The following is a 57,671-nucleotide window of genomic DNA, read 5'->3' on the forward strand; positions in this document are numbered from 1 at the left end:
GCACGATGACCCGACTGCGGGGGCACTTCGCGATGACCCTCATCTGCACGGGACCGGCTGCGGCCGAGCGTGGGGGCCGTCCGGCATGGACGGGCGGCCGGTGGCCGACACCCGACACCGCAGCGCATAGTAGCCGATTGTCACCGAGACATCACCTACCGCACACTCCTCTCCGACACGTCCCTGTCGAATGGAGGAACACATGCGTCTCCGCTCGTTCGTGACCGCCGCGCTGGCTGCCGTCCTGGCAGCCAGCGCACTCGCGCCACCGGCGCCGGCCGCCGCGGCCACCGCCGACCGCTGGGGATTCGCGTACGTCAAGGACCCCACCGTCACGGTCTGGACCGTGCTGGACACCAGCCGGCAGTGGGGTAGCTGGAAGACGGCATTCCCGGCCGCCTGGGCCGACGGCGTCAAGCTCGCGCCCGGCCGGTTCCAGGTCCGTTTCCCGCAGGTGGGCGCGGGTGCGCGCGGCGTGCCGCACGTGACCCCGGTGAACCGGACCGGGCACTACTGCGAGGTGGTCCGCTGGTTCCAGTCCGGCGTCGACGAGATCGTCGACGTGCAGTGCCACCGACCCGGCGGCACACGCGAGGACACCCCGTTCACCGTGCTCTGGACGACCAGTTCGGGCGCGCTGCCGGCCGGCAATTCGCACGCGTTCGTGCAGTGGGCCAGCGGGGCGGTGGCGCAGTGGTACAACTCGACGGGGGTGGTGAACACGGCCGGGCCGGTGGGCGTCGGGCAGTATCTGGTGCGGCTGCCCGGCGTCGGGCTGGCCGGCGTGCTCGCCGGCAACGTGCAGGTCACCGCCGTACAGCCGAACGCCGGACCCCGCCGCTGCAAGGTCTACTCGTGGAGCGCGGTCGGAACCGACGTGCAGGTCTACGTCTTCTGCTACGACCAGGCCGGGGCGTTCGTCAACACCGACTTCGCCCTCTCGTACCACCGTCGCCGGCCGGTGATCGGTTCCCTGGGCCCGCCGTCGTACTTCGGTTACCTGGGCACCGCAGTGGGCGGGCCCACCAACGACAACTCGGTGCTCGGCGTCGGCGCGAACAACGTGGCGGCGCTGGTGCCCGCCGGCCGCTATCTGGCGACCTTCCCGCAGGTCGGCCTCAAGGAGACGCACGCCCAGGTGGTGGCGCAGGGCGCCGGCAGCAACTACTGCCACCTCACCCAGGCGTGGACGTACACCACGAACGCCGACGTCGACGTGATCTGCTTCGACAACAGCGGCGCGGTCACCCCGCACCGCTTCCTGGCCACCTTCACCTCCCGGCTCTGACCGCACGCGGCGAATCCCGCCCACGGTCCGATCGGATCGGACCGTGGGCGGGACCGGGTGCCGCGGTGGTCAGCCGAAGCAGTTGGGTACGGGTGGGGCGCTGGGCGTGCAGTTGGTGGGGCGGTTGCCGCTGATGGCCGACTTGTCGTCCACGGACACCTGACCACCGTCGTTGAAGACCCCACCCGGCGCCACCACGGAGACGTTCTCCGTCACCGTGGATTCGGTGAGGGTGAGGGTGGCGTTGTTGTAGATTCCGCCGCCGCGTGAGTTCGTGCCGAAGGCCTTGTTGCGGCTGACGAGGGTGTGCCGCAGCACGACCACACCGCTGCCGTTGTAGACGCCGCCGCCGTTCTCGATGGTGCTTCTCGTGCTGGCGGCGTTCTCACTGATCTGGCTGTCCTCGGCCACGAACCGGCCGATCTGGTTGAAGACGCCGCCGCCGCGTTGGCCGGCGTCGTTCCGGAAGATCTTGCCGTGCTGGAGCTGGAAGATGCCGTCGGTGAAGATGCCGCCGCCCTCGCTGCCGGTCGTGTTCTCGCTGACCTCGATGTTCCTGGCCGTGGTGGTGGCGTTGATGCCGGTGCGGATGCCACCGCCCCGGAAACCGGCGCTGTTGTGGTGCACGCGGACGTCGTCGAGCACCGCGGTGCTGGAGTTCGACAGACCACCGCCCGCGCCACCGATCGGGAGGATGTTGACGACTCCGATCGTGCTGTTGTCGCTGAGGCTGGTGTTCTTCACGGTGAGGTTGCCGTTGTTGTAGACGCCCCCACCGTCGAACAGGGCGCCGTTGTCGCTGATCCGGCTCTCGTCGTCGCCGTAGCGCTCCCGGTCTTTGCCGTCCTTGTCCTTGCCGTCCCGGCCCTTGTCACCCTTGTCCTTGCCACCGTGATCGCTGCGGCCGAGGATCCGAGTGTCGCCGAAGTTGGCGATCCCGCCACCGGGGCCGTTGGTGTGGTTGAAGACCACGTCGATGTTCTCCAGGGTGGCCCGGCCGCCGACGTCGACGCGGATGCCGCCACCTCCGCCGCCGATCCCACTCGTGTCATCGCCGCCCTTGATGGTGGCGTCGCGGAGCTTCAGGTCACCGCCGGCCCCCACCTCAAGGATCCGGAACGGGGTGGCGGCGGCAGCGCGGACGATGGTGGCGCCGTTTCCGTCGATCGTGATCGGCTGGGTGACGATCGGCAGGCCGACGGGGCCGTGGGGCACGGGCGGCTGGGGGGCCGACGCGGTGAGCGTGTAGGTGCACCCCTTGGCGAGTCGGAGTGTCGCCCCGTGCTCGGCGTTCGCGCGGACGATCGCGGCGATCAGCTCGTTGGCACCGCACGATACGTCCCAGGCGTCCCGGCCGCCACCGCTCCAGTCGCCGTCCCCGCGCTCCTTGTCGCCCCCGTGCTCCTTGTCGCGACCGCCCGGATCGTGCTTGCCGCTGTCGTCGTCCGCCGGCCGGCTGCTGCCGGCAAGGACCTGCTTCCCGAACAGCGCTCCGCCCGCTCCGAGCGCTCCGGTCAGGCCTCCGGGCACGCCGACGGCAGCCAGACCGGCGACCCCGGTCAGGCCGGCCACCCCGGCGACGAGCCAGCGGGCCCTGCGCCTCCTCGGCGGACGTGGCTGCTCTGCCGCCGCATCGCTGACGTTCGGGTGTCGATGGTTGGACATATCTGGCCCTTCTCCGTACACCGTGTCTCTGTACGCCACAGTCGGCGCAGACAGCGACAAATCGGTTGTCGCGCCCACGGGGAAGGTAGCCGAGCCGAACTCACATCAACCGGGCTTACGCGAATAAGTCCCACAATCGGTGCAAAAGGTGCGGGCAGCCACCGCAGGCCGCCTGACACTCAGTCCGCGCAGTGCGCATCAGCGGATGCGCATACGTGATGGCATCGCTACTATGGGTCAGCAATCCAGAGGGGAAGGGGGTCGTGCCCGCGTGCGAAGTCCCGTCAACGGAACCGCGCCGACGTCCGCGCCGGGTCGACCCACGCCGGTCGTGGTCAACCGTCTGCGCAGGCTCGCCCGGCGTCTGGCGCTGATCGCGGTGGCCGTCGGGGGCGGCTTCCTCCTGGCCCTCCTGTTCCAGGGGCCGGCCAGCGCCGACGGCACGCGCGGCAGTTCGGGCGACGAGCTTCATCGGCAGCTCGGCGCTCTGGTGGAGCCGGTCCGACAGGTCACCACCATCGAGCGCTCCGACCACGATCCCCGACGCGGCCCACGCGCCGTGGACCGCCGCCATCACGGGCAGCGTGCCCCGCTGACCGGCGCGATCGCCGGTGTCGTCGGCGCACGCGATGTGACGTCTCCGGCCGAGTCCCGCCGCCCGACCGACGCGGCGCGGATGTCCGTGCCGTCGTCCCGGGCCGGCACACTCGTACGGTCCGACGCCGCGCGGCACGAACGGCTGCGCACCTCGACCGCGGCCCGAGCGACTCATCGTCCCGCCCACCGCGCCCGCCCGCCCCGAGCGACGGCAGATCCCGCACGGCAGCCGACCGCCGCCGCGCCCGTTCACCGACAGCTACGCGGAGCGCTCGGTTCGCCCGCCGTGGCGGGCCTGCTCACCCCTGTGCTGCGACCCGCCGTCGATGTCGTGCGCGCACTGCCGATCGCGCCGGTCGTCACGGCCCTCCTGGGTGTCGTCGACGCCGTCCTGCCGCCCGCCCTCGGCGCGGTGATCGTGCCCGCGCCGAGGGCGCGGCCCGCTCCCCCGGCGCTCGAACCGGCCGGCGCGGCCTTCGCGCCGGGCCCGGCCGCCCTGCCAGCGTCACTGCCGGGTCCGGCGCCGCCGCCCGTATGCGCCGCGGCGACGCCACCCCCGGCAGCATCGCCGCCGACACCCGTGGCGGCGCACCTACCTCCCATGGCCCCACCGGGCCACCTCGCCGCGCGCCCGGCCCCACCGGCCGTAGCGGCCTACCCTCCGGGTCAGCCCGTCACCCCGGCCGACCAGGACGCCGCCGGCACCGACGGGGGCGCCACGCCCACGCCGGGTCTGGTCCGACCCGCTCATCGGCAGTCAGACCCCGGCACCGCCGCGCCCTGTCACCTCGTTCCGCTCTTCGTCGACACCCGAACTCCGTCTGCGATCGCCCGCCCGGGCTGAGGTCTCCCGCCGACTCCGGGCTGCTGGCCCGCCTGGTCGGTCTCATCCCGCTGGCCTGGTCGATGGCACCCGCGCCCGCTCGCACAATGGTGCCGCGGGGGTCCCTGGCCGTCCGACTTTTCGCGCACGACAGTCCTGGCCGCCCCGTGGACACTCCGGGTTCGGTGACCGTCGTGACGTGCACCTGAGATCGGAGAAACACGGTGATCCACGTTGTTGTCGCCGAGGATATGGGTTTGCTGCGCGGGGCACTCTGCGCCGCGCTCTCCCGCGAGGAGGACATGAAGGTGGTCGCCGACGTCGAGGGCGTCGGCGAGCTGTTGACGGCGGTCCGCCGGTGCAGACCCCAGGTGGTGGTGCTGGCGCTTGATCCGGAGCTGCCCGATCCGGTGGAGATGGTCGCCCGGATAAACGTCGAGGCGCCGCACACCGCCGTGTTGGCGATGAGCCCTCGGTGGAACCCGGCGCTGGTCGAGGCGGCGCTGGCTGCCGGTGCGCGCGGTCTGGTCGGCAAGGACAACTCACTGGTGGAGTTGGTGCGGTCGATTCGCCTGCTCGCTGCCGGCGAGCGGGCCATCGACCCGACCGCCGCCGTGGCGGTGCTCAGTCCCCCGGAGATGCCGTTGACGCCTCGGGAGATGGACGTGCTGCGGATGGCGGCCGAGGGGCTGCCACTGAAGGAGATCGCCGGCCGCCTCTTCCTGGCCCACGGGACGGTGCGTAATCACCTGTCGGCGATCCTGCACAAGATCGGAGCCCGCAACCGGCTGGAGGCGGTGTGGCACGCCCGGCGCAACGGCTGGTTGTAGGCATCTCGGAGCGGGTCCGTCGGAGGTGTGTGGACCCGCCCCGTCGCCGTGCGGCCCCGGAGGATGCGTGTTTGAATATTGACGTTGAGTGATCGTTGTCCACGCGCGGGAAGGTTCGTCGTGATCCGTACCCTGCTCGCTCTGGACGGGGCCCTGATGCTGGGGGCGCTCTCCTTCGTCCTCGCCGCAGAGGAGGACATCCGCGTCGTGGCGGAGGTGGATCGCGGCGACGCGGTACCGGCGGCCGTCCACGCCCAACGCCCGGACGTGGTGGTGGCCGACCTCGACCTTGTCGAGGCGGCGGCTCCCGGCCGACTGGGCCTGTGCCCCGTCCTGATGCTTGTCCACCCGCAGCGGGCCCGGCGACTGCGGGGCATGCTCAGCCCCGGCCGCACGGTCGGCGTCCTGCGCAACGACGCCGCACCCCAGCGGGTCGTCGACGGCATCCGACGACTCGCGCGCCGAGAACCCGTCGTGGACGCGGACCTCGTCGTCGCGGCCCTGCACTCGGACGACCCGCTGAGCGAGCGCGAGCGGGAGGTGTTGACGTTGACGGCGGCGGGGGCGCCGGTCGTCGAGGTCGCGGCGGCGTTGGGGCTCAGCCGGGGCACCGTCCGCAACCACCTCGGTCGGATCGCCCGCAAGGTGGGTGCGCGCACCCGGGTGGAGGCCGTACGGATGGCGGGCGAGGCGGGGTGGATCTGAGCGACGGGTCTCAGCCCTGCCGCTCCACCGTCCGGGACGGGGTCATCGGCTCGTCCCAACAGCCGACGAGCGCCCGGTAGGTCGCGGAGCGGTCGAGCAACTGCTCGTGCGTCCCCTCGACGGGCACGTCGCCGTCGAGGACCAGCACCCGGCCGGCCCGCAGGGCCGAACTGATCCGGTGGGCGATCACGACGAGACTGCCGGGTCGCCGGGCGAAGGCGGCCTCGACCGTCGCCTCCCGTGCCGGGTCGAGGTGGCAGGTCGCCTCGTCGAGGAGCACCAGCGGGGCGGGCGCGAGCCAGGCCCGGACCGCCGCGACGAGCTGCCGCTCACCGGCGGAGAGCAGGGCCGGTACGACCGGCGCGTCCAGGCCGCCCAGCCTGGTCGCCAGGGGACGCGCACCGAGCGCGTCGAGGGCGACCTCAAGGGTGTCGTCGTCGGCGTCGGGCCGCAGGTAGCGCAGGTTGTCGGCGAGTGTGCCGGTGAAGACGTACGCCTCCTGGGGCAGCAGCACCCGCAGCCGGGCCAGGACGGCCGGCGCGGCGTCGGCGACCGGAGTACCGGCCAGCTGGACCGTGCCCTCCTGCGGTGGCACCAGACCGGCCAGCAGGGCGGCCAACGTGGACTTGCCGGCGCCACTGGGCCCCACGACCGCCAGGTGTTCGCCGTCGGCCAGGGTCAGCGAGAAGTTCCGCAGGACGGACCGGGCGTTCGGGCCGTACCGGAAGGTCAGTCCCCGGACCTCGGCGGCCGGTAGGCCGCCGACCGGCCCGGTCGACGGGCGCGGGCCAGGGGTCTCCCCGGCGGACGGCGGCAGGTGGGGATAGACGCGCAGGATGTTCTCCAGGGTGACGGCGTAGCGCAACCCGCCGCCGCCGAGGCCCTGCACGAGGGTGTGCAGGGCGGGTTGCAGTCCGGTGGACACGTAGATCAGCGCCCCCAGGATCGCGCCCGCCGTCATGCCACGGTCGACCAGCCACGGGGCGGCCACGAGCAGCACCACCAGCGGGGACCAGCCGCCGATTCCGAGGCTGAGGCTGCGGATCACGGCCATCCGCGCGAGGGTGCGCTCGGCGGCGGCCTGCGCCGACACCCGCTGCTCCACCTCGGATGCCACGCGTGCCTGAGCGCCACAGGCGAGCACGTCGCGGTGACCGGCCAGCGCCGTCGCTGCCGACTGGCCCAACCGCTCGCCCGCGCGGACGTACGCCCGCTGGTGGGTGACCATCGCCGGCAGTGCGGCGAGGAACACGACCAGGCCGGCGACCAGCGGCGCGGCGGCCAGCGCAGCCGCCACCGGCGCGAGGGCGAGGAGGCCGAGCAGAGCCGCGCCCGCGGAGAAGAGAAAGCCGCGCGTCACCATCAGCAGACCGGCGAAGGTGTCCCGGACGATCTCCATCTGGTGGGTCAGCCGGGTCATCGCCGCGCTGTCCGGGCGCCCACCGGCACGGGTGGCATCGCGCAGCGCGCCCCGCACCACCTGGGCGGCCACCTCGTCGCGGAACGGCTCGACCACCGCGCCGAGGCTCCGGTACGTCCGCCCGGTCGCCGCCGCGCCGACCAGCACGGCCACGGCGAGGACCCCCAACCACGCAAGGCCGTCGACCAGGCGCCCGGCCAGGAAGCCGTCGTCGACGGCACGGGCGACCAGCAGACCCGCGAGCAGCGCGGGAAACGCCTCGACGAGCGACCACCCGCCGAGCCGGGCGAGGTCACGCCGGCGGGCCCGCAGCGCCCGCCAGGTCACCTGGCGTACGGTCAGCGGCTTCACGACCCACCGCCGGCCGGCGCGAAGACAGCCCGGTAGTCCGGGTCGGCCCAGAGCCGCCGGTGCGGCGCCAGGCCGCGCAACCGACCGCCGTCCAGCCAGGCCACGAGGTCGGCGCGGGCGGCGGCCGCCGTCCGGTGGGTGACCACCAGTCGGGTCCGCTCGCCGGCGCGCCCGACGACCGCCTCGGTGATCCGGTGTTCGGTAGCGGTGTCCAGGCTGGACGTGGCGTCGTCCAGGATGAGCAGCCGCTCGGCGGCGAACGCCCGGGCCAGGCCGAGGCGTTGCGTCTCACCACCGGAGAGCGGTGTGTCGGTCAGCGGGGTCCGGTACCCCTCGGGCAGGCGGTCGATCACGTCGTCGATCGCCGCACCGCGCGCGGCCCGCAGGATCGCCGGCGTGGCCGGAGGCCCGTCGGCAGGTGGTGTCGCGGACGCGGCCGGCAACGCCAGGCCGATCGCGTCGTGGACGGTGGCGCCGATCAGCACCGGCTGGTCGAACGCGTAGCCGACAGCTCGGCGTAACGCCGACGCGTCGAGGTCCCGCAGCGGTACGCCATCGAGGCGCACCTCACCGCGGTCCGGGTCGTGCAGTCGGCCGGCCACGGCTGCCAGTGTCGACTTACCGGCGCCGGACGCCCCGACGACGGCGACTGTCGCGCCCGCCGGTACGTCCAGGTCGATGCCGTCCAGGACGACTCTGCCGTCGTCGCCGTACACGCACACCCCGCGCAGTCGCAGCGCACCGCCGCCGGGGGGAAGGGGCCGGTCGCCCGTCGCGGTGGCGGGCTCGCGCAGCGGCTCGGCCACCCGGTGTGCCCCCGCACGGCTGCGTACCAGGTGGTTGAGCGTGGCGAGGACCGCACCGAGGCCGGCGCCCATGGCCGCGTACCGGACGGCGGCGACCAGTTCGCCGGGCGTGAGCCAGCCCGCCGTCAGGGCGTACCCGCCGACCGCTACGACGCTCAGGTGCAGCAGTGGCGCGACGGCGGAGGTGCGCGCGCTCGCCCTCGCCAACAGGTCCCACGTGCGTCGACCGTGCCGACCCAGCTCCGGCAGGGCCGCCAGCACCCGGTTCTCCTCGCGGCGCAGCGTGGCGGCGGCGGCGATGGTCCGTGCCCCGGTCAGCGACTCCAGCAGCCGGCCGGCGATGACGCCGAGCACCCGTTGGTACCCGGCGGTCGCGGTCGAGGCGTCGGCCACGAAGGCACGCATGAGCACGGCGAGCAGGACGAGGCCGGCGAGCAGGGTGATGCCCAGGACCGGCTCCAGGATGGCGAGCGCGACGACGCTACCGAGGGGCGGCAGCACCGCCACGACGGTCAGGACCACGGCGTTGCCGGCCTGTCCCGCGTCGGCGGCCTGGCCGACCAGGCGGCCGACGAGATCACCCACCGGGTACCGACGGGTGGCACGGACGTCCAGCGCGAACAGGTGGCGCAGCAGATGGCGGCGTAGCCCGGCGGTGGCGCGTGCCGCACCGAATCCGCTGGTCAGATCCGTCAGGGCGTCGACGCAGACGAGGGCGACGACCAGGCCGCAGGCGGACACCGCCCACCAGATCGAGCCGCCGGTGAGGGCGGCGTCGACGGCGCGGCCCAGGGCCGCGGGAAGCAACAGTTCGGCGGCCGCGCCCAGTAGCGCGACCGCCGCGAGGCCGGCCGTCCAGCCTCCGCCGGCAAGGACCGTCCGCCGCAGCAGCCGGTCCCCCGCGTCGAACGTCGACATCGGTCCTCCCGGTGCTACGCGGTCGCCCTGGGTGGGCACGTCTACCCACCCAGGGCGATCACGTTGATGCGACGGATCAGTTGCAGGTCGTGACGGAGAGCGAGCTGTCGCCGCAGAGCAGCAGGCTCGCCCGGCTACCGCCACCCGTACGGTCGGCCGGAGCCATCTCCAGGCCCTGGAGGTCCAGAAGCGCCATGTCGTTCACCTCCCTTCCATGCCTTCGTCGATCCGGTCGCCCCCGCTGTCGCGGGGGAGTCTCTGCGCCCGGCAGGGGCGCGAGGAAGGGCAGCACCGGCGGATCGTCCTGCCGCGCGCAGGTCAGCGCGTACAGCACGCCGGCGGTGCCGGTGCCGAAGTCCATGGAGAGCCGGAGCAACTGCTCACCGGGGAACGCGGTCCCCTCCTGGTACGGCAGCGCGTGCCAGGCCAGCCGGTCCACCTGCGCGGCGAGTTCCCGGCGGTCGCCGTCGTGGACCGAGGCCGCGAGGTAGGCGATGATGCCGGCCCGGCCGGCGAAGAGCCCGGACTGCGCGTAGAACGGTGACCGTGCCGCGCGGCGAATGCCGGCGCTGGCCTCGGCGAACCGGTCGTCGTCGCGGTGGCGCAGGTACGCGTCGAGGACCAGTCCGATACCGACGCTGCCGTGTGCCAGGTACGGCATGGTCCGCCAGCCCTCGTTGACCTCCAGGGCACCGTCCGGGCGCAGCACGCACCGGCGCAGATCCTGGCGCAGCGCCGTGGCGGCGTGCTCCAACAGGTCCTCGTCACCGGTGAGTTCGTAGAGCCGCAGCAGCATCAACGCCGGCCCGGTCCGGCCGCGCAGCAGCCCGGCGTACGGATTCCGACCCCCGCTGACGTCCGGGCCGGGGTCGTCGGCCAGCTGCCCGATCACCCGTTCGGCGGCCCGCCACGCGGCGTCGCGCAACGACACCTCCCCGGTGCGGGCGGCCAGCTCGGCCAGGTTGAGCGCGATCCCGGACAACCCGCTCGCCAGGCTGTGGTCGAGCCCGTCGAGGGGCTCACGCAGGCAGATGTCGAGCACGTCCAGCGCGGCCTGGCGGCGTCCGAGGCGGTCGAGGACGTGGGCGACGCCGTGCAGCCCGTCGTAGAAGCCGCAGCGGGTGCCGGACGGGGGCGCGGTCGCCCGTCGTACCAGCCAGTCCTCGTGCTCGGGCCAGCGTCCGGCGCCGCTCGTGTGCAGCGCGTACAGCACTCCCGACGCGCCGTGCGCGAGGTTGAGGCCGCCGCTGCGGAACTGCTCGATGTCGCCGGGGAAGAGCCGGTCGTCGCGCGTCGGGGTGGCACTGGCCAGGATGGCCGTCGCCAGCTTCTCCCGCGTGACGGGCGCGTGGTGCAGGTCCGCGACCTGCGGGCCGCCGGTGATCTCCTCGACCGCGGCGTCGAGGAAGGACCTCGGCACCGGGAAGTTGGCGGCGATGACGTCGGCCAGGTGCGCCGCCTTCGCCGGGGCGAGCCGCACCAGCTGGGTCAGTGGCAGGAACAGCGCCAACCGCAGGCACGCCAGGGCGTACCTGTCGACAGCCGGCCCGGTGCGGTCCCGCGGCGCGGCGAAACCCTGGTTGCGCAGCCCCGGGCGGCGGTGCCCGTCGATCGGGGCGGTCACCTCGAAATCGACGAGGGCGACCCGGTCGTCCGGGCGGACCATGATGTTGAACAGGTGCAGGTCCCCGTAGACCAGACCGCGTTCGTGGATCGCCGCGATGAGGGTCTCGACCTGCTCGTGGACGTGCCGGGCCCAGCGGGCGTACGCCGCCCGGTCGTCGTCCGTCGCGTCGGCGTCGATCAGCGGGTACCTGTCGACGAGCACCTTGTTCAACGGTCGACCCTCGATGAACTCGAGCGCGAGGAACCGGTGCTCCCCCAGGTCGAACTCGTCGTGCACCCGTGGCACCTGCGGCAGGTCGGCGAGCTGTCGCAGGGCGTCGGCCTCCCGGGCCAGCCGGGCGACGGCGTCGGTGCCGTCGGCGTCCAGGCCGGCGTGCGGACGGGCCTCCTTGAGCACCACCTCGGTGTCGGTGCGCAGGTCCCGGCCCACGTACAGTCCACCGCCGTTGGAGAAGTGGATGACCCGTTCGATCCGGTAGGGCACCTGGTCGGTGCTGGTGCCGCCGCGGGCCGCCAGGTGCGGGCCGAGGAAGTCGGGCAGGGTGACCCACGCCGGTACGTGGAAGACGGGATCGCGGCGGTCCGGCACCAGCGTGCCGGAGTCGTCCTCGATCGCCGGCACGACCTGGCCGTCGGGCGAGTGGCAGTAGCGGGCCGCGAAGCCGCCGTAGCGCACGTGGACCGGGCCGGCGCCGTAGCGCAGGTCGCTCAGGATGTACGGCCCGGACTCGCCGGTCAGCAGCTCGTCGAGTTCCTTGCAGACCAGCTCCAGTTCCGCGTCGTCGTGCGGGTAGACGGTGATGAACTTGCCGCTGGCCGCCCGGGAGGCGTACTTGGAGTTGCGCAGCAGCAGCGTGCGGGGCCCACGGAGGAACTTGAAGGACAGGCCCCGGGGGACGCAGTAGTCCCAGACCGCGTCGAGCACCCGCTCGGCGTTCTCCAGCCCCGCCGACACGTGGATCTTCCAGCCCTGCTGCGGGAGCGAGCCGCCGTCCGGCGCGTAGATCAGCCAGTCGTCGAGCGGCTCGCGTCGCCAGCCGGTCGGGATCGGGCGCTCCGCGGCCGGAAAGACGGGCTGCGCGACGGCGCTGCCGAGCGAGTCGTAGAAGAGGCGATCCGCGGCGCAGTAGCTGTCGTAGCGTTCGTCCACCGTCCCGCCACCTCTCGAATCCGGCCGGCTGCTGTCTTCCGGCGTTGCATCGAGTCTCATCGACGAGCCTGGGTGGGCTCCAGTGCGCTTAGTCACCGGCTCCGGTGCGAGGTGCACGCGAACTCGTGACAATAGTCAGGCACTGCGGAGGTTTGAAAAAACCGCAGGTGGGGACCGGGCTGCCGCCTGGTCCCCACCTGTCGGTCGTGTTCGTCGTCAGCCCAGGTACTTCTCCCACGGGCCGGTGATGGCCAGGGTCAGACCCGGGTCCTGCATGTTCACGAACAGCACCTTCCCGTCGGCGCTGAAGGTCGGCCCGCAGAACTCCGAGTCGTTGAGCTGGTTGCGGGCGATCGCGTACGTCGGCCCGCCCGGGATGGTGCTGAGCACGTGGGAGGCGCCCTTGCCGTCCTCGGCGAGCACGAGGCTCCCCCACGGGGTGACCGTCACGTTGTCCGGGCCGTCGAAGGTGATGTCGGTGTACCTGACCGGCGTCCCCTCCTCGGAGGCGCCCTGGTGCGGGAAGTACGTGACGAGCTGGATGGTCTGGTCCTTGAAGTTGTAGAACCACACCATGCCGTCGTGCGGCGCCGCGTCCGCCGGCAGGTCACCCTCGTCCCACGCGTAGGAGTTGACGACGTACACGCCCTCGTCGGTGCTCCACACGCCCTCGAACTTGCGGCCACGGGTGACCTGACCGTCGGTGAACTGCTCGCGGACGGAGGTGTGCCGCGCGTCGCGGTCCGGCACCTCGATCCACCGGACGGCGAACGGGCGGCCGAGCTGGGCGGAGGTCAGGTAGGCGACGTCCGGCAGCACCGAACCGTCGTCCATGATGATCTGCATCGCGGCGAGGACACCGGCGTTCGGTGCGAGGCGGGTCAGCACGCCGGGGCCCAGCTTCACGCCGCGCGGCGCGGACCAGCGGTAGAAGAGGCCGTTGGGCTCGTCGGCGTCCTCGGAGAGGTAGACGTGGGTGCGGTCCTTGTCGATCGCCAGGGCCTCGTGCGAGTAGCGGCCGAGGCACTTGATCGGCCTCGGGTCCGCGCTGCCGTCGGCCCAGACCTCGAAGACGTACCCGTGGTCCTTGGCGAAGACGCCGGAGCGGTCGCCCTCCTCCCACCTGTCGCCGGCGCGGTCCTCGGTCTCCTCGCAGGTCAGCCAGGTGCCCCACGGGGTGGGCCCGCCGGCGCAGTTGGAGATGGTGCCGGAGAGCGCGACGAACTCGCCGAGGTTGCGCCCCGCACGGTCGGTCCTGATCACGGTGCAACCACCGGCGTCGACGGCGCTCGCGTCGTAGACGGTGCCCTTCACGTGCGGCACGCCGAACTCGGCGCCCGGGTCGATCTCGTGGTTCTGGATCAGGGTGTAGCGGTCGTGCCCGGCGTCGTAGACGGCCATGCCGTCGTGGTCCGACGGGGTCACACCCTGTCCACGGTCGAGTCTGGTGACGCCAGCCCGGGTGACCACGGTGTAGCGGAAGCCCTCGGGCAGGGCCAGGACCCCCTTGGGGTCGTCCACGAGCGGCGGGAAGGGGACGTGACCGCCCGAGCCCGGCGAGTGCGGCCGGCCGGGGCTGGCCTGCGCCAGGGACGGCAGGCCACCGGCGACGGCGAGGCCCACACCGGCGGCGGCGCCGCCGGCGAGGAAGGTACGACGGGAGGAAGGCACGCGGATCAGCTCCTGGTCAGGACAAGTGCGACGGCCGACAGCCAACCCCCGCCGACAGACGCCGACGCATCACCCGTGGGTTCGGGCGGTGACATCCGGGTGAAGACTCGGCGTCACCGGGATCGTCGCGGCGACGTCCAGCCCTGCTCGTGCAGCCGTTCGATGCCGTCCAGCAGCAGGTCCAACGCGAACGCGAACTCGAACTGGTCGTCGCAGCCCTGCCCCACGACCGACTGGTCGTCGTGCGAGGCCGCCGTGGCGATCTCCGCCAGGTGCGGGAACCGGTCGGCGAACTCCGGCGGCAGGGCGGCGGCAGGCTCGGGGCTGGCCGCTCCGGACCGACCGACGCGGCGGGCGTCGTCGAACAACTCCTGACTGAAGCCCAGGACCCGGCTGCCCATCGTGTGCATCACGTGGTGGGCGAGGTTGGCGGAGAATCCGCCGGCTCGGAAGGTAGCGACCACCGAGTCGAGGTAGGCGAGGACGGCCGGCGTGGCCATGTTCCGGGACTCGATCGCCAGGGGGGCCCAGGGGTGACGGCGCAGCACCTCCCGTGCCGAGAGGACGCGCCGGCGGGTGGCGTCCTTCCAGTGCGTGTCGGGCGCGACCGGGTCGATCTGGTCGACGATCACGTCGATCATGCCGTCGAGCAGTTCGTCCTTGTTGGCCACGTGCTTGTAGAGAGCCATCGGTACGACGCCGAGATCCTGGGCGAGGTTGCGCATGCTGAGGGATTCGATGCCGGCCTCGTCGGCGAGCGCGACGGCCGCGCGCAGGATGCGGTCCCTGCTCAGCGGCGTCCGGCGCAGCGTCTCAGCCTGCTCAGCCATCTCGTCCTCGTCCTGTCCGGCGGTCGTTGAACCATAACCGTCTTGACAGGTGTACGGCGTACACTTAGCGTTGGTGTACACCGTACACCCCGAGGAGGGGCCATGAAGGCGATCGTGCAGGACCGATACGGCGGCCCGGAGACCCTCGCGCTCACCGACGTCGCCACGCCGGTGCCCGCCCCGAACGACGTGCTCGTCCGGGTGCAGGCGGCCTCGCTCAACGCGTACGACTGGCATGCGATGCGCGGCGATCCCCGGATGGCGCGGTTGGCGATGGGCCCCTCGCGGCCTCGCGCGCGCATCCGCGGCCGGGACATCGCCGGTCGCGTCGAGGCCGTCGGGGCCGACGTGCGGGACGTCCGGGTGGGTGACGCCGTCTTCGGCGACCTCGGCGACGCCAACGGCGCGTTCGCCGAGTACGCGTGCGTGCCCGAGACGCAGGTCGCGGCCATGCCGGCGAACCTGACTCCGCACCAGGCGGCGGCCCTGCCGCTGGCCGGCATCACCGCGCTCCTGGGGCTGCGCGACGCGGGGCGGGTCGAGCCCGGTCAGCGCCTGCTCGTCAACGGCGCCTCGGGCGGCGTCGGCACCCTCGCCGTGCAACTGGGCAGGGCACTCGGCGCGACCGTGACCGGCGTGTGCAGCACCCGCAACGTCGACCTGGTCCGCTCCCTCGGCGCCGACGACGTCGTCGACTACCGCCGGGACGACTTCGCCGACGGCACACGCCGCCACGACGTCGTGCTCGACCTGGTCGGCAACCGCTCACTCACCGAACTGCGGCGGGCGCTGACACCGACCGGGACGCTGGTCCTCTCCGGCGGCGGCGTGTACGGCGGCGGCAGCCTCGTCGGGCCGGTGTGGCTGATCGCCCGCGGCCGACTGCTCGCGCCGCTGGTCCGACAGCGCATCGTCACGCTCACCACGACGCCGGACCGTCGACACCTCGACACCCTCCGCGCCCACGTCGAGGCCGGCCACCTCACCCCGGTCATCGACCGGACGTACCCGCTGCACGAGGTCCCCGACGCCATTCGGTACGTCGAGGGCGATCACGCCCGGGCGAAGGTCGTCATCACCATCTGACGTCCGCCGCGCGACCGGTCAGCGCCCCTTCCACTTGTCGGCCGGAGTGAGCGGCACCGCGTCGGGCCGCCGCGCCGTCGTCGTCAGCTCGATCCGCTGACCCTTCGCCGCCGACTCCAGCAGCGCGGTCATCGTCTCGAGGACGTGCAACGCGACGTCGCCGCCCGCGCGCGGTGGACGCTGACCGTCGGCCAGGACGAAGTCGAGCAGACCGATGCCCCGGCCGCTCTCGGCGTACCCGGCCTGCGGTTCCAGAGGCCGCCACTCCGTGCCGCCGAGCGCGAAGTGGCGGACCTCGCCGTCGAAGTAGTTCGGATCAGGTACGGCGAGCGTGCCGGTCTCGCCGTGCACCTCGATGGGCGCCGCCGTCGTGGTGGTGCCGTCGAAGCTCGTGGTGATGGTGGACAGAGCGCCGTCGACGTGTTCGAGGACGCCGGTGACGTGGGTGTCCACCTCCACGGGAATGCGCTCGCCGGCCCGCGGGCCCGAACCGATGACGCGCTCGGAGCGCAGGCGGCTGGCGGCGCCGACCACGGCGCGTACCGGCCCGAGCAGGTGGATCAGCGCCGAGATGTAGTACGGCCCCATGTCGAACAGGGGGCCGCCGCCCGAGGTGTAGTAGAAGTCGGGGTGCGGATGCCAACGCTCGTGACCCGCCGTGACCATGACGGCCGTCGCGGACATCGGGCGTCCGACGAGCCCACCGTCGATCGCCGCACGCGCCGTCTGCGTGCCCGTGCCGAGCACGGTGTCCGGCGCGCACCCGACGTGGACGCCCGCCGACGCGGCCCGTTCCAGGATCGAGCGGCCGTCCGCGAACGTCACGGCGAGCGGCTTCTCGCCGTACACGTTCTTGCCGGCGTCGATCGCGGCGTGCGAGATGTCGGCGTGCGCCGCCGGGATCGTCAGGTTGAGCACGGTCTGCACGTCCGGGTGGGCGAGCAGCCCCTCGACGCTCACCGCCTCGCTGCCGGGGATCGTGGCCGCCGCCGCGGCCGACCGGGACGCGTCGAGGTCGGCCAACGCGGCGATGCGGACCGCGGGGTGCTGCGCGAGGGTGTCCAGGTAGGCGCGGGAGATGACCCCGAGACCTACGATGCCGACGCCGTGCGGGTCGCCCACACCATTCCCCTTTCGATCACGGTACGCACGGCCGGGTGCTCCAGCACGTCGAGGTTGTGGCCCGGGGTCGTGACGACGATCCGGCCGGCGCCCCAGCGGCGGGTCCAGATCGCCGGCGAGGTGACCGGCCGGTGCCACGGATGCCACTCCCGGGTGGGGTGGGTGGTGACGGCCAGTACGTCGACCAGGTCGTCGTGCAGCACCCAGTACTGCTCGGTGACCAGGTCGAAGTCCTCGATCCCCGCGGTGATCGGGTGCTCCCTGCCCAGGTCGGTGATGCGCACCGTGTGCGGCAGGAAGTTGTCCTCCTCCCCACCGTGCCGCTCGCACGGCTCCTTGCCCGGGTGGGTGGCGAACTGGCCGCCCACCAGGTGCAGGTAGTCCGACGAGGCACGGAACGCGTCCACGATGCCGCCGTGCCAGCCGGTGAAGCCCGTACCCGCGACGACCGCCGCCCTGAGGCCCGCCACCTGGGTCGAGGTGATCTCCGACATCGTCATGCACTGCACGATCAGGTCGGTCCCGGCCAGCTCGTCGGCGTCGGCGTAGATCTCCGTCGACTCCTCGACCCGTACCGCGTAGCCGCTCCGTTCGAGGAAGGGGATGAACAGCTCGGTCGCCTCGACCGGCTGGTGTCCCTCCCATCCGCCGCGGACCACCAGTGCTCTCGGCTGCGCCACCGTCGCTCCTCCCACCGTCCGTTCGTCACCGGGCCGGCCACGACCGGCCGCAGTGATCACCACCATTCTGTCCAAGGCGGCGAAAGGTGACAACGCGAAGGCGCTGCGGGCCGTCCGACGGCACTTCCGGAACGTACGTCGGATGGCCGATTGTCCATGCTGAGCGCCGTCGATACGGTGATTCCCGTGTTCGGGGAGGCCGTGCAGGAACTTCGGCGCAGCAGCGCGCTGACCCAGGAGGATCTGGCTGCCAAGACGGGGCTTTCGGTCCGGCACCTGCGGGATCTGGAGGCCGGCCGGATCGCCCGGCCGCGCCCCGCGACGATGCTGTTGCTGGCCGACGCCTTCGGCCTTCAGGGGTCCCGGCGCGACCGCTTCCTCGCCGGAGCGCCCACCCCGCCCCCGCCGAACGGTGTTCCGGCGCAGTTGCCGGCGGACGGGTTCGGCTTCGTCGGTCGCGACGGCGCGCTGGCCCGCCTCGACGAGATCCTGGCCCGGGCGGTGGACCAGCCGACCGCGATGGGACTCGCGATCGTCTCCGGCACCGCCGGGGTGGGCAAGACATCGCTCGCGGTGCACTGGGCACACCGCGTCGCCGCGTACTTTCCCGACGGCCAGCTCTACGTCAACCTGCGCGGCTTCGACCCGGGAGGCATCCCGCTCGGCCCGAGCACGGCGCTCGCCGGGTTCGTCAACGCCCTCGCGGGACCGGTCGGCCGTCCGCCGACCGGGCTGGACGAGCAGGTCGCCCGGTACCGGAGCCTGCTGGCCGGCCGACGGGTGCTCGTCGTCCTGGACAATGCCGGCGACGCCGACCAGGTACGCCCACTGCTGCCGGGAGCGCCGGGCTGCTTCGTCCTCGTCACCAGTCGGCACCAGTTCCTGGGGCTGGTCAGCGTCAACGGCGCCCACCCGGTCACCCTGGACGTCATGTCGGGGGACGAGTCCCGCGAACTGCTGACCCGACGCCTCGGCGCGGAGCGGGTGACAGCCGAGCCCGACGCCGTCGACGCCATCGTCGGCGCGTCCGCCGGACTGCCCCTGGCGCTGTCCGTCGTGGCCGCCCGGGCGGCGATCCACGGCGAATTCCGCCTGATGGACCTGGCGGCGCACCTGCGCCCGGAGGCCGGACGCCTGGACGCCTTCGACGGCGGCGAACCCGTCACCGACCTGCGGCTGGTCATGTCCTGGTCGTACCGGACGCTGGAGGAGGACACCGCTCGGCTGTTCCGGTTGCTGAGTGTGCATCCCGGCCCGGACTTCGCCGTCGCCGCGGCGGCCAGCCTCGCCGGGATCACGCCCGCGCAGGCCCAGCGTCACCTGACCGAGCTGACCCGGGCACACCTGCTCAGCGAACACCGCCCCGGCCGGTTCACGTACCACGATCTGCTGCGCGCGTACGCCGCCGAGTTGACCGCGACCGAGGACAGCGCGGCGAACCGCCACGCGGCCCGCACCCGGCTGCTCGACCACTACCTCGCCGTCGCGTACGCGGCCGACGAACTGCTCTACTCGCAGCGGGACCGGCTGCCGGTCGACCCGCCGGGGCCCGGTGTCGCGCCGGTGCCACTGGCCGACCGGGACGCGGCGATGGCGTGGTTCACCGACGAGCACCCGGTGCTGCTCTCGGCGCTGCGGCTGGCCGCCGACCACGGCTTCGACCGCCACACGTGCCACCTCGCCTGGGCGATCACCACCTACCTCAACCAGGGCGGCTACTGGGAGGACTGGACCAGCAGTTTGCAGGCGGCGTTGTCGGCGGCGGTCCGGCTGGCCGACGACCGGGCCGAGGCGTACGCCCACGGGGTGCTCGGCTTCGCCGACATCGCGCTGCACCAGTACGCCGACGCGCAGCGCCACCTGGAGTCGGCGTACGACCGGTACCGGCGGTTGGGTGACCTCGCCGGCCAGGCCCGCGTCGAACTGAACCTCGGGTGGATCCGCGACCAGACGGGCGAGCCGGAGCTGGCCCTCGGCCACGCCCGGGAGGCGCTGCGCCTGCACCGGCAGGCCGGCCACGTCACCGGCCAGGCCTTCGCGCTCAACGCGGTGGGCTGGTCCCAGGGCCAACTCGGCGACCACCACGCCGCGATCGAGAGCTGTGAGCAGGCGTTGGCCCTGTTCACGTCGGTGGAGAACGTGCTCGGCCAGGCGATCACCTGGGCCAGCCTCGGGCAGGCGCACCTCCAGCTCGACGCGTGCACCGAGGCGGTCACCTGCTTCGGGCACGCGGTCCGCCTGCGCCGCGAGATCGGTCACCGCCGGTTGGAGGCGGACGCGTTGGTCAGCCTCGGCGACGCTCACCTGGCCGCCGGCGACGCCGCGTCGGCCCGAGTGGCCTGGGAGCAGGCGCGGGACATCCTCGTCTCGCTCGGGGAGGCCGACACCGAGGCGCTCGACGCCAAGCTCGCGTCAGCACGCTGAGACACCACGCACACCCGGCCGCAAGTGCCGGTCAATCTCCGGTCCGGCTCCTGTTCGGTCCCGGCGGCGGACGAAACGATGGTGAGGCAAGGCGCTCGTCGCATCGATGCGCATGCGACGACTTCCACCTCGACCTGGGGGGTTCCATGCTCCGACGTCTCCAACGCCTCGGCCTGACCGCACTTCTCGCGGTCACGACCGCAGGCGGCGCGGTGGCGATCTCCGCACCCGCACAGGCCGCCCTGCCGCACTGCAACGGCGCGGGCGTCTACACCTCGACCTGGTCCGGCGCCCGGGGCTCGACGGCCTGGATCCCGGCGTACGTCTCCAGCACCATCAACTTCAACTGCCTGCTGACCCGGGGTGACCACAGCTCCGGCGTCGGTGAGCTGCAGCGGACGTTGCAGGGCATCTACGGCAAGTACCTCGGCCCCAACGGAGTCGACAACGACTTCGGCGGCAACACCTACAACGCGCTGCGCAGCACCCAGGCCGACCTCGGCATCTCCGTCGACGGCGAGTACGGGCCACAGACCCGCGACCACCTGTGCTGGCGGTGGACGGGCAGCGACAACTCCTGTATCTGGCTGAACAACAACCACTGAGTACGCGCGGGGCGCACGTCACATCGGGGGTGTTCGGCCAACGACCGTCCCGGCTCCGGCCGGGGCGGTCGTCCCGCGTTCCGGTCAGAACGTGGCGATCGGGTTGACCGGGCTGCCGGACGTGCCGACGAAGCGGACCGGGGCGACGGCGAGCTGGAAGTCCCACTGACCCAGCTCGGCGGCGGTCGCCGCGCACGCCTCCAGGTCACAGTTGTCGAGCATCCACAGACCCATCGCGACGAGGCCGACGGCGTGCACGGGCATCAACACGTCGTCGTATCCCGACGGCTGGACGTCCTGCGGGGAGTCGGCGCCGATCAGCGCGACGCCGCGCTCGTGCAGCCACGGCAGGCAGGAGGCGTGCCAGCCGGTCTGCGCGAAGCCGCTGGCCTCGCGACCCTCGCGCCGGAAGCGGCCATGGCCGGTCCGCAGGAGCACCGCGTCGCCGGCACGCACCCGTACGCCCTGGCGGCGCTCGGCCTCCTCGAGGTCGGCGGGGAACACGCCCTGCCCGGGTTCCCACCAGGGCACGCCGCGGGCCCGGGCGACGTCCAGCAGGACACCGCGGGTGACGATGCCGTCCGGCGCCGCCGTGACGGCCGCCCACGCCGAGCCCGTCACCTCGTCGACCAGCGAGTGCGACCGCCCGTTGTACAGCGTGCCGTCCCAGAAGAGGTGGCACGGCGAATCGAGGTGGGTGATGGTGTTGCCGTGGTACGTGATGCCGAGTCGCTCGGTCGAGAAGCCCCAGCGCCGGTCGGCGTGGAAGGCGGCCGGCATGTTCTCGGCGCCCGGCATGTCGACGGCGTACGGGCAGACGGTCGTGGACCGCTCCATCTCCCCCGGCACGGCGACCTCCCACGCGCAGGACACGCTCCTGCCGTGGCGCACGGCCCGCGCTGCCGCCAGCCGGACGTCGTCGGTGACGTGGTTGAGCGTGCCGCGCTCGTCGTCGTCGCCCCAGCGGCCCCAGTTCGACAGCGTGTCGAAGTATCCGAGCACGTCCTCCTGCGTCGGCAACATCCGCTCTGCCGTCATCGCTTCGGCTCCTTCATCCAGGCCGTCGGGGCACCCCGGGCAGGGTATCCCGTAGGCCCCGGTGGGCCGACGCGTCAGCTCTGGATGGTGAACGTGGCGACGACGCCGTTGTGGTCGGACGCGGTGCCACCGACGATGTCGTAGCCGGTCATCCACAGGAGCTGGTACGCCGGCAGCCGCTTCCAGAAGTAGACGTAGTCGATGTGTCGGTGAGCGCCGTCGACGGCGACCGACGCACCTTGTCGAGCCCGATCGACGCGACGCGGAACACGAGGCAACGGTAGAGTTTTGCGGGGCACGCATCTTTGCGGGTCACGCAAGAAGTGCTAACGTGGTGGCATGACGGGGCTGCGGGAGCGCAAGAAGGCCGAGACACGGGCGGCGCTCGGCTGGGCCGCCATCCACCTCACCGCCGAGCGCGGCTACGACAACGTCCGCGTCGAGGACATCGCCGAGGCGGCCGGCGTCTCCCCGCGTACCTTCAACAACTACTTCTCCAGCAAGGCCGAGGCGATCGCCTCCCGCCACCTCGACCGCAGCCTGCGCACCGCCGCCGCGCTGCGCGAACGCCCCACCGACGAGCCCCTGTGGCAGGCGCTCACCCAGGCCGCGCTGGAGCAGTTCACGCGCGGCCCCGAGGTCGAGGCGATGCCCTCCCCCGCACACGCCCAGTGGGTGGCCGGCGTCCGCACCATGCTCGCCGAGCCCGCCCTCCAGGGCGAGCGACTGCGCGCCGTCGCGACCGCCGAGGCCGAGTTGGCCGCCGCGGTCGCCGAGCGCACCGGGACCGACCTCGCCACCGACATGTACCCGAGGCTCGTCGCGGCCGCCGCCAGCGCGGCCGTCGCCGTCGCCATGCAGCACTACCTCGACAGCGCCGACCCGCCCACCCCGATCGAAAACCTCATCACCGACGCCTTCGCCCAGGTCGCCGCCGGCCTTCCCGCGCCACCGCGCTGACAACCCGGCCCTGACCAGGGCACCACTCACCCACATCCTCCGCCGCGTCACACCCCGCGGCAGGCCGGTCATCCGCCGCGCCCGCCGTGGCGATGACGCACGCCCCGAAGGGATCACGACCGTGATCGACGTCCTCATCGTCGGCGCCGGCCCGAACGGCCTCATGCTCGCCTGCGAGCTGGCCCTCGCCGGCGTCCACCCCGTCGTCCTCGAACGCCACCCGACGCCCGGAGGCGAGCCCCGCGCCAACGGCCTCGTCGGCCAGGTCGTGCGGCTCCTCGACCGACGCGGCCTGTATGCGCGCCTCACCGGCGAGAACACCCCGCCGACCCCGCAACCCGCCTTCGCCTTCGGCGCGTTCCCGCTGGACCTCACGGTGCTCGCGGACAACCCGCACTACGTGCTCGGCGTACCGCAGGCCCAGCTCGAAGCCACCCTCGCCGCCCGCGCCGCCGAACTCGGCGTCGACGTGCGCCGCGGCCACGAGGTCGTCGACCTGCGCCAACGGCCCGACGCGGTCGAGGTCGACCTCGCCGACGGTACGCGGCTCACCGCCCGCTTCCTCGTCGGCGCGGACGGCGGCCGCAGCGTGGTACGCCGCATCGCCGGCATCGAGTTCCCCGGCGTCACCAACGACCGGTCGGTCTCCCGCACGGCCACCGTGACCGTCCCGGCGTCCTCCCTCGACCCCGGGACCGGTGGCCTGCTCGCCCCCGGCTACGGCGTCGTGCCGCCGTTCCAGCACACCCGTACCCCCCGCGGCGTGATCGCCTGGGCACCGTTCCCCGGCCGCCCGGCGCTGGTCAGCACCACGGAGTGGCCCGACGCGTCGACGAGCGACGAGACCGCGATGACCCTGGCGGAGCTGCGCGCCAGCGTCACCCGGGTGCTCGGTGTCGACCTTCCCCTCGGCCCCCCGGACGGGCCGGGCCTGCTCCGCCGGCTGAGCGGCGGCAACACCCGGATCGCTGCCCGCTACCGCGCCGGCCGGGTGCTGCTGGTCGGCGACGCCGCGCACGTGCACCCCGCGATCGGCGGCCCCGGCCTCAACCTGGGCCTCCAGGATGCGGTGAACCTGGGGTGGAAACTCGCCGCCACCGTGCGCGGCTGGGCACCGGAGGACCTGCTCGACACGTACGAGACAGAGCGCCGGCCGGTCGCCGAACGGGTCGTCATGTCCACCCGGGCACAGTCGGCGCTCATCAGCCCCGGTGACGAGATCACCGGCCTGCGGGAGCTCTTCGCCGAGCTGCTGCGGATACCGGAGGTGACCGGGCACATCGCGGCGCTGATGTCCGGAGCGGACGTCCGCTACCCCGCCGACCCGGCCGAGGAGATGGTTGGCCGGTCCGCCCCCGACGTGGTCGTACGCGGCGACCAGGGTGTCGTACGCCTCGCCGAGCTGACCCGTACCGCCCGGCCGTTGCTGCTGGACTCCACGGGCATTTGGGCCGGGGTCGCCGCGCCGTGGCGGGACCGGGTGGACGTGGTCACCGGTCACCTGGAGGGCACGACCGCGACCGCGCTGCTCGTACGCCCCGACTGCTTCGTCGCCTGGTCCGACGGGGACGCCGACACGCTGCGCGCCGCGCTCACGCGCCACTTCGGCCGGCCGCTGTGACCAAAGGTGGCCGGGAGCGCCTCGCGCTCCCGGCCACCGGCTGTCGACAGCGCAGGGTCAGTTGGTGATCACCGGCCAGGCGTAGGCGAGCAACGCGCAGGCGGCGCCCAGGAGCGCGAACGAGATGCCCCGGGTGGGCAGGGGCAGGGCGGCGAGCACGATCAGGATGACGGCGATGATGTAGAGAAATGCCTGGGCGGACATGGAGGTCTCCTCATTCAGGGGGGGGTTGCGGGGGTGCGGGGAAAACGATCAGCCGTCCGGGGTGAAGAGCCCCTGGATGCCGACGACGATCGCGATCAGGCCGAAGATCGCGAGCAACAGACGGACTCCGGTCGCGCCGTCCGACTGCTCGACGCCCGACGACCGACGACCGGTCAGACGGCCCCACAACAGGGCCAGGCCGACGCCGATCCCGACCACCTCGAAGTGGAACACCCGGGGGCCGGACACCAGGTGGACGATGAGGTAGTAGCCGCCGGTCACGAGCGCCACGAGGCCGACCACCCACGCGATCGGCGCGACCCGTCCGGCGAGGCGGCCCAGGTCGTCACCGACGCGCGGCAGCAGCCGCAGCACGGCGATGGCGAGCAGAAAGCCGCCGACGATGTTGGCGAGGTCGAGCAGCAGAGCCATGATCACGAGGGTCTCCGTCGATTGGACGATCAGCCGGCGGGCTGATACCCACGGACCTGTCCGGTCGAAACGACATCCGGCGATCAATCTCGGACGGCTTCGTGAGCGGAACGGCTCACTGTGGAGCGATGAGGGGGGCGTAGTCGGCACGACTGAGCGGCTGCGCGGACAGCAGCCCGTCGGCGCGGGGCACTCCCAGCGGCCGTCGGTCGCGCAGGAACGTCACCGTGGTGACGTCGTGGCGACTGGTGAGGGTGCAGACGATCTGCCCGAAGGCGAGGACCTCGTCGCTGCGCCCGGCGTCGTCACCAGGCTCGTCGACGACGACCCGGGCCTGGAAGGCGCTCACCGTCGCTCCGGCCGCGGTGACCGCCCCCGGCAGGGCGCTGGTGAGGTCGGTGTCCCGCTCGGGCGCGGTGGGGCCGGCGAACAGGTGCCGCAGGTGCTCCTCGATGGTGGGTGGACGGTCGACGCTCCGCAGCACCGGGACGATCCGGTTGTCGCGGACGAGGCAGAGGGTCTCCGTGGCGGGACCGGCCGGTGCGGAGTCGGCGGAGGCGGTGTCGGCGGTGGTCGGGAACGGTCCGCGCGGCGGTGGCACCGGGCGGGGCGCGTCGTCGGCGGGGATGCCGCAGCCGGCCAGCAGCGCGACGAGCGCCAACCCGGGCAGGTGCCGACGACTCATGCCAGGCTGTCCGGCAGGATGACGCGGAAGCGGGCGCCTCCGCCGGGGTGGTCGGTGACGGTGACGTTCCCGCCGTGCGCGGTGGCGTGCTGGGCGACCAGGGCGAGACCGAGGCCGGTGCCGTCGCCCGCCCCACGGGTGTGGGCGGCACGTCCCCGCACGAAGCGGTCGAAGATCGCCTCCCGGTCCTCGACGGGTACGCCGGGGCCGTCGTCCTCGACCTCGACGACGGCGGCGCTGCCGTCGCGGTCGAGCAGGACGGACGTCGGGCCGCCCCCGTACGTCACGGCGTTGTCCAGCAGGTTCGCCAGGACCTGGGCGACGCGCCGACGCTCGACCCGCCACATCGGGGGAACTCCCGGCGCGAGGCGCACGATCGACGCCGGCAGGTCCAGGGCGGCACAGGCGGCGCGGGCCAGGGCCACCACGTCCACCGGCGCGCGATGCGCGGGCTGATCGCTGCGGGCCAGGTCGATCAGGTCGTTGACGAGCCGCTGGAAGCGATCGATCTCGTCGGCGACCAACCCCGCCGCCATCGCCGTCCGCTCGTCCTGGTGCTCCCGACGACGAGCCAGCACGCTCGCCGCGGCGGCGAGCGTCTGCAGCGGCGAGCGCAGTTCGTGGCTGACGTCGGCGGCGAAGCGGCGGTCCCGCTCGATGCGGTGGGCGAGCCGGTCGACCATCTGGTTGAACGAGGAGGACAACCGGGTCAGATCGGGGTCGGTGGCAGGGTCCAGACGGGCCGTGAAGTCACCGGCGGCGATCTTCTCCGCCGCGTCGGCCACCGCCGTCAGCGGGCGCAGCCCGTGCCGGGTCGCGTGCCAACCGAGCGCGGCCCCGGACCCGGCGATCATGATCGCCACGGTGGTCAGCGCGAGCGCCAGGACCTGGAACGTCTGCTCCAACTCGCGCAGGGAGTTGACCTCGAAGTACGCCGCCGTCGCGGACAGCGGCACGCCGACCACGAGGACGGACTGACCGTCCACCCGTACCCGCTGCACCGCCGGCTGCCCGGACGCCACGACGCGCCGCAGGTCACGGGGAATGGCGGTGGTGGGGCCGGGGTCGGCCGTGCGGGCGTACCACTCGCCGTTGAGGTGCAGCACCGGCCGTCGTCCACCACCGGTGTCCAGTGACCGGAGCACCTCCACGACGTCGGGGGTGTCGGTGTCGATCCCGGCGCGTACGACGGTCGCGTCGAAGTAGGCGGCGCGCAGGGCGGTGCGTTCCCGCTCGCCGATCAGGGAGCGGCGGGTGAGCTCGTAGGAGACCAGGGCCATCGAGGCGGCGAGCAGCAGCGCGCCGACCGCGAAGGCGGCGGTGACCCGGGTACGCAGTCCGAGGCGTCTCATCGCTGCAACTTGTAGCCCATACCCCGCAGGGTGACCAGGTGGCGAGGGGTCGCCGGATCGGGCTCGATCTTCTGCCGCAACCGGCCCACGTGCACGTCGACAAGCCGCTCGTCGCCGATGTCGTAGCCCCAGACCCGTTGCAGCAACTGCTGACGTGACAGCACCCGACCGGCGTGCTCGGCAAGCTCGCACAGCAGCCGGAACTCCGTACGGGTCACCGCGACCGGCCGGCCGTCACGACGCACCTCGCCCGCGTCGGGACTGATCTCCAAATCGCCGAACGCCAGCACGGGCACCGGCTCCACCGCCGGTCCCCCGACGACGGCGCGAGCGCGGCGGCGCAGCGCCCGCAGCCGCGCGGTCAGTTCCTTGATCGCGACCGGTTTGACGAGGTAGTCGTCCGCACCGGCCTCCAAGGCGGCGACGATGTCGTGGGTGTCGTCCCGGGCACTGACCACCACGATCGGCACGTCGTCGTCGCGGCGGAGCTGGCGGATGCACTCGAAACCGTCGAGGCCGGGCAGCATCAGGTCGACGAGCACGTAGTCGGCGGGGTCACGGCGCTGCGCGCGCAACCCCTCCTCGGCGGTGGCCGCGCCCACCGCGTCGTACCCCTCGTCCTGTAGGGCGAGCAAGAGCGCCAGGCGGATGCGGTCGTCGTCCTCGATCACCAGTACGGCCGTCATAACCGCATCATCCCCAGGCCACGACGACACGGCCAATCGCGTCCGCCGGCCTGCGGATTTGTCACCCAACTGTCATAGATCCGCGCGACGCCCGCCACGCCGGACAGGCACGGTGGCAGGCGACCAGAGCCACCGGAGAGGGGTACGACAGTGACGGGACCGCTCAGATCTCCGTCGTACGCGCTGCCGCTGGTGGAGGTCAGCATCACCCAACTGGACTGAGCTGCCTGACCGAGAGCGGGACGGCGTTCGACCGACTGCTGGCGTTGCGTCCCGAGCGGGTGGTCGTCGGGCCGACGTCGCCGCGACCGTGAGCCCCGTTGGCCGCCCCGGCCGGCCCGACTCATCCGGACAGGAAGGACCAGCAGCATGACCGTCGTCCCGGACGACAACCTGATGACACTCATCTGCGACACCTGCGGCGACAGCCTCACCGCCACCGCCTGCGTACTCCCCGACGCCGAGGTCGTCTGGACGCTCGTCGCCGAGCACGGGTGGAGCGGCTCCCCGTTCGCCACCGGCCCGCACCGCTGCCCGCACTGCAGTCTGCTCCCGCCCTCGCGCCCCGGGCAGGCCCCGATCGAGGGCCACGGTCCCGGCGGGATCCTCGGCATCGACCACCTGGACGACGCCACGGTCGTCACGGCCAGCGGAGACATCGACCTCGCCACGGGCGACGCGCTGCGTGCCGCGCTGCGGGAGGCGGGCGACGCGGGAGCACCCGTGCTGGTCGACCTGAGCCGTGTACGCGCCATCGACTCCACCGGGCTCGGCCTGCTGGTGCGCGCCCACCTCGACGCCCGCGAGCGGGGGCTCACGCTCTGCCTCGCCGCGCCGTCACGGTTCGTCCGGACCGTCCTGCACACGATGCGCCTGGACGGGGTCTTCCCGATCTTCGACAGCCGCGAGGACGCCCTCGACCGGATGGCCCGACCGGCGCTGTCCGCGGCGGCCGCGCCCAGAGCTGGGGCGTAGGCGTTCTCCCGGAACGGCGCTGCGCGGGCCGCGGCGTTCGCCGGGTCCCGTCGGTGGACGGGACCCGGCGGACGGTCAGGCCGGTGGCGACTGCGCGGTGTCGGCCAAGAGCAGCGATAGCTCGCGGACCAGGTCGTCCATCGACTGGCCGCTCTGCGCTTTGACCAGGCCGAGCGCCAGGTCCGCCAGCAGATAGAAGCCGAGGGTACGGGCCTGCTCGGAGCCGAACGCCGACATCAACGCCTCCGCGCCAGCGAGGTCACCGCGATGCTTCGCGGCGATGACCCCGGCAGCGCGCTGCACGATCTCGGCCGCCTCGGGGGTGTACCCACTCACGCCGGGTCAGATCTTCGGAGTGGCGGCGCGGGCAGCGTCGAAACGCGAGATCACGTCGGTCCAGTTCACCAGGTTCCACAGCCGGTCCACGTAGTCCGGACGCACGTTGCGGTACTGCAGGTAGTACGCGTGCTCCCAAGCATCGAACACCAGGATCGGAGTGGAACCCTGCCCGACGTTGCCGTGGTGGTCGTAGACCTGCTCCACGATCAACCGCTGACTCAGCGGCTCCCACGCCAGCACACCCCACCCGGAGCCCTGCACGCCCTTCGTCGCCGCGGACAACTGGCCGGCGAACCCCTCGAAGGAACCGAAGTGCTCGTCGATCGCCGCCGCCAACTCACCGTCCGGGCGGTCACCGCCGTCCGGGGACAGGTTGTTCCAGAAGATCGAGTGCAACACGTGCCCGGACAGGTTGAACGCGAACGTCTTCTCCAACCCCACCAGCGTCGCGTAGTCACCCTTGTCGCGGGCCTCGGCGAGCCGGTCGAGCCCGTCGTTGGCGCCCTTGACGTACGCGGCGTGGTGCTTGTCGTGATGTAGCTCCAGGATCTCGCCGGACATCGCGGGCTCAAGTGCACCGTAGTCGTAGGGCAGGTCAGGCAGGTTGTACACGGGCATGAGAAAGGTCCTCTCGCTGCTGCCTAGTTATGGCTATTGCCATTATCTTGCAACAAGGAGGCGATCACCGCCCAGGGGACGTCACGACGTGGCGGTCACCAGCGGCAGCGACGCCGGCACGGATAGCCGCCGCCGGGGCCACCCGGCGGGCCGAAGCGGGTGGGTGCCGTCGTCACGGCCGGCGGCGGGGCCGCCGTGGTCGCGGGCGCCTGCGCCGTGGTGGCCGCTGGCTTGGCCGGGCTCGTGGCGGCTCGGGTGGCAGGCGGTGCGGCCTTCGTCGGAGCCGGCGTCCGGGCCGACGGCGACGCGGACGCCGGAGACGAGGACGGCGACGGGGACGGCAGAGGCGCGGACGGCTTCGCCAGCCGGGTGTCGAGCCGGTAGTAGTCGGTGTACGCGGCGACGGTCTGCAGGTGCGCCCGCGTCATCGCGTCCGGCACGCCGCCGGCCCGGCGTACCGTGTCGACACCCGCGTGCCACGCAGCGACAGCCAGCAAGTAGGGGTCGCCGGGAAGCCCGGACAGCTCGCGGACCAAGCGGCACAGCACGTCGCCCAGCACCGGCACGGCCACCTGCGGGTCCCACACCGAGGCGCCCTTGGGGGCGTTGTCCTGCCACACGTCCTCGGAGAAGCCCGCGATCCCCAACTCACCGGACGGCCCGCGCTGCTCCGCGTTTAAGCTGGACAGCGCCATCAACTGCCCGGCGATTGCCGGGGCACTCACCTCGGGGCAGCGGCTGCCCGCGGCGACCACGGCAGGGACCAACTCGTCCGGCAACGGCACCGCCGCGGGAGCCGACCCGGCGGCCAGGGACTGGGTCGACCCGGCGGACGCGAACTGCGGCAGGGTCTGGTAGTAGGCCGCGTACTTCCCCGACCGGTCCACGTAGTCGTTCGCCTTGCCGGGCACCCGGCCCGCCTTGCGGACCTCGGCGAGCCCGGACCGGAACGCCGCCAGCGCCAGCCGCCACGCGTCCCCGTCGACGCCGCTCGTGCGGAGCTCGCCGACGAGGTTGCACATCAGATGCGCCAACGCGAGCAGGGCCGCGTCGGTGTCCTCGCGCTGCGCACCGGGCCATGGCGCCCACCGACGCCACTGCTCGTCGGTGAGCCCGGCGATGCCGCGCCCGCCCGACTCCGTACGCGCGGCCGCCGGATCCAGTTCGGACTCCGCCATGAGCTGACCGGCGAGGCGGGCGGAGCTCACGGCCGGGCAGGCGTGACCCGCCCTGGACAGCGCGGTGAGCTGGTCCCCGGTGAGCGCACGGCCGGTGAGGGTGTCCTTGCCCGCGTACGCGAAGCTCCATCCGAGGCCGACCACCAGCACCAGCACGATCACCGCCGCGACGCCGACGATCAGGCCACGGCCTGTCCCGGTGATCCTCTGTAGCCCGAAGCCCCGCACCGTGTTCCACCCTCTCCCGGTAGCAGCCACGTACTAGCAACGTGGACGGGAACGCGCTCGTTCACTTCGACGGCGATCGACATCGAAGATTCTGCCCGGATGTTCCCGGCGTGAACCGGGCGGGGTGCCGAGCCCGTTGCAAGGACGTGACTGCGATCGGGTGGAGAAAGCGCCGACGGGACGTGCCCCTGCACGTCGAGTGGCACGGCGCGACCGCCGTCCTCTCGCACGTCGAGGACCAGCCGCTCGATCTGTGGCGGCTGCTGCGCGCCGGGGCGCCGCCCGACGTGCTGGTCGTGCCGTCGGAGCGCGCGCTACGCGAGCCGGACTGCGCCGCGTTGCTGCGTACCGTCGTGCAGGAGGCCGCGGACGTCGGCGGGGTGCGGCGTGTGTGGGTGGCGGCGGACCGCGTCGGCCGCCCCGACGAGGCGTACGCCCCGTGGTTGACCGACCTCGCGGCGCGCACCGGGGTGGAGTTGCTCGCGCCCGACGGGCCGGTCGTCGTCGTGCCGCGCGGCACCTGGTACGCCGCGGGCGGCACCGGGGCCTGGGGTTGGCGCTCGTTCGCCGGTGGCGGTGACTGCCCGGTCACCGCCAACCGATGCCCGACCCCGGCCTGGGAGCCGTGCCTGCCCGACCGACCGATGAACCTCGGGCGGCTGGTCGCCGACCCGGTCCCGGCCGGCCTGCTGCTGCGCTCGGCCACCTCCGCGCCGGCCGCCGCCGGGGACCCGGCGTACCGCATCCCGGTCGACCCGCGCGGGCCGACGCTCGTGCTGCGGCACGTCGGCCGGCCGGTGGCCGAGGCCGCGGACGTGGCGTCGCTCTTCGCCGGACTGCCGGCACACTTTCCGGTACGGGTGGAGGCGGCGCTGCTGGACACGTCGGACGTGGTGCCCGAGCCGGCTTGGCTGGACGCGTTGGCCGCCCTGCTCGGCGATGCCCGGCCGCCGGAGCCGACTCCTGCCGAACCGATGCGGGACGGGCCGCCGGCGATCATGGAGGGTTGGCGTCGCACCGGGGACCGGCTCTACCGGCACCGGACGGTGGAGCGGCTGCTCGCCGAAGTGGTGCCCATGGGGGTGCTGCTGCGCCGCGACGGCGGGTACGCCTCGACGGACCTGGCGTTCGTCGACCCGGTCCAGGGACGCCTCGTGCTGGGTGGCGAGACCTCCCCGGGCATGCGGGAGGCGGTACGCCGGGTGTGGGACGGACCAGACGCTCCCCCGCCGCTGCACGAGCCGCCGGTGCACGAGCCGCCGGCACCCGCGCTGCGCACACGCCCTGCCTGGGCGACCGCCGAGGTCGTCACGCTGCCCCTTCCCCTGCGCCCGGTGGGCCCGCAAGCGGAGCCGACGGAGACGAGGACACCCACCCACACCGAACGGGCTGTGCCGACACCGACCGCGCCGGCACCGGTCCCCTCACCACCGGCCGTGTCAGCACCGATCGTGGCGGCACCGATCGTGGCGGCACCGATCGTGGCGGCACCGACCGGCGTATCGGCCGCGCCGCTGCGGACGGCACCGCCGCCGGTAGCCGCGCCAGCGGTCGTCGTACCGCCACCGGTCGTCGTGCCAGCGGTCGTCGTGCCGCCACCGGTCACCCCGCCACCACCACCGGTCACCCCGCCACCACCACCGGTCAAACCGCCAGCGCCACCGGTCGACCCGCCACCACCGCTGGTCGCCGCGCCGACGGCCCCCGTCGCACCGCCAGAGCCACCGGTCGCCGCGCCGCCCGCTTCGCCCGCCGCGCGGTTCACGCACGGCACGTCCGCGCCGCCGCTGAGCGTCGCCGGTCTCGGGCCGATCCCGGCCATGCGCACGATCTCCGGCCCGGACGTCACCGAGGCGCCTCCGGTCGAGGAGGTCCCACGCTGGCTCGCGGCGTCCGGTGCGGCGGTGGTCGACCGGCCCAGCACCGGGGAGGAGCAGGCCGCGCTGACCGCCGCCCTCGGGGTCGCCTACCACGACTCGATCACCCTGGTGAACGCGGCGCTCGCCGCGTGGCCCGCGCTGCGTCAGGCGGTCGCGCCCGCGGAGAAGTCGGACCTGGTCGCGGTCCGGGCGTTCCTGCGCACCTCGGCCGCCACGGTCAACGCCGCGCTGCGGACGGGGCAGGACGTCGACACCCCGGGCCTCCTGCCCTGTCTGGTCTCCGGGCTGCGGCGTCTGCCGCCGTACCGCCGGGCCGTGGTCGGCCAGGGGCGGGTGGGCGTACCCGCCCGGCGTCTCTACCCGGAGGGCACGACGCTCGTCGAACCGGCGTTCCGCAGCGTCAGCGCGTCCATGGACGTGTGTGCCGACGGCGCGGACGTCGACTTCGTGGTGCTGTCCCGGACCGCCCGGCAGATCGGGGTGCTGGCCGAGCAGAGCGATCTGGACGAGGCGGTGTTCCTGGCCGGTACGCGGTTCAAGGTCCTGGCGGTCAACGACGAGCCGGGTGGCGACCGGGGCGCGCTGCCCGGCACCGCCGTGCTGCTGCGGGAGCTGCTTCCCGGCGACACCACCAGCGGACGCGGGCTCGACGACGACGACCGGGCGGCGCTGCGCCGGCTGCAACGGGCGCTGGACCGGCGGCGGTCCGCCACGCCCCGGATGGTCACCGACGTGGGCGCCGCGGACCGCCTCGCCGGGCCGCCGCTGGGCTTCGTCGAGCGGACCCTGACCGCGAACGTCTCCTGACCCGACAGAAGGTGACAACGGATGCGTCTCAGTCGGCTCGCCCTCGCCGTGACGGCGGGACTCGCGACCACTCTTCTCGGCGTCGGCCCGGTGTGGGCGGCGCCGGTCCTGCCGCCGCTGCGGACCGGGCAGTGCCTGCCGGCGCCGGCCTCGTCGATTCCGGACATCCCGTGGCCGCAGCGGCACCTGACACCCGAACGGGCGTGGACGCTGACCGAGGGCGCCGGAGTCGTCGTCGCGGTCCTCGACTCCGGGGTGGACGCCCGTAGCCCGCAGCTCGCCCGACGCGTACTGCCGGGTGTCGACCTGACCCGGACGGGCGGGCGACGGGCCGATTCCGACTGCCTCGGCCACGGCACGTTCGTGGCGGGCATCATCGCGGCTGCGCCAGCGTCCGGCACAGGTTTCGTCGGCCTCGCGCCGAAGGTGCGGATCCTGCCGATCCGGATCACCGACCAGCCCGCCGGTGCGCCGGACGCCATCGCGACAGGCATCCGCACGGCCGTGGACCGGGGTGCGGACGTGGTCAACGTCTCGGCCGGCACCACGGTGCGTGATCCGGCGATGGAGGCGGCCGTCCGCTACGCCGAGCAGCGCAACGTCGTGGTGGTGGCGGCGGTCGGCAACCGGGACGCCGGGGCGGGCGTACGCACCTACCCGGCGGCGCTGCCCGGAGTCCTCGCCGTCGGGGCGATGGACAGCAGCGGACGGCGGTCGGACGCGGCGTCGCCGAATGCGGGGGTGGCGCTGCTCGCGCCCGGTGCGGACGTCGTCAGCATCGGTCCACGAGGGGCCGGCCACTGGCAGGGCAGCGGGACCAGCTACGCGGCGCCGTTCGTCGCCGGGACCGCCGCGTTGGTACGTGCCTACCGTCCCGGGCTCAGCGCGGCGCAGATCCGCCACCGCCTCCAGGCGACCGCGGATCTGCCCGCCGCGGCGCTACCGGACGCGCAGTTCGGCTGGGGCGTGGTCAACCCGATGGCCGCGCTGGCGACGATGCTGCCCGAGGAGGGTACGGCGGGCTCGATCGCGGGCGAGGCGCGGCGGGCGACGGCACCGGACGTGACGGGCACCGCCGAGGTGGGACCGCTCCTGGCGACCGGCGTGGCGCTGGTGCTGCTGGTCGCCGCCGGGGGCGCGGTGCTGGCCGTCCTCGGCCCCGCCGGTCACCGCCGACGCTGGCGTCCGGCGCGTACGGCCGAGGTGTCCGAGCCGGACCCGGTCACCCCCGCGCCCGAGGTCGCCCCGCCGGTGCGGTGACCGCGCCCGGCGGGGCGACCCGGACGTCGGCGGCTCACTCGACGACCGGCGCCTGCACGAGACGGACGTTGCGGCGGCGGTCGATGTACTGGGCGCGGCCGACCGGCAGCACGCGCGGCCGCACCGTGCCGAGGAAGCTGCCCTCCTCGCGTGGACAGGAGAACAGCATGGCCGAGGTGCCCAGCTCCCAGGCCCGCCGGACCACCTGGTCCATCATGGCCCGGGACGCGCCGGCGGTCCGCCGGGCCACGATCAGGTGCAGGCCGATGTCCGCGCCGTGCGGCAGCAGGGGCAGCAGGTGTTGCAGGGGCTTCTCGGCCTCGGCCAGCTCGTAGTCGTCCACCAGGATGAAGATCCGTCCGCCCGTCCACCAGTCCCGGGACGGCAGACGGCTCGGGATGATGTCCGGGCCGGGTACCCGCTCCTTGAGCAACCCGACCGCCTCCTGCAGGGCCGAGGCGAGCGAGCCCGCGCTGACCGAGTAGCCGATCTGGTGCTCCTGCGGAACCGCGTCGTACAGCTCGCGGCCGAAGTCGCCGAAGATGATCCGAGCCTCGTCGGCGGGGTGGTGCGCGACGATCGAGCGGGCCAGATGGCGTAGCAGTGTGGTCTTGCCGGTCTCGGCGTCACCGAAGATCAGCAGGTGCGGGCTGGCGTCGAAGTCGTGCCAGAGCGGTTCCAGTTTGACGTCGTCGAGCCCCAGGGCGACCTGGACGTCCGCGCTCGGGCGGGCGGCGGTGGGTGCGGGCAGCGCGGTGTCCGGCAGTCTGCTGGGCAGGAGTCGGACCTCCGGCGCGCGCGGGAGTGATCCGGCGGCCACCGCGTCGACCAGGTCGGCGACCGCGTCGGTCAGGTCCTCGGTGCCGCTGTCTCCGTCCACGCGGGGCAGCGCGCCGAGGAAGTGCAGGCGCTCCGGCACGATGCCCCGCCCGGGAATGGACGGTACGGTGGCGGCGAACTTGCTGTTGATCTCCGAGTCGATCGGGTCGCCGAGCCGTAGCTCGAACCGGGTGCCGAGAGCGTCCCGCAGCCAGGGCCGCATCTCCGCCCAGCGGCGGGCGGCGACGACGAGGTGGACGCCGAACCCCAGACCGCGCGCGGCGATGTCGGTGAGGCGGGGTTCCAACTCCTCGAAGTCCTGTCGGACGGAGAACCAGCCGTCGATGACGAGGAACACGTCGCCGTACGGGTCCTGGTCACGCAGGGAACCGGTGGCGCGGATCCGGCGGTAGCTCGCCATCGAGTCGACGTTGTATCGGCTGAACAGGTTCTCCCGCAGGACCAGCAGGTTGGACAGCTCCAGCACGGTGCGGGTGACCCGGTCGCGGTCCAACCGGTTCGCCACCGAGCCGACGTGCGGCAGGCCGCCGAGTGAGGCGAGGCTGCCGCCGCCGAAGTCGAGGCAGTAGACCTGCACGTCCTGCGGAGCGTGGGTGAGCGCGAGCGCGCAGATCAGCGTCCGCAGCAGGGTGCTCTTGCCGCTCTGCGGCCCGCCCACCACACCGATGTTGCCGCGTCCGCCGGACAGGTCGGCGAGGAGGAGTTCGCGGCGTTGCTGCGCGGGCAGGTCGAGCAGCCCGATCGGGACGGTGAGAGGTTGGTAGCCGCCGATCGGGCACAGCCCCCGTTCCGGGTCGTCCGTGAGCGGTGGCAGCAGCCGGTCCAGGCTGGCGGGCTCCCGCAGCGGTGGCAGCCACACCTGGTGCGCGGCGGGCCCGCGCCCCTGCAGGCGTTGCAGCAGCACCTCGGCGAGCATGGGCGGCTTCTCGCCGTCGGAGTCGTCGAGGCTCTGTGGCGGCGCCGCGATTGGCTCGACGTGCTCCACGCCGAAGGTGACCACACCGGTCCGCGTCGCACCCCGCTGGGTACGCCCGTTCCGCCGGTACGGGCCGGACGAGTAGGCGGCCTTGAACCGGGTCAGGGTCTGGATGTCCGAACGCAGGAACCCGTTGCCCGGGACGTTGGGCAGCTCGTACGCGTCCGGGACGCCGAGCACGCTGCGACTCTCCATGGCGGAGAAGGTCCGCAGACCGATCCGGTACGACAGGTGTGACTCGATCTGGTGGATGCGCCCCTCGTCGAGCCGTTGGCTGGCCAGCAGCAGGTGCACGCCGAGTGAACGCCCGAGCCGGCCGATCATCGCGAAGACCTCGATGAACTGCGGCTTGCCGGTGAGCAGTTCGCTGAACTCGTCGACCACGATCAGCAGGGCCGGCATCGGTTCCAGCGGCGCGCCCTCGCCGCGCGCCCGTTCGTAGTCCCGCCGGGAGGCGTAGTTCCCGGTGGCCCGCAGGTGCTCCTGCCGCCGGACCAGCTCACCGGTGAGCGCGTCGCGCATCCGGTCGACCAGTTCGAGCTCGTCGGCCAGATTGGTGATCACCGCGGCGGTGTGGGGAAGTCGGTCGAAGCCGAGGAACGCGGCACCGCCCTTGAAGTCGACAAGGACGAGGTTGAGTTCGGCCGACGTGTGTCGGGTGGCGAGGGCGAGCACGAGCGTACGCAGCAGTTCGCTCTTGCCCGAGCCGGTGGCGCCGATGAGGACGCCGTGCGGGCCCATACCGTTCTCGGCGGACTCCTTGAGGTCCAACTCGATCGGGGCCCCCGTGGTGGAGATGCCGATCGGCACGCGCAGCCGTTGCGCGGCCGGGCGGTTGGCCCGGTACGCGTCCGGGTCGAAGGTGTGCAGGTCGGCGATGCCGAGCAGACCGGCCAGGTCGTAGTCGGTGGCCAGTGGTTCCTCGGCGTCGACGGCCTGGCCGATGCGCAGGCGGGAGATCCGGCGGGCGAGGGCGTCGACAGACGGCAGGCCGATGGTGTCGGGGCGGCACAGGCGGTTGCGCGACGGCTTGCCGAGGTGGTCGAACGTGACGAGATGCAGGTCGTCGGCTGTCACCTCGGCGAACAGGGTCTGCGGGCGGGACTGCCAGTCGAACGCCCCGGCGGTGTCCACGACGACCGCGTTGCGGTAGCCCTCCACAGCCAGCCGGTGCTCGCCGTGGATCACCGGGCCGTCGAGCACGACCACGACGAACGGTTCGGAGGCCGTGATCGGGGTGTCCGGCTCGAAGGCCGGACGGTCGGTGACCCCGAGCCCGGCGAGCACTGCGTCGAGCCCCGCCAGGTCGGCGACCACCAGGCGACCGGCACCGGCGCCGTCGGGGTCCTCGTCGTTCTGCGCGTGTGGCAGCCACTTCAGCCAGTCCCAGTCCCGCTCCCGGCCGGGCGCGGCGAGGCAGGCGACGACCAGGTCACCGGGCGCGTGCGCGACGGCGAGTTGGGCCAGCACGGCACGGGTGAGGCCGTGGACGGCCGCCGTGTCGCCGGTGAGCTGGAGGCGGGCGAATCCCCGGAGGTAGACGGCGACCGGCGCGTCGCGCAGGGTGGAGTAGGCGCGGATGAAGCGGCGCAGCGCGTGCGCGGCCATCGGTTCCAGCTCCTCGACGGGTTTGCTCTGCGGCGCGGTCAGGGTGGTCGTCGATCGGCGCGCTCCGATGCCGACCCGGACCTCGCCGAAGTCCTCGTGCGCGGTGCGGCGCTCCCACAGCCGGCGGCTCAACGCGTGTGACCAGAGCGCCCGTGGATCGGGGTGCTGCCAGCGTGCGGCGCTGTACTGGTCGACCAGGCTGGTGCGGGCGCTGCGCCGGATCTGGGTGAGGTAGCGCTGGTAGTCGCGGCGGTCACCGTGCATGCGTTCCTTGTGCTCGCTGGCCGCCCGGAAGAACGGCACCACGACGCCGGCCAGCACCGACACGGCCATCAGACCCATGCCGATGTACGCGAGCACGCCCGCGTCACGACGCACGAAGACGAGCATCATCGCCATCGAGGCGAGGCCCATCGGGATGTAGAGCCAGATCTGTCCCATGCCGCCCGCTGCCGGTTCCGGCACCGGCGGAGGGGGCTGAAGCTCGATCTCCCCGGGTGGCGCGACCGGGCCGGCGACGCGCGGACGGCGGACGAAGGGAACGGTGCCCACGTGCACTCCTGTCGTTCGTGGAGGTTTTCCCCCTACCTGCGACCGGCCGTGCGGCTGCGGGAGCGGAGTCCCGCTGTCGCCGCTAGCGTGACGGCCCTGATCTGGCGAGATCTGGTCGGCGTGGCAGCGGGCGGCAGGAGGGAACCGGGTCCGAACGATGGATGAGCTGATTCAGCATCGCACGGTAGCGCCGGTAAGGCTACGTTTTGTCCTGAAAGGACACGTTGTAGACCTGGCGATGCCGATCGACACACCACTGATCGACGTGCTGCCCGTCGTGCTTGCCGAACTCGACCCGCAGGCGGGGGACCACGGCACCAGCCACGACGGCTGGACCCTGCAACGGATCGGCGATCCGCCGCTGGACGAGGAGCGCACCCCGGCCGCCCTCGACCTGCTCGACGGCGACACGGTCCACCTGCTGCCACGTGCCGGAGCGCTACCCCCGATCGGCTACGACGACCTCATCGACGGGCTCGCCGACCAGGTCGGGCAGCACCGCGACACGTGGACGCCGGCCCGGCTGCGGGCACTGCTGTTGTCGTTCGGCGTCCTCGCCGTCCTGACCGGGCTGCCGGTGCTGGCACTGGGCGGGCCGTCGGCGTACCAGGCGCTCACCGCTGCGGTGGCGGCGATCGTGCTCATCGGCGCGGCGGGCCTGGTGAGCAGGGCCGCTGCCGATCCGGTGGCCGGCACCCTCCTGGCCGGCTGTGCCGCCGCGTACGCCGCCGAGGCCGGCTGGGCCGCGGCACGGTGGGCCGCGCCGGACGCCCCGTGGACGGTCACCGTCGCCGCCGTCTGCCTCTGCGCGCTGGCGGCGGTCTGCGCCGGTCTCGCCGCGGTCGCGGACGGCGCGGTGGTCTTCAGCGGCGCGATCACCGCGCTGCTGCTGACCGGTGTGCCGGCGGTGGTCGCCGCCGCTGGTGGGTTCGACACCCAACGGACCGCCGGGACAGCCCTGGTCACCACGCTGGCGGTGATGATGGTGCTGCCGCTGCTGGCGTTCCGCCTCGGCGGGCTGACGCTGCCGATGATGCCGCGCCGGCCGGAGCAGCTCTCCGACGACATCGACCCGGTGCCGTACAGGCTGGTGGTGGAGCGCGGCAACGCGGTCGTCGGCCACCAGTCCGCGCTGTTGCTCGGTGTCGGTGCGGCGCAGCTCGCGCTGGCCGTGTTCCTGGTGCTGCCCGGCGGTGCCTGGCCACGCACGCTGGCCCTGATCACGGCCGCCCTGCTCCTCCTGCGCGCCCGGCACCTGACCACCACCGTCCAACGCTGGACGGTGGTGGTCCCGGCGACGGTCCTCATCCTCCTGGTGCTCTTCGGCTTCAGCGGCGAGCAGCCGTTCTACCTGCGCGTCGCGGCGCTGCCGGTGCTCGCAGCGGCCGGACTGGCCTTCCTCGCCGCGAGCACTGCCCTGCCGGGGCGGAGGCTGCGCCCCTACTGGGCGCGGGCCGCCGACATCCTGGAGCTGGTCGTCGCGCTCGCCGTCCTGCCGGTGCTCGGCGCCGTGCTCGGCGTGTACTCCGCGATCCGGGCCTGGGCGGGCTGACGTGCGATCGCGCAGGGACCAGGTCCAGGCCTACCTCTTCGAGGCGGGCCGGTTGATCGGCGCGCTCATGAAGGGCCGCCCGGAGGGCGACGACCCGCCACACCGACGCTTCACCATCGGAGCCGCCGTGGGACTGCTGCTCAGCGTCCTGATCGCCGCGGGCTTCGGCATCTACGGGCTGCTGCGACCCGGTGGCAGCGACAAGTGGCGGCAGCCCGGCTCGATCATCCTGGTCAAGGAGACCGGAGCGCGGTACCTGCTGCTCGGCGGTGAACTGCGGCCGGTGCTCAACTACACGTCCGCGGTGCTGATCATGAACAGCACCGCACCGGTGCGGTCGGTCTCGCGCAACTCGCTGACCGGGGTACCCGTCGGCGCGCCGGTGGGCATCCCGGACGCGCCCGACGCGGTGCCCACCGGCAAGCAGCTCTACCGGGGCGCGTGGACCGTGTGCGCCCGACGCCCCCTGGACCGCACCAAGGCCGAACGCACCACCCTGGTGCTCGACGACGTCGAGGGCCGCGATCCGGGCGCGCTGTTGGTGTCCACACCGGACAACGCCCTGCACCTGGTGTGGCAGGGCCGCCGCTACCGCCTCGGCGGCGATCAGGTGCGGTTCGCACTGGGATACGGCGGCGCGCCCCCGGTCCGGGTTACCGCCGCGTGGCTCAACCCGCTCGACTCCGGGCGGGACCTGGTCGTGCCGGCGGTCGCCGGGCGGGGACGGCCGGGGCCGCCGATCGCCGGTGGCCCCTCGGTGGTCGGGCAGATCTTCGAGGTGGCGAACCCGGCGCTCGCCACGCGCGAGCTCTATCTCGCGCGCGCCGACGGGCTCGCGCCGATCAGCCGTACGATCGGCGCGCTGCTGCTCGGCGATCCCGCGACCCGCCGGTCGTACCCCGGCTCGACGCCACGGCCGATCCCGATCGACGCGGACGCGCTGCACGGGACGCCCGTGCTCGACGGCGGCGAGTACATCACCGGATTCCCCGCCGAACCGCCGTCCACGGTCAACGACCTGCGGGGGGCGGTCGCCTGCGTGCGACACACGATCACCAGTGGCAGCGTACGGTCCGAGGCGCTCGCCGTTCCCGACACCGCGCTGGAGCGGGCCGTCAGCGCGTCCACGGAAGCGGACGCGGCCGGTCTGGCCGACGAGGTGGTGATGAGCACCGGCAGCGGGATGCTGTTGCGCGATCGGCCCTCCCCCGCGGCGGTGCCCACGGGTGTCTACCTGGTGTCGGAGTTCGGGGTGAAGTTCCCGCTGCCCGACGACCAGACCGTCGACGCGCTCGGCTACTCCGGTGTGTCCCCCGTGGACGTGCCACGCGAGTTCCTGGCAATGCTGCCGACCGGGCCCGTGCTCGGCCGCGACGCCGCGCTCGTCGGGCGCACCTGGGGCCGGTGAGCGCGCTCGGGTACGCCGCCGCCCCCGAGCAGCTCGTCGACCTCGGCCGGCGCGAACGTCGTCCGCGCCCACTGCTGCGGAGTGAGCCCGGCAACGAGACCGGACAGCAGCGTCCGGACGCCGGGCGGCGGCGGTTGACCCGGGAGACCGACCAGGATGGTGAGCCGTGTGCCGTCGGTCGGGCGCTGCCGGACGTCGTCGCGGTCGTCCCCGCCGGAGGGCGAGCGCACCCACAGGCCCCACGCCGTGGGCTCCACGACCCACCCGTCGCCGAGTCGGAAGGCGTCGCCGTCGGGGGGCAACCCGGCGACCACCGGCCCACTCGCGATCGGGACCGGCGGCCGGCCCGGAGCACACCGCAGCCGCGACGCCGGCGGGACCCACCAGCTGAGGCCGTCCGGGTCCACCGCCGCCGACACCAGACCCCGCTCGTGCACGGTGGGCAGGCCGGTCGCCACCTCCACCGGGCGTCCCCACCGCCCGGCGAGCTCGGTCGCGAGATCCACGACCAGCGACAGGGGTACGCCGTACGGCGTCAACAGCAGCGAGGGGTCGAGCGCGTCGAGGACGGTGCGGACGGCGCGCGGGTCCGGCGGTGCGAGCCCGGGTCGGCCGACCACCACCACGGGCCGGTCGCCGTCCGCCGGGATGGCGTACACCGGGTCGTCGTACGAGGCCGGCGCCGCTTGCCGGGTCTGCCGGTGCAGCCAGAGACCGGCCGGGATCGAGCGTGCGCGGAGGGGACCCGAGGTGTGCCGGGCGACCGTGTCGACCTCTCGTTCCCAGTTCGGGCGCGGATGGCGCAGGACGGTGCGGGTTGGTGGGCCTGGCTCGCCGAACCGCCGCCAGCCGTGCGGCGCGTACAGGGTGCCGCCGGGCACCAGCAGCACCGGCCCGTCCGGCGCGTACACATCGGTCTGTAGCAGCCGGGAGAGAGCGGCGGCGGGTGAGGCGTCGGACTCCGGTGTGGTGCCCGGCCCGAGGGTGGTGCCGGCGCCGGAGAGCCCCAGACGCACGGCCGTGCCCGGCCGGATCAGCGTCGGAAGCGTCTCGGTGACGGCCTGCCAGTCCTGGTGCCCGGCCACCTCGCCCACCACGGTCAGCACGCCGGGCTCCGCGGGCAGTTGGGCGGCCGCCACGGCGATGGCCCCGTCCGGGTCCGGTCCGACGACGGCGAGTCCGTCGGTCAGCCAGCGCAGGGAGCCGGAGAGATGTCGACGCGGGCCGGCGGAGGGGACTGCGGGCGGTGACATCAGGGGCGGGCCGCCGACAGGCTCGGCCATCGGGACTGGTCGGGCGTCATGCCGGCGGCGACGGTGGACGGGCGTGGCGCACGCCGCCGGGGGTGGGCATTAGCCGATGGTAGGCGTTGGTTGTTTCCGGTGGGCAACTATCGACTGAGAGTTTGTTGAACCTTTAACCGGGTGCGGTCGGCGCGTCGGTGTCCCGACGTACCGTGGCCGCCACGACGAGCGCGCCGTCGGGGGCCGTCACGCTGAACCTGTCCACCCGGTCCATCGGCACCGGACACGCGGTGGTGAAATCCTGTGCCTGCTCCGTACCGGTCACCGCGGCCATGTCATAGCTGTTGCCGTCCACGTCGGTTACGTAGAAGCGGTAGCTGCGATTCGGCTCCAGACCGGACACGGTGGCCCGTACGGCGGCGTCACCGCCGCCCGCCGACACCGTCACCGACAGGACGGCACCGGTGGCACTGCCTCCGGAGTCGGCCACCAGTGCCGTCGGCGCGGACGCCGGCGGCCCGAACAGGGCGGCCTGGCCGAGCACCCCGCCGACCGCCAGGAGGACCACCAGGACCAGCCCACCCGCGACCATGACGGGCCTGCGACGCAGGGGGCGCCGCGAGCGCGATCCGGGCCCGGTCGTGCCGGGCGCCCGGGGTGTCGGCCGCCGGTCCGCCTCGATCCGTGCCGGCGGACCGGACGCCGTCGCCGTGCGCGCGGCCACGTGGGAGGTCGTCACGCCGCCCGGCACGCCGAACTCGGCGATCAACTCCTGCCGATCCGCGTCGCCGAGGAGCGTCAGGGCCAGCACGGCGTCGCCGAGGACCCGGCTCTCGTCCAGGCAATCGGCGCAGCGGGCCAGGTGTTCCTCCACCGCCCACCGCTCGCTGTCCGAGATCTGGCCGACGACGTAGAGCGCGACCTTGTCGCGCACCTCCGGTTCGTCACATCCGTTGTCGCCCACTGGGCATCAAGTCCTCATGATCCTGGTCGCCCGCTCCGCACGTTCCGCTGCACCTGGAGAACGAGTGTGGCCAGATGGAGGTTCAGTCGTGGATCGACTCATCGGCCACCACCCGGGGTCGACGGCACCTGATCCGTGTCACGGACCGGCTCGGCGCTGCCCGAGGGATCGTCGCTCTCGCCGGCGGTACGACGTGCCGAGCGACGCAGCCGGACGACCAGCAGGGCGCCGGCCACCAGCGCGGCCAGCATGACCAGCAGGATGGCGACCTGCGTGACCGTGCTGGCACCCCCGGCCCCGCCGGCCGTGCCGGTCGACTCCGGCGGCAACGACTCGGTCTCGTCCGGCAGGTCCTCGACGACCGCGGCCTCGGGGTCGATCATGCCGTGGCCGTACGGACTTCCAGCCGGAGATCCGCCCATCTCCTCCGCGGTCACCACGACGCGGCGGGCGACCTGGACCGCCGACAGGCGCGGATGGGCGGCCCGGACCAGCGCCGCCTCACCGGCGACCAGTGCCACCGCGTACCGCGTGCCGCTACCGACGAACCCGTTGGTGCCGGTGATGCCGATGCTGGAGATGTTGACGCCCGGGGCGACGACGTCGACGGTGTCGGTGGCGTACTCCTCGGCCGCCTTGCCGTCGGCGCTCACCCCACCAACCGAGAGCAGGTACTCCGGCAGCAGGGCCGCAGCGCCGGCGTTCTCGGCGCCGGCCGGAGCGCTCGCGACGACCACGATGTCCCGCGAGAGCGCCTGGTCGATCGCCTGTCGTACCTTCTCGTCGGTGACCAGGACATGGTCGCCGAGGGCGATCACGGTGGCGCCGGCGGAGGCGGCGACCTCGATGGCAGCGGCCTGGTCGGCCGGACCCACCGGCTTGCCGTCGGTGGCGATCCGGACCGGTAGCACGACCGCCTCCGGCGCGACGCCGGCGAAACCGCCACCGGCCGGGGCCGCCGCCGCGATCAGACCTGCCATCGCGGTGCCGGTGCCCAGGCAGTCGGCATCACCGCGCCCGCCGCCGGTGACCAGGTCCGCTCCCTGGGCGACCCGGCCGGCCAACTGGGGCAGGCGACCGTCCACACCGGAGTCCACGACCGCCACCAACTGGCCGGCGCCCTTCGTGCGGGGCCAGACACGGCTCGCCGCCAACCTGGTGGAGGCCCAGTTGGACGGGTCGCTGGCGACAGCGGCGGCCACACACCTGCCTCCCGGACGCGACGTCGGCGCCGGCCCGGCCGCGCCCGGGCCCACCGGTGGGCTTCCCGGACCGCCGGGGGCGGACGACGACGCCGGAGCGGGAGACGCCGCCGGTGGACGGGTCGGCAGGACGCCGTACTGGACACCGGGCCCGACGGCGTCCCAGGGCAGCACGATGTACCACCCGGCGGTCAGCCGGTTCGGGTCGGTCAGCGCGGCGCCGTCCGGCTGCTGGCGGCCGCTGTTGAGGTTGAACAACTCCTGCGCGCGCTCGGCGTCGCCCAGGTAGCGCTGGGCGATGTCGGTCAGGGTCGTCGCCTTGTTCGCGCCGCCCGCCGTGACCGTGGCATAGAGGACGTACTCGTCGGCCGCCGCCGCGGAGCCCGGTGCCAGCACGGCGAGCAGCGCGGCCACCAGCGCGGCCGTCGCCCACCGGCGGATCGATCGGACCGTCACCGGAACCCCCTAGAGCGCGAAGTCACGTTTCACCAGTTCCTCGTGCAGCGCCCGCAGCGCGTAGAAGGTCCGGGACTTGACCGTCCCCTCGGGAACGGACAGGTTACGGGCCGCCTCGGCGACCGAACTCTCCCGGAAGTAGATCTCGATCAGGGTCCCGCGCAGCCGCTCCGGCAGCGATGCCACCGCCTCCCGCACGGTCCGCGCGTTGAGCAACCGCTCGAAGTCGTCGTCGGCCACCTGACGTTCCGCCACGCGTTCGTCGAGGACCTCGGTCGACCTGCCCTGCACCGACCGCATGTGGTCGATGGCGATACGCCGGGCCACGGTCAGCAGCCAGCCCCGGCTCCACTGGCCGTCGGCCGTCCGCGCCTGCGGATGGTTCCAGGCGCGGACCAGTGTCTCCTGGAGGATGTCCTCCGCCAGGGCACGGTTGCCCATCGTCATGCGCGACAGGTAGTTGAGCAGGATCGGACCATGGGTCCGATACGCGACCCGTAACGCCTCGTCATCCGCCGGAGGCTGTGACAACTCACCGGACGCCGCCTGCGCGGTGGCCTGATCCACGGAAACCATAACGATGCCGCCGAATGCCGGGTTCACGGACGAGGGGACCCTACCGACTCCTTTGGTGTCCACTGGGGATCGGGACCTGTGCAAACACCGTTCAAACCCGCGATGTGGCGTACGTCACACCGCCCGTCGCAGGTCCTCGACGACGTTCGCCGCAGCCACGACCTGACCGCCCACCTCCCACACGCTGAGGTAGGCGAGATCGTCGACCGGTACCTTCGCCACGCCCGACCAGTCGGCGGGTCCGGCGTCACCGGGCAGCTCGCCGAGCAGTTCCAGGTCACCGTGCACCGTGCCGGCGTACACCTGGTAGGTGGTGCCCGGGGCGAGCCCGGCGACGGTCAGCTCGACGCGAACACTGTCCCCACCACCGCGCAGCACGGCGCGCAGGTCGACCTGCGCCGTGTCGCCGGAGGCGGCGGTCGCCACGATCGGGGCCCGCCCGTCGGCCGGGGGCCAGGGAGCCAGGACCGCACCGGCGGTCAGGGTCACGGTGAGCAGGACCAGCGAGACGGGGAAACGGGCCGACCTGCGGCGCGGCCGCCGGTGCGAGTGCGGGCCCCGGGAGAGGGGGCCGGTGGCGGGGCGGGGCGGCAGGTAACCATCCGGGCGGGACGGGAGCGCGGCGACGGGCGCGTACGGCAGGGCCGACCAATACGACACGGGCACGGGGTACTGCGACACGGGCACGGGGTCCTGCGGCGCGGGCACGCGGTGCGTCGGGCGGGAGGACTCGATCGGCCGTGGCACCAGGCGCTCGGACGCGCCGGGGCGGGACCTCGGAGGCTGGTGCGGATCGAACCACGGTGTTGTCACCGCGACGCGCGCGGGATGACCGGCCGGTCCGAGAGCCGGCCTCGACGGACTCCCGGGCGGAAGCGCCGGACGCTCCGCCACAGGGGTCCACGGAGGTGGCGTGCCGGGGGCACCGAAGATTTGGGCCGGAGGGCGGGGTCGCGGCCGCGCCACGGCGGGAGGCGCGAGCAGGTCGTACGGAGAGTCGTCCGCAGCGTCGTCCGGAGCGGAACGCAGCACTTCGAGCATGCCGACGACCCGGGCGATGTCGTCCCGCTCGGACCGGCACGACGGACACTCCGTCAGGTGGCGCGCCACCTCCGAGCGTTCGGCGTCGTCGACCCGACCGATGGTGAGAAGACCGACCTGCGCACGCATGATGGCGTCCTCGCAGTACATCTCACGCACCCCGTCCCGCCACGTCGCCGGCGTCCCAACCGGCGTCGCCGCCGACGGACCAGCCCGCCTCCAGGGCGCCGCCGATGAGGCTGAGGATGCCGGTACGCCCCAGCAGACCGTCCACCGCTATCGCGCACTCGTGCGCCGGGGGCAACGCGACCAGGCCGGACGCCGGGGCTGCCGCCGTGGCGGGCTCCACGAGCTGCCGCAGCATGGCCAACCGGTTGACGAGATCCGCCGCCAGCTCACCGATGGCGGAGCCGGGGTCCACCTCGTACGGTGTGTCGGTCATTGGTTCTCCCCCGCGACCATCTCGAGGTCGCGACGCCCGGGCGCGGCGGGCGGGCGCAACTCGGCGGGCGGACGCAGCTCGGCGGGCGGACGCAGCTCGGCGACGAGGTCGTTCAGCGCGTCGTCGAGCATCCGAGCGTAGATGTCGAACCCGACGAGCAGTGCCTGGAACCGTAGGGGGGACATGCGCAGCCGCTCGGGGTCGAGCCGACCAAGATGGACACGCAGCCGATCGACCTGTTCACCGATTTCCAGGACGGCGGCACGGCATCGGTCAGCGACGTTGCCCTCGCCCAACGAATACGGTGTAATTCCGCTCATAATGCCTCCACACTCAGGAGTTCACCATGGGAACGAAGTGCGTGGCTCCGCTGTTCACGATCCGCGCCACGGATCGCGGCAAAGTGTTCGCGGTCCTGGCCGCGGTGGTGATCGGGCTGCTCCTGACCTGGGGGCCGACCCGGGAGGCACACGCGGCGCCGGCACCCACGGCCACGGCCGACAAGTTCTACGTGGTCGGCGATCCGGTCGACGGCCGGCGTGAGTTCCTCTTCGCGATCGCCGCACAGACCCTCGGGGACGGCAAGCGCTACCGCGAGATCTTCGAGCTCAACCGGGGGCGGGCGCAGCCGGACGGTCGCGTGATGGACGACCCGACGGTCCTCGAACCTGGCTGGATCCTGCTGCTGCCGGCCGACGCGCGCGGCCCCGGTGTCCGGACCGGACCGCTGCCGTCCGTCGCGCCGGCGTCCACCCCGCCGTCCCCCGCGGCCCCGGACTCGTCCGCCGACGCCGGGCCGCGTACCGACGAGGGCGGGATGTCCCCCATCCTGCTGGTCACCCTGACCGCCCTGCTGCTGGCGGCCCTGGCCGTACCGCTGCTGGTCCTGCGCACCCGCGGCGCACCGACGTCGGCCGGCCCGTCCCGCCGGGCCATCGGTGGACGCCGCGACCGCACCGCGCGCACGAGCACCGACACCCCCGCCGCCGTCGGCGTCGTCTCCGTGCCCCGCGCGTCCACCATGGAGTCGGCCGCCGCGCCGCCGGTCACCACCCGCCCCTCGGCCGCGCCCGTGGCCTCCACCGCACCGCCGCCCGACCAGGACGCACGGCCACCCGCCGCGACCCGGCCCGCGCCCGCGCCCGTCGACGGTCCCGGTGCACCGCTCGTCCCGAGGATGTCCGACCCGACCTCCTGTGCTGTTCCGACATCCGCCACACCGCCGGCCTCCACGACCGAACCCCGTCGGCCACCACTGTCCGCCGCACCGGCCGCCGAGCCATCGACCGCAGAGCCATCGACCGCAAAGCCATCGGCCGCCCCGCCGCAGACCATCGAGCCGTCTCCTGCGGAGTCGCGCGCGGCCGAGCCGCGTGCCACCGTGCCAGGCGACGCCGAGCCACCGGCGGAGAAGCCGGAAGCCCCCGAGCCACGGACGGCCGAGCCGGTGCCCACCGAGCCACTGCCCGCCCAGCCACAGCTCACCGAGCCGATGCCCGCAGAGCCACTGCCCGCAGAGCCACTGCCTGTCGCGGCGGAGCGGCCCGGGCCGCAGCGGATCGGGCCGCCGGAGCCGACGTCGGCGCCGTCACCGACCGCCACGGCGCGGCTCGTCGCGCCGCGACCGCTCAGCCCGGCCCCGACCGTCGCACCGCAACCGGTCACACCACTCACGCCCACCACGTCGCCGACGCGCGTGTCCCCCCCGATCGCCGCGGCCCGCCCGACGCCAGTGCCCGAGCCCCGGCAGCCGGCGGACGACGCCCCGCTCGTCCCGGTCGGACCGTCCGCCCCGCCCGACGAACCCCCGCCGATCGGCGTCGGTCAGGCCGCGGACCCGCAGACGCCCGCGCCGGTGGTCGAGGGACTGCGACGTGCCATCGTGCTGCCCGCCGGTGACCTGCAACGGGTGGCCGGCATCGGATCGCTCGCGGCGACCATGCCCGGCTGGTTCCCACCCCTGGTCGCCGACCTGGACACCGGCACGGCCACCACGACCGTCCGGCTGGTCGGCGCACGGCCGGCACGCTGGGGCTCGGCCTACGGATGGCTCGAGGACGGCTGGAACCCACCGCCGTCGAGCATCCCCGTCGTGCTCGGCGAACGCGACGGACGCCGCCTCTGGGTCGACCTGGCGGCCGCCCCGGACGTCCTCACCCTCGGCGGCGATCCGGACGCGAGCCGGCGGCTGGGCGCACGGCTGCTCACCCAGCTCGCGCCGGCCGTCGACGTCGTGGTGATCGGTGACGCGCTCGGCGCGGAGCCACTGCCGGAGCGGGCCCGCCGCCTCACGTCCCTGGACGAGCTGGCGCGACTGGACCCGGCACCGCTGCGTGTGGTGTTCTGCCCGGCGACGTCCGTGGAAGCTCTGTGGCGGGAGCGCCGCTCGCTGACGCCCGTCGGGCACCGTACCGTCCCGGTGGTGATCGGTGCGGCCCCGGCGGCCCGATGGTCCGTGCGCGCGATGGCTGAAGGGCTGGCGACATGATGCGACAGGCCCCGCAACCGGTGGCGGACGCGGTGACGCGGGACCCGGACGATCGCCCGTCGCCCGTTCCCGGCCTCGCCGATCTGGCGCTGGTCCGCTGCGACGAGGGCGGGCTGGCCACGCCGCAGGATCCGGTGACCGCGCTGGGCGTCGACGCCCTGGCCGATCTCGCCCGCGAGGCCGGCGCCGGGGAACGGGACCTGCGGGTGCTGATGGACGACGGCGCTCGGCAGGCGGCGTTGTTCGGCCGGCTCGCGGACGCCCTGGGCAGTGATGTGCTGGTGACCCCGACCGGGGCGACGGTCCAGCCGGTGGCCGCGGCCGGGGGCCGGACAGAGGCGGTACCGGTGAACCGTGCCAGCGGCGAGGTGGTCGACTGGGTGCTGGTGCAGCCGGCGTCGATGCGTACGTCGTTGCCGGGCTGGTACGACCTGGCGGGTGGCCTCGTCCTGCAACGCGGCGGGCTCGTCACCCTGCCCCTGCCGAACGGTCTGGAGTTCGCCGACCGGGAGAGCTACGTCGTACGACGGGCGGCGGCGGCCCGGCTGGGGGCGGCGCACCCCGATCTGGCGACGGTTGCCCTCGCCACCCGTGGCGGCGGATTCGTGCTGTCCACCTATCGGGGACGCAGCGGGGTGCACGGGGCCGACGAGGTGGCCGCCGCACTGTCGTCGATCCCCCTGCACGGTGGTGACCTGCGGCTGTGGCTGCGCTGGCCGGCGGACGAGGCGGAGCAGCGCCTGCTCGACGCCCAGGTGCAGGCCTTGGCCGAGGCGACCGGCGCGACAGTGTGGACCCCTCCGGTCGGCGCCGAGGCGGTGTTGCTCAAGGGCTGCCGCGACCTGGCCGCGCGGGACCGGTCCGGACAGGCGGTGCCCTGGCGGCCGGCCCGTCCCCCGTACGCCACGGGTGGGCCGGTGTTCGACACCGACCTGGACGGGCGGCTCACGCCGGCGCGCGGCGTCACGACGGCCTCGGCCGGCGCGGTGGCGTTGATGAGCACGTCGCGACAGCGCGAGGCGGCGACACGCGACCGGTACCGGGGGTTGAACGCCGAGCCGGGCATGACGCTCGTCGACCTGACGATCCTGGAGGACGGCCGGCTGGGGCTGCGCCACGGGGACGGCGGCGTCCTGGCCACCGGCACCGCCCAACTGCGCCGGCTGTTGGAGATGGCCGGCTGGGACGGCGGCGATCTGACGGTGCTCACCCCGGTCCCCCCGGAGCGGGCGGACGGTCTGCACGAGCACCTGCGGGTGCTGGAGGAGGAACTGGGCGTCCAGGTGTGGTCGCTCGCGCCCGGCGCTGTGGTGTCCGTACAGGAGGGACTGCCGCGGGCCGTCGACGACCAGCGGCTGCCCGCGCGCTGGCAGCGCGCGGCCTCCACCGGCCCGGACCCGGACGACAGCCGGTGGCGCAACGACGACGGCTGGCTGGTCTCCCTGCGTCGGCAGGTCCCGAAGCTGTCGCCCGCCCGCGGCGGCGTGGCGGAGCCGGCCGCGACGGCTCCGGCGACCGCCGGTCCGCTGCCGTCGCCGAGCCCACGGCCGTCGCTGACAGTGTCCGCCCGGGGCCGGCGGCCGCACGGCGTCCGCTGGCTGCCGGAACGACCGGAGGTCAACGCGACGCCGGTACGTCTGTGGCTGTCGTCGCCGTGGCCGGCACAGCGCGTCGCGGTCGAGGGGGTGCCGTCGGCGAACCTCCATCTCGTCGGCCATCTTGCCGGCGACGGGCTGGCCCGGTCGGGTCCGCACCAGCATCTGCTGGCGCTGCGGGTCGAGGCGGGTGGAGCGGTGCACCTGGGCGGGGCCGGAGTCGACCTGCCCGCCGACCTGCGCCACCAGGCGAGCGACGGGACGTTCCTGCTGCCGGCGGGCTGGTTGGACCTGGCTCGCCTCGAACAGGGCTTCCGGGTGGACGAGGCCGGGCAGCCGCGCGATCCGGTCGAGCTGCCGGCCAATCCGCTGACGCTGCGCTGCACCGGTGCCCGGCACGGTGCCGACGGCCTGCCGAACGAGGTGGTCTTCGCGCCGCGCGGTGGGCGGATGTGGGCGGTGGTGCCGGACCGGCCCGACCCCAGCGGTACGAACGACGACCTCCTGGTGCTGCTGGCGCGGCGTCCCGGAGTCCGGGCCGGGCACCGGCTGGTCCGGTTACGGGTCGCGCCGAACCGGGCGGTGGACGTGCTGGCCAGCGCCGCCGTGTTGGCGGGTCTGACCTCGGTGCGGTCACGACTGCCGGAGCTGGTGGCGGACGGGGTGACGATGCTGCTGCCCAGCCGGTACTACGAGCGGACGACTGTGGACCAGGTGCTGCACGCGGAGAACGACCGCTGGCGTCCCCGGGCCAAGGGCATCGAGCTGCCGCTGTCCAGCCTCATCGCCCCGGAACGGCGCTGACCGCGTCGGGCTGCCCGGGGAACGTCCCGGCCAGCACGGCGGTGGCCAGCTCGACGCGGGAGCGGTAGCCCGTCCGCGCGAACAGGCGGCTCAGCCGGCCCTCGACGCTCTTCTCGCTGCTCTGCGTCGCCGCGGCCAACTCCCGGTTGGACAGTCCCTCGGCCACGAGGACGGCGAGCAGCAGGTCGCCCTCGGCGACGGTCTCGGCGCGACCGGCGACCGGGGCGCCCCGGTGCCGGGCGAACTGCCGCAGGCGGGACCGGTGGAGCAGCGCCCCGAGTGCGCCGAGGACGTCGTACGCCTCGGCGAGCAGGCCCGGGTCGGCGCCCGCCCAACGCACCGCGCGTTCCAGGGTGCGGGCCAGCTCGTACGGTCGTTCCTGTCGCCGCGTCCACTCCACCGCCTCGGCCGCCGCGTCGGCGTCCCCGTCGACGATCAGGCGGACGACGGCCGCCGGGTACGCGGGCAGCGGCACCGCTCGCGCCGCGCGTGCGGTGGCGTGGTCGCCGTGATCGGTCGCCAGTTCGGCGGCGAGCACCCACAGCTCGCCGCCGGACGACAGCTCCAGGGCGTCCCGTACCGCCCCTGCGGCCGCCGCCGGGTCACCGAGAGCCCGGTGCAGGTCGGCGCGTACCGGTGCCAGCAGGTGCGGTGGCTGGTCGGCGGCGGCGTCCAGCAGGGCTCGGGCCCGCGCCGGCCGGCCCTGGGCGAGCAGCACCTCGGCGGCCACCCGGGCGACCGGTACGCCTGTTCCGGGCTGCCCGGCCGCCTCGGCGAGCACCGCCCCGTCGAGGGCTGCGGCCCAGCGACCAGCGCGGAAGTCCAGGAGGCAGCGGTCGGCCAGGGACGGTCGGACGGTTCGGCCACCGGCGTGCACGCGGACGAGAGCCCGCTCGGGGTCGACCGACGTGCCGGCTTCGACGAGAAGATCGGGCAGGTCGTACGCGTTCGTGTCGCGCCCGAGCGCCGCGGATGCGACCTGGGCGGTGCGGTGTCGCTCGTACGGACCGAGGTCGGCCGCGAGGGCCAGCGCCAGGGCCGGCGGGGTGACCGTCCAACCGCCCGGCCGAGCCCGGGTGACCCCCTCGGTACGCGCCACGGCGAGCTGCCGGTCCACCTCGACCGGGGTCAGTCCGAGGGCCTGTCCGATGAGGGCGGGCGCCGCCGGGCCGAACGGTTGCAGCACGGCGAGGGCACGCGCCACCGCTCGCGTCGAACGGTCGAGCCGACGTACCGGCCGCAGCAGTTGGTGACCGCGCGGGATGACCGGGACCGCTGCCGGGTCGCGGAGGCCGACGCGGCCGTCGGCCACGACGAGCTGCCCGCCGTCGCGGTACCCGGTGACGACCGCGTCGATCGCGGCGGGCACGCCGGCGCCGTAGCGGCGCAGCGCGGCGGCCAGGTCCTCGTGCGGGGTGGCGCGGAGCAGCCGGGCGGCGAGCGCGTCGGCCTCGGCCGCGCGTCGTGGGCGCAGCGGCACGATGCGGGCGCGCAGGCCGGGGCGCGGGCGCGGAACGGCCAGGCCGCCACCGGTACAGAGGGCCGCCACGCACCGCACGGGCGGGCCTGCGGGGTCGTCCAGCACGTCACCGATCGCCTCCGCCGACTCCGTGTCGGCCCACTGGGCGTCGTCGAGGACGAGGAGCAGGCCGGGCCGTCGGCGCAGGACGCCGGCGAGGGCGGTCGCCGGTGGCTCGGCCGCGCGGCCGGACGGACGGGCCGGGCTGAGCGCGGCGAGGATGCGTCCGGCCAGGTACCACGGCTCGTCGCGGTCCTGCGGTGCCAGGCGCAGCGCCAGCACCGGCGCGCCGTTCCGCGCGGCGGCGTCGGCGGCCGCCCGCACCGCATGGGTACGACCGACGCCGGGCGGCCCGGTGACCACGGTGAGCGCCGGCCCGCCGAGCAGGTCAACGCCCGTCACGCGTCACCGGCGAAGTCGGCGGCGGTGAGCAGGCGCATGTCGGCGTCGGTGAGCCGGTCGGACGCGGCGAGACGGGACGCCTGCCGGTCGGCCATCCGTTCGAAGACCTTGCGGGCGGTGCGGCCGTTGCCGAACGTTCCGGTCCTGGGGATCGTCTCGAAGTGTGTCAGGAGCAGCTCGGCCGCCTCGGTGTCCAGGTGGTAGTCGTGCCGGCGGCACTGCTCCTCGACGATCGTCACCAGCTCGGCGGCGCTGTAGCTGAGGAACTCGATGGTCCGGCTGAACCGCGATTCGAGGCCCGGGTTGGTGTCGAGGAAGCGCTGCATCTCGGCGGAGTAGCCGGCGGCGATCACCACGATGTCCTCGCGGTGGTCCTCCATCAGCTTGACCAGCGTGTCGATCGCCTCCCGACCGAAGTCGGGGCCGGTGCCGCCCCGCCCGGTGCTGAGCGTGTACGCCTCGTCGATGAACAGGACGCCGCCCAGCGCACGGTTGAACGCCTCGGTGGTCTTGATCGCGGTGCCGCCGATGATCTGGGCGACGAGGTCGGCGCGGGCCACCTCGACGAGGTGACCGGAGCGCAGGACACGGAGGTCGGCCAGGATCGCGCCGTAGAGCCGCGCGACGGTGGTCTTGCCGGTGCCGGGTGGCCCCGCGAAGACGAGATGCCGGGCCATCGGCGGGGCGCTGAGTCCGGCCTCCCTGCGACGTTGCGACATCTTGTTGAGGTTGACCAGCGAGGACACCTCGTGCTTGACGCTCTGCAGGCCGACCAGGTCGTGCAGTTCGGCCAGCGGGTCGCCGGCGCGGCGGATCTCGGCGCGGTCCGCCGGGGCCGTCTCGGCGTACGCGTTGGCGGTGGCGGCAGCGGTCGTGCCGTACGCGTCCGGCGCGCCGTTGCGGGCGCTGCTGAACCCGTCCACCGTCACGTCGCCCGGCACCAGTTGGCGCAGCCCGGAGCCGCGGTTGTCGTGCGCGGCGCAGCCGGTCAGGCGCAGCGGCTCGGTGGTGGCGACGGTGACCCCGTTGCCCGCGTTGCCGTGGAACTCCGACTCCGCCAGGACGCCGGACGCGTCGGCGGCCACCGCACACCCGTCGGCCCGGCCGTCGTGCACGCGGCACCGGGTCAGGGACAGCTCGGCACCGGCGGCGGCCTCCACCCCGGGGCCGCCGGACCCCGCGATGTCGGCGTCGGTGCAGGTGAGCGTGGCCCCGGCCACCCGCAGACCGGCAGCCGTGGCGCCACGGAGGCTGAGTCCGCTGACGGTGGTACGTGCCCCACCCTCGACGGCCAGACCGTGGCCGCCCGGTCGGTCCACGCTGACGTTCTCCAGGGTGCCGCGCGCGGCGCCGGTGACCACGATGGCCGTACCGGGGCAGCCGGACACCTGGAGGCGGCGGAAGAAAGGGTCCGCGCCGCCGTCGATGCGTACCGCCGAGTCGCCGCCGCCGTCGATCTCCAGATCCCCGAACTCGGGTGTGGAGCGTTCGTCCACGCTGACCGCCGTGGCGCCCGCCCCGACGACCGCGCACCGCTCGACGACACCCGCGGCCTGTCCGACGAAGCGGAGGCCGTGCCGACCGGGGGAACGCACCGCCAGTCGCGTCAGCCGTGGGGCGCACCGGCCGCTGACGAACACGCCGTCGTGACCGTTGCCGGTGATGACACTGTCCTCGATGGACACCGCGCCGGTGGTGGCCAGGTACGCGCCGATGCCGTCGCCGCCGGTGACGGTCAGCCGCCGGATCACCGCTGCGGCCTGCTGCTCCACGGCGAGGGCCGGTTTACCGGCGGCGATGATCTCGCAGTCCTCCAGGTCGAGGGACGCGCGCCCGTTGAGGCACACCCCGTTGCCGCCCGCGCCCTGCACGGTGCTGGCCCGCATGCGCAGCACACCGCTCTCACCGACGACCACGCCGGAGGTGCCCAGTTGGACGAGCCGGCAGTCGTCGAGGACCGTGCCGGTCGCGGCGGTGACCACCACCCCGGCGCCGGTCTGGTTGGTGACGCGGCTGCCGCGCATGGTGAGCGAGGCTCGGCCGAGGACGAAGACGGTCGCCCAGGACCCCGCGGACAGCTCGCACTCGGTGACCCCGAGCTGGCCGGCCTCGAAGGCGACGGCGGGGCTGTCCGCGTCGAGCGCCTCGATCGTCAGCGCGTTGAGTGCCGCCGACTCGGCGGTCAACACGACGGCGGGGCCGCTGGCAGCGGTGATCTTGACGGTGCCCGGCCCTTCCTCGGCGGTCACCGTGACCACCTTGTCCAGCACCAGGTTCTCCGGGTAGTGGCCCGGCGCCACCATGATGAGCGCACCCGGCTCGGCCTTCTGCAACGCCTCGCGGATGCTGCGGCTGGCCCCGCCGGCGGTCCGGGAGACGAGGATCCTCTTGCTTCTCACGCCGGGTGGTACCTCCGCGTCGGCCGGTCAGGACACCGCACCGAGAACGTCCCTGTCCAGGCTCGCCGCGGCCAACTCCACGCGCGAACGCAGGCCGGTGCGGGCGAACAGTCGGGTCAGGTGGTTCTCGACGGTCTTCTCGCTGAGGCGCAGGCGAGCGGCGATCTGCCGGTTCGTGCGCCCGCTGCGCAGCAGCTCGATGATCTGTAGCTCGGTCGCGCTGAACACGGGTCGGGCGCCCCGGGTCTGCGGCGGCGCCACGCCCCGTCGGCGCATCGCGGTGGCGACCACCGTCCGTGCCGGCGCCGCGTCCAGCGTCCGGGCCACCTCGTACGCCTGGCGTAGCCACGGTCCGGCGTCCTCGGCGGTGTGGCCGAGCGCCAGGGTGGCGTGCCACAGGTCGAGGCGGTGGCCGCGCGTGCGGGTCTGCTCGACGCTCCGCTCGGCTGCCGGGGCGTCCCGCTCGACGAGGGCGTGGATCAACGATTGAGCCTCGGTGGTGAGCCGTGGGCCATCCGTCGTGTGTGGTGCCGGCAGCCGGAGGCCCGCCGTGGCGGGGGCGTACCGGGCACCGAGCTCCGCGATCCGGACGAGCAGCTGCTCGACGCCGAGCACGCTGCCGTACGACAGGTGCGCCTCGTGGGTCCGCCAGCCGGCGGCGAGCCGCTCCCGTACGTCCGCCGCGTCGCGTGGCGCCCACCCGGGACCGTTGGAGACCCACCAGCGCAGGGCGGCGTACGGCG

The 57,671-nt window shown here is 73.6% G+C and carries 45 protein-coding genes and 1 pseudogene (1 of these 46 running past the window's edge); 17 read left to right on the forward strand and 29 right to left on the reverse strand.

Translation table 11 applies throughout. The annotated features are described in order from the left end of the window. Positions 1-68: pseudogene (locus ABZV06_RS00005) on the forward strand (amino acid-binding protein); the annotation flags it as partial. 134 nt (positions 69-202) lie between these two features. Continuing rightward, positions 203-1,288 (forward strand): hypothetical protein, encoded by a 1,086-nt coding sequence (locus ABZV06_RS00010; RefSeq protein ID WP_355617242.1) that lies wholly within the window; start codon positions 203-205, stop codon positions 1,286-1,288. Positions 1,289-1,357: 69 nt separating this feature from the next. Here the strand turns inward: ABZV06_RS00010 and ABZV06_RS00015 are convergent, their stop codons facing one another. Then, on the reverse strand, positions 1,358-2,953 hold the full coding sequence (locus tag ABZV06_RS00015; protein ID WP_355617245.1) for a hypothetical protein: 1,596 nt from the start codon (positions 2,951-2,953) through the stop codon (positions 1,358-1,360). Between the two features lie 271 nt (positions 2,954-3,224). On the opposite strand from ABZV06_RS00015, the gene ABZV06_RS00020 reads away from it, so the two are divergent. From ABZV06_RS00020 to ABZV06_RS00030, 3 genes are all read left to right on the forward strand, one after another. Continuing rightward, entirely contained in the window at positions 3,225-4,394 is a 1,170-nt protein-coding gene (locus ABZV06_RS00020; RefSeq protein ID WP_355617248.1) for a hypothetical protein, read from the forward strand. Positions 4,395-4,597: 203 nt separating this feature from the next. Continuing rightward, a complete protein-coding gene (locus tag ABZV06_RS00025; RefSeq protein WP_355243653.1) occupies positions 4,598-5,203 on the forward strand; it encodes a response regulator transcription factor in 606 nt (201 codons plus the stop codon). A 120-nt stretch (positions 5,204-5,323) separates the two neighbouring features. After that, positions 5,324-5,908: a response regulator transcription factor gene (locus tag ABZV06_RS00030; protein ID WP_355617252.1), complete on the forward strand. Its 585-nt coding sequence runs from the start codon at positions 5,324-5,326 to the stop codon at positions 5,906-5,908. Between the two features lie 10 nt (positions 5,909-5,918). Here ABZV06_RS00030 and ABZV06_RS00035 read toward each other — a convergent pair whose 3' ends face one another. The 5 genes from ABZV06_RS00035 to ABZV06_RS00055 form a co-directional block, all read right to left on the reverse strand. After that, a complete protein-coding gene (locus tag ABZV06_RS00035; RefSeq protein ID WP_355617255.1) occupies positions 5,919-7,679 on the reverse strand; it encodes an ABC transporter ATP-binding protein in 1,761 nt (586 codons plus the stop codon). Further along, a complete protein-coding gene (locus tag ABZV06_RS00040) occupies positions 7,676-9,403 on the reverse strand; it encodes an ABC transporter ATP-binding protein (protein WP_355617258.1) in 1,728 nt (575 codons plus the stop codon). Before ABZV06_RS00040 ends, ABZV06_RS00035 begins: the two co-directional genes overlap by 4 nt. A gap of 76 nt (positions 9,404-9,479) precedes the next feature. After that, entirely contained in the window at positions 9,480-12,179 is a 2,700-nt protein-coding gene (gene lanKC / locus ABZV06_RS00045; protein WP_355617261.1) for a class III lanthionine synthetase LanKC, read from the reverse strand. Between the two features lie 216 nt (positions 12,180-12,395). Continuing rightward, positions 12,396-13,850, reverse strand: a complete 1,455-nt coding sequence (locus ABZV06_RS00050) for an alkaline phosphatase PhoX (protein WP_355243668.1) — start codon at positions 13,848-13,850, stop codon at positions 12,396-12,398. A gap of 113 nt (positions 13,851-13,963) precedes the next feature. After that, positions 13,964-14,680 carry a TetR/AcrR family transcriptional regulator C-terminal domain-containing protein gene (locus ABZV06_RS00055; RefSeq protein WP_355243671.1) on the reverse strand — a complete coding sequence of 239 codons (717 nt, stop codon included), beginning with the start codon at positions 14,678-14,680 and terminating at the stop codon, positions 13,964-13,966. 102 nt (positions 14,681-14,782) lie between these two features. Between ABZV06_RS00055 and ABZV06_RS00060 the strand changes: the two genes are divergently transcribed. Beyond that, on the forward strand, positions 14,783-15,766 hold the full coding sequence (locus ABZV06_RS00060; RefSeq protein WP_355617263.1) for an NAD(P)-dependent alcohol dehydrogenase: 984 nt from the start codon (positions 14,783-14,785) through the stop codon (positions 15,764-15,766). An 18-nt stretch (positions 15,767-15,784) separates the two neighbouring features. Here ABZV06_RS00060 and ABZV06_RS00065 read toward each other — a convergent pair whose 3' ends face one another. Next, the gene (locus ABZV06_RS00065) at positions 15,785-16,888 is read right to left on the reverse strand and encodes a Gfo/Idh/MocA family oxidoreductase (RefSeq protein ID WP_355617266.1); all 1,104 of its coding nucleotides are present in this window, start codon (positions 16,886-16,888) and stop codon (positions 15,785-15,787) included. Further along, the gene (locus ABZV06_RS00070) at positions 16,858-17,568 is read right to left on the reverse strand and encodes a ThuA domain-containing protein (RefSeq protein WP_355243678.1); all 711 of its coding nucleotides are present in this window, start codon (positions 17,566-17,568) and stop codon (positions 16,858-16,860) included. The genes ABZV06_RS00065 and ABZV06_RS00070 overlap by 31 nt, the downstream gene beginning before the upstream one ends. A 186-nt stretch (positions 17,569-17,754) precedes the next feature. Between ABZV06_RS00070 and ABZV06_RS00075 the strand changes: the two genes are divergently transcribed. Together ABZV06_RS00075 and ABZV06_RS00080 are read left to right on the forward strand one after the other, a co-directional pair. After that, positions 17,755-19,992, forward strand: coding sequence for a tetratricopeptide repeat protein (locus tag ABZV06_RS00075; protein ID WP_355617269.1), 2,238 nt, complete (start codon positions 17,755-17,757; stop codon positions 19,990-19,992). A 146-nt stretch (positions 19,993-20,138) separates the two neighbouring features. Next, positions 20,139-20,597, forward strand: coding sequence for a peptidoglycan-binding domain-containing protein (locus tag ABZV06_RS00080; RefSeq protein ID WP_355243684.1), 459 nt, complete (start codon positions 20,139-20,141; stop codon positions 20,595-20,597). An 84-nt stretch (positions 20,598-20,681) separates the two neighbouring features. Here ABZV06_RS00080 and ABZV06_RS00085 read toward each other — a convergent pair whose 3' ends face one another. Further along, positions 20,682-21,635 (reverse strand): cyclase family protein, encoded by a 954-nt coding sequence (locus ABZV06_RS00085; RefSeq protein ID WP_355243687.1) that lies wholly within the window; start codon positions 21,633-21,635, stop codon positions 20,682-20,684. A gap of 74 nt (positions 21,636-21,709) precedes the next feature. Beyond that, positions 21,710-21,913 (reverse strand): hypothetical protein, encoded by a 204-nt coding sequence (locus ABZV06_RS00090; RefSeq protein WP_355617272.1) that lies wholly within the window; start codon positions 21,911-21,913, stop codon positions 21,710-21,712. Positions 21,914-21,974: 61 nt separating this feature from the next. On the opposite strand from ABZV06_RS00090, the gene ABZV06_RS00095 reads away from it, so the two are divergent. Together ABZV06_RS00095 and ABZV06_RS00100 are read left to right on the forward strand one after the other, a co-directional pair. Beyond that, positions 21,975-22,595, forward strand: coding sequence for a TetR family transcriptional regulator (locus ABZV06_RS00095; RefSeq protein ID WP_355243690.1), 621 nt, complete (start codon positions 21,975-21,977; stop codon positions 22,593-22,595). 121 nt (positions 22,596-22,716) lie between these two features. After that, positions 22,717-24,216, forward strand: coding sequence for an FAD-dependent monooxygenase (locus ABZV06_RS00100; RefSeq protein ID WP_355617275.1), 1,500 nt, complete (start codon positions 22,717-22,719; stop codon positions 24,214-24,216). A gap of 57 nt (positions 24,217-24,273) precedes the next feature. On the opposite strand, the gene ABZV06_RS00105 is transcribed toward ABZV06_RS00100, so the two are convergent. The 5 genes from ABZV06_RS00105 to ABZV06_RS00125 all read right to left on the reverse strand — a co-directional run bounded on the left by ABZV06_RS00105 (position 24,274) and on the right by ABZV06_RS00125 (position 27,575). Beyond that, positions 24,274-24,420: a hypothetical protein gene (locus tag ABZV06_RS00105; protein ID WP_355048005.1), complete on the reverse strand. Its 147-nt coding sequence runs from the start codon at positions 24,418-24,420 to the stop codon at positions 24,274-24,276. A 48-nt stretch (positions 24,421-24,468) separates the two neighbouring features. Beyond that, positions 24,469-24,852, reverse strand: coding sequence for a hypothetical protein (locus tag ABZV06_RS00110; RefSeq protein ID WP_355243821.1), 384 nt, complete (start codon positions 24,850-24,852; stop codon positions 24,469-24,471). Positions 24,853-24,967: 115 nt separating this feature from the next. Beyond that, a complete protein-coding gene (locus ABZV06_RS00115; RefSeq protein ID WP_355617278.1) occupies positions 24,968-25,537 on the reverse strand; it encodes a GerMN domain-containing protein in 570 nt (189 codons plus the stop codon). Further along, positions 25,534-26,889: a HAMP domain-containing sensor histidine kinase gene (locus ABZV06_RS00120; RefSeq protein WP_355617280.1), complete on the reverse strand. Its 1,356-nt coding sequence runs from the start codon at positions 26,887-26,889 to the stop codon at positions 25,534-25,536. The genes ABZV06_RS00115 and ABZV06_RS00120 overlap by 4 nt, the downstream gene beginning before the upstream one ends. Further along, positions 26,886-27,575, reverse strand: coding sequence for a response regulator transcription factor (locus tag ABZV06_RS00125; RefSeq protein ID WP_355243703.1), 690 nt, complete (start codon positions 27,573-27,575; stop codon positions 26,886-26,888). Before ABZV06_RS00125 ends, ABZV06_RS00120 begins: the two co-directional genes overlap by 4 nt. Positions 27,576-27,944: 369 nt before the next feature. On the opposite strand from ABZV06_RS00125, the gene ABZV06_RS00130 reads away from it, so the two are divergent. Continuing rightward, positions 27,945-28,550: an STAS domain-containing protein gene (locus ABZV06_RS00130; RefSeq protein ID WP_355243709.1), complete on the forward strand. Its 606-nt coding sequence runs from the start codon at positions 27,945-27,947 to the stop codon at positions 28,548-28,550. A gap of 75 nt (positions 28,551-28,625) precedes the next feature. Here the strand turns inward: ABZV06_RS00130 and ABZV06_RS00135 are convergent, their stop codons facing one another. From ABZV06_RS00135 to ABZV06_RS00145, 3 genes are all read right to left on the reverse strand, one after another. After that, positions 28,626-28,886 (reverse strand): superoxide dismutase, encoded by a 261-nt coding sequence (locus ABZV06_RS00135; RefSeq protein ID WP_355243712.1) that lies wholly within the window; start codon positions 28,884-28,886, stop codon positions 28,626-28,628. A gap of 6 nt (positions 28,887-28,892) precedes the next feature. Next, positions 28,893-29,507: a superoxide dismutase gene (locus ABZV06_RS00140; RefSeq protein ID WP_355243714.1), complete on the reverse strand. Its 615-nt coding sequence runs from the start codon at positions 29,505-29,507 to the stop codon at positions 28,893-28,895. Between the two features lie 95 nt (positions 29,508-29,602). Continuing rightward, positions 29,603-30,913, reverse strand: a complete 1,311-nt coding sequence (locus ABZV06_RS00145) for a hypothetical protein (RefSeq protein ID WP_355617283.1) — start codon at positions 30,911-30,913, stop codon at positions 29,603-29,605. A gap of 182 nt (positions 30,914-31,095) precedes the next feature. On the opposite strand from ABZV06_RS00145, the gene ABZV06_RS00150 reads away from it, so the two are divergent. Continuing rightward, complete coding sequence (locus tag ABZV06_RS00150) at positions 31,096-33,600, forward strand: hypothetical protein (RefSeq protein ID WP_355617286.1); 2,505 nt, start codon at positions 31,096-31,098, stop codon at positions 33,598-33,600. A gap of 21 nt (positions 33,601-33,621) precedes the next feature. After that, a complete protein-coding gene (mycP, locus tag ABZV06_RS00155) occupies positions 33,622-34,860 on the forward strand; it encodes a type VII secretion-associated serine protease mycosin (RefSeq protein ID WP_355617289.1) in 1,239 nt (412 codons plus the stop codon). A gap of 34 nt (positions 34,861-34,894) precedes the next feature. Here the strand turns inward: mycP and eccCa are convergent, their stop codons facing one another. After that, positions 34,895-38,836 (reverse strand): type VII secretion protein EccCa, encoded by a 3,942-nt coding sequence (gene eccCa, locus ABZV06_RS00160; protein ID WP_355617292.1) that lies wholly within the window; start codon positions 38,834-38,836, stop codon positions 34,895-34,897. Positions 38,837-38,993: 157 nt separating this feature from the next. Between eccCa and eccD the strand changes: the two genes are divergently transcribed. Beyond that, a complete protein-coding gene (gene eccD, locus ABZV06_RS00165; RefSeq protein ID WP_355617295.1) occupies positions 38,994-40,388 on the forward strand; it encodes a type VII secretion integral membrane protein EccD in 1,395 nt (464 codons plus the stop codon). Between the two features lies 1 nt (position 40,389). Then, positions 40,390-41,796: a type VII secretion protein EccB gene (gene eccB, locus ABZV06_RS00170; RefSeq protein WP_355243731.1), complete on the forward strand. Its 1,407-nt coding sequence runs from the start codon at positions 40,390-40,392 to the stop codon at positions 41,794-41,796. Here eccB and ABZV06_RS00175 read toward each other — a convergent pair. The 7 genes from ABZV06_RS00175 to ABZV06_RS00205 all read right to left on the reverse strand — a co-directional run bounded on the left by ABZV06_RS00175 (position 41,685) and on the right by ABZV06_RS00205 (position 48,017). Then, a complete protein-coding gene (locus ABZV06_RS00175; protein WP_355617298.1) occupies positions 41,685-43,079 on the reverse strand; it encodes a hypothetical protein in 1,395 nt (464 codons plus the stop codon). The two genes, eccB and ABZV06_RS00175, sit on opposite strands and share 112 nt — an antisense overlap. A gap of 133 nt (positions 43,080-43,212) precedes the next feature. Next, complete coding sequence (locus ABZV06_RS00180) at positions 43,213-44,004, reverse strand: zf-HC2 domain-containing protein (protein WP_355243736.1); 792 nt, start codon at positions 44,002-44,004, stop codon at positions 43,213-43,215. Positions 44,005-44,102: 98 nt separating this feature from the next. Beyond that, the gene (locus tag ABZV06_RS00185) at positions 44,103-45,662 is read right to left on the reverse strand and encodes a S8 family serine peptidase (RefSeq protein WP_355617301.1); all 1,560 of its coding nucleotides are present in this window, start codon (positions 45,660-45,662) and stop codon (positions 44,103-44,105) included. A 9-nt stretch (positions 45,663-45,671) separates the two neighbouring features. Beyond that, positions 45,672-46,229 (reverse strand): sigma-70 family RNA polymerase sigma factor, encoded by a 558-nt coding sequence (locus tag ABZV06_RS00190; RefSeq protein ID WP_355243742.1) that lies wholly within the window; start codon positions 46,227-46,229, stop codon positions 45,672-45,674. A 123-nt stretch (positions 46,230-46,352) separates the two neighbouring features. After that, positions 46,353-46,898, reverse strand: a complete 546-nt coding sequence (locus ABZV06_RS00195; RefSeq protein ID WP_355617304.1) for a hypothetical protein — start codon at positions 46,896-46,898, stop codon at positions 46,353-46,355. Positions 46,899-47,430: 532 nt separating this feature from the next. After that, a complete protein-coding gene (locus ABZV06_RS00200; protein WP_355243748.1) occupies positions 47,431-47,721 on the reverse strand; it encodes a hypothetical protein in 291 nt (96 codons plus the stop codon). Next, positions 47,718-48,017 carry a hypothetical protein gene (locus ABZV06_RS00205; protein WP_355617307.1) on the reverse strand — a complete coding sequence of 100 codons (300 nt, stop codon included), beginning with the start codon at positions 48,015-48,017 and terminating at the stop codon, positions 47,718-47,720. The genes ABZV06_RS00200 and ABZV06_RS00205 overlap by 4 nt, the downstream gene beginning before the upstream one ends. Before the next feature lie 50 nt (positions 48,018-48,067). Here ABZV06_RS00205 and ABZV06_RS00210 point away from each other — a divergent pair, with 50 nt between their 5' ends. Both ABZV06_RS00210 and ABZV06_RS00215 read left to right on the forward strand, forming a co-directional pair. Continuing rightward, positions 48,068-50,209, forward strand: a complete 2,142-nt coding sequence (locus ABZV06_RS00210; RefSeq protein WP_355617310.1) for a hypothetical protein — start codon at positions 48,068-48,070, stop codon at positions 50,207-50,209. After that, the gene (locus tag ABZV06_RS00215; protein WP_355617313.1) at positions 50,206-52,608 is read left to right on the forward strand and encodes a hypothetical protein; all 2,403 of its coding nucleotides are present in this window, start codon (positions 50,206-50,208) and stop codon (positions 52,606-52,608) included. The genes ABZV06_RS00210 and ABZV06_RS00215 overlap by 4 nt, the downstream gene beginning before the upstream one ends. Here ABZV06_RS00215 and ABZV06_RS00220 read toward each other — a convergent pair. The 3 genes in view from ABZV06_RS00220 to ABZV06_RS00230 are tightly spaced (at most 27 nt apart) and all read right to left on the reverse strand, a layout consistent with a single transcriptional unit that may run on beyond the window. Continuing rightward, entirely contained in the window at positions 52,586-54,529 is a 1,944-nt protein-coding gene (locus ABZV06_RS00220; protein WP_355617316.1) for an AAA family ATPase, read from the reverse strand. The genes ABZV06_RS00215 and ABZV06_RS00220 overlap by 23 nt on opposite strands. Beyond that, positions 54,526-56,928 (reverse strand): right-handed parallel beta-helix repeat-containing protein, encoded by a 2,403-nt coding sequence (locus ABZV06_RS00225; protein WP_355617319.1) that lies wholly within the window; start codon positions 56,926-56,928, stop codon positions 54,526-54,528. The genes ABZV06_RS00220 and ABZV06_RS00225 overlap by 4 nt, the downstream gene beginning before the upstream one ends. Before the next feature lie 27 nt (positions 56,929-56,955). Beyond that, positions 56,956-57,671: the 3' portion of a LuxR C-terminal-related transcriptional regulator gene (locus ABZV06_RS00230; protein WP_355617322.1), read on the reverse strand. It continues 1,921 nt past the right edge of the window; only the last 716 of its 2,637 coding nucleotides appear in the window; its start codon lies off the right edge, out of view; it ends in the stop codon at positions 56,956-56,958.

Source organism: Micromonospora sp. NPDC005172 (assembly GCF_040608555.1).
Classification (GTDB): domain Bacteria; phylum Actinomycetota; class Actinomycetes; order Mycobacteriales; family Micromonosporaceae; genus Micromonospora.

What these genes read in the sequence shown, in the direction of transcription:
- ABZV06_RS00010 (WP_355617242.1), top strand. Translation starts at nt 203, where the DNA reads ATGCGTCTCCGCTCGTTCGTGACCGCCGCGCTGGCTGCCGTCCTGGCA.
- ABZV06_RS00015 (WP_355617245.1), bottom strand. Translation starts at nt 2,953, where the DNA reads ATGTCCAACCATCGACACCCGAACGTCAGCGATGCGGCGGCAGAGCAG.
- ABZV06_RS00040 (WP_355617258.1), bottom strand. Translation starts at nt 9,403, where the DNA reads ATGTCGACGTTCGACGCGGGGGACCGGCTGCTGCGGCGGACGGTCCTT.
- ABZV06_RS00055 (WP_355243671.1), bottom strand. Translation starts at nt 14,680, where the DNA reads ATGGCTGAGCAGGCTGAGACGCTGCGCCGGACGCCGCTGAGCAGGGAC.
- ABZV06_RS00060 (WP_355617263.1), top strand. Translation starts at nt 14,783, where the DNA reads ATGAAGGCGATCGTGCAGGACCGATACGGCGGCCCGGAGACCCTCGCG.
- ABZV06_RS00080 (WP_355243684.1), top strand. Translation starts at nt 20,139, where the DNA reads ATGCTCCGACGTCTCCAACGCCTCGGCCTGACCGCACTTCTCGCGGTC.
- ABZV06_RS00085 (WP_355243687.1), bottom strand. Translation starts at nt 21,635, where the DNA reads ATGACGGCAGAGCGGATGTTGCCGACGCAGGAGGACGTGCTCGGATAC.
- ABZV06_RS00095 (WP_355243690.1), top strand. Translation starts at nt 21,975, where the DNA reads ATGACGGGGCTGCGGGAGCGCAAGAAGGCCGAGACACGGGCGGCGCTC.
- ABZV06_RS00105 (WP_355048005.1), bottom strand. Translation starts at nt 24,420, where the DNA reads ATGTCCGCCCAGGCATTTCTCTACATCATCGCCGTCATCCTGATCGTG.
- ABZV06_RS00110 (WP_355243821.1), bottom strand. Translation starts at nt 24,852, where the DNA reads ATGGCTCTGCTGCTCGACCTCGCCAACATCGTCGGCGGCTTTCTGCTC.
- ABZV06_RS00115 (WP_355617278.1), bottom strand. Translation starts at nt 25,537, where the DNA reads ATGAGTCGTCGGCACCTGCCCGGGTTGGCGCTCGTCGCGCTGCTGGCC.
- ABZV06_RS00120 (WP_355617280.1), bottom strand. Translation starts at nt 26,889, where the DNA reads ATGAGACGCCTCGGACTGCGTACCCGGGTCACCGCCGCCTTCGCGGTC.
- ABZV06_RS00125 (WP_355243703.1), bottom strand. Translation starts at nt 27,575, where the DNA reads ATGACGGCCGTACTGGTGATCGAGGACGACGACCGCATCCGCCTGGCG.
- ABZV06_RS00130 (WP_355243709.1), top strand. Translation starts at nt 27,945, where the DNA reads ATGACCGTCGTCCCGGACGACAACCTGATGACACTCATCTGCGACACC.
- ABZV06_RS00140 (WP_355243714.1), bottom strand. Translation starts at nt 29,507, where the DNA reads ATGCCCGTGTACAACCTGCCTGACCTGCCCTACGACTACGGTGCACTT.
- mycP (WP_355617289.1), top strand. Translation starts at nt 33,622, where the DNA reads ATGCGTCTCAGTCGGCTCGCCCTCGCCGTGACGGCGGGACTCGCGACC.
- eccD (WP_355617295.1), top strand. Translation starts at nt 38,994, where the DNA reads ATGGATGAGCTGATTCAGCATCGCACGGTAGCGCCGGTAAGGCTACGT.
- ABZV06_RS00175 (WP_355617298.1), bottom strand. Translation starts at nt 43,079, where the DNA reads ATGGCCGAGCCTGTCGGCGGCCCGCCCCTGATGTCACCGCCCGCAGTC.
- ABZV06_RS00200 (WP_355243748.1), bottom strand. Translation starts at nt 47,721, where the DNA reads ATGACCGACACACCGTACGAGGTGGACCCCGGCTCCGCCATCGGTGAG.
- ABZV06_RS00210 (WP_355617310.1), top strand. Translation starts at nt 48,068, where the DNA reads ATGGGAACGAAGTGCGTGGCTCCGCTGTTCACGATCCGCGCCACGGAT.
- ABZV06_RS00215 (WP_355617313.1), top strand. Translation starts at nt 50,206, where the DNA reads ATGATGCGACAGGCCCCGCAACCGGTGGCGGACGCGGTGACGCGGGAC.